At 64.0% G+C, this 57,671-nt stretch carries 41 protein-coding genes, 1 tRNA gene, 1 pseudogene and 1 riboswitch (1 of these 44 running past the window's edge); of the genes and pseudogenes, 35 read left to right on the top strand and 8 right to left on the bottom strand.

All coding sequences use genetic code 11. The features are described from left to right. From tuf to FHW58_RS25940, 11 genes and pseudogenes are all read left to right on the top strand, one after another. Window positions 1-327, top strand: a pseudogene (gene tuf, locus FHW58_RS25890) (elongation factor Tu); the annotation flags it as partial. 64 nt (window positions 328-391) lie between these two features. Further along, a tRNA-Trp gene (locus FHW58_RS25895) sits at window positions 392-467 on the top strand. A 36-nt stretch (window positions 468-503) separates the two neighbouring features. Then, entirely contained in the window at window positions 504-887 is a 384-nt protein-coding gene (gene secE, locus FHW58_RS25900; protein ID WP_179676074.1) for a preprotein translocase subunit SecE, read from the top strand. Then, window positions 887-1,504 carry a transcription termination/antitermination protein NusG gene (gene nusG, locus FHW58_RS25905; protein ID WP_179676075.1) on the top strand — a complete coding sequence of 206 codons (618 nt, stop codon included), beginning with the start codon at window positions 887-889 and terminating at the stop codon, window positions 1,502-1,504. Before secE ends, nusG begins: the two co-directional genes overlap by 1 nt. A gap of 123 nt (window positions 1,505-1,627) precedes the next feature. Next, window positions 1,628-2,059: a 50S ribosomal protein L11 gene (gene rplK / locus FHW58_RS25910; protein WP_179676076.1), complete on the top strand. Its 432-nt coding sequence runs from the start codon at window positions 1,628-1,630 to the stop codon at window positions 2,057-2,059. A 2-nt stretch (window positions 2,060-2,061) separates the two neighbouring features. Continuing rightward, window positions 2,062-2,757 (top strand): 50S ribosomal protein L1, encoded by a 696-nt coding sequence (gene rplA / locus FHW58_RS25915; protein ID WP_179676077.1) that lies wholly within the window; start codon window positions 2,062-2,064, stop codon window positions 2,755-2,757. A 252-nt stretch (window positions 2,758-3,009) separates the two neighbouring features. Beyond that, window positions 3,010-3,543, top strand: a complete 534-nt coding sequence (gene rplJ / locus FHW58_RS25920; protein WP_179676078.1) for a 50S ribosomal protein L10 — start codon at window positions 3,010-3,012, stop codon at window positions 3,541-3,543. A 66-nt stretch (window positions 3,544-3,609) separates the two neighbouring features. After that, on the top strand, window positions 3,610-3,987 hold the full coding sequence (gene rplL / locus FHW58_RS25925) for a 50S ribosomal protein L7/L12 (RefSeq protein WP_179676079.1): 378 nt from the start codon (window positions 3,610-3,612) through the stop codon (window positions 3,985-3,987). Between the two features lie 259 nt (window positions 3,988-4,246). Beyond that, window positions 4,247-8,356: a DNA-directed RNA polymerase subunit beta gene (gene rpoB / locus FHW58_RS25930; RefSeq protein ID WP_179676080.1), complete on the top strand. Its 4,110-nt coding sequence runs from the start codon at window positions 4,247-4,249 to the stop codon at window positions 8,354-8,356. A 133-nt stretch (window positions 8,357-8,489) separates the two neighbouring features. Then, on the top strand, window positions 8,490-12,722 hold the full coding sequence (gene rpoC / locus FHW58_RS25935; RefSeq protein WP_179676081.1) for a DNA-directed RNA polymerase subunit beta': 4,233 nt from the start codon (window positions 8,490-8,492) through the stop codon (window positions 12,720-12,722). A 261-nt stretch (window positions 12,723-12,983) separates the two neighbouring features. Continuing rightward, a complete protein-coding gene (locus FHW58_RS25940; RefSeq protein WP_179676082.1) occupies window positions 12,984-13,598 on the top strand; it encodes an ArsR family transcriptional regulator in 615 nt (204 codons plus the stop codon). On the opposite strand, the gene FHW58_RS27840 is transcribed toward FHW58_RS25940, so the two are convergent. Further along, window positions 13,583-14,953 (bottom strand): sensor histidine kinase, encoded by a 1,371-nt coding sequence (locus FHW58_RS27840; RefSeq protein ID WP_179676083.1) that lies wholly within the window; start codon window positions 14,951-14,953, stop codon window positions 13,583-13,585. The genes FHW58_RS25940 and FHW58_RS27840 overlap by 16 nt on opposite strands. A 166-nt stretch (window positions 14,954-15,119) precedes the next feature. Between FHW58_RS27840 and FHW58_RS25950 the strand changes: the two genes are divergently transcribed. Beyond that, a complete protein-coding gene (locus FHW58_RS25950) occupies window positions 15,120-15,533 on the top strand; it encodes a thioesterase family protein (protein WP_179676084.1) in 414 nt (137 codons plus the stop codon). A gap of 32 nt (window positions 15,534-15,565) precedes the next feature. Here the strand turns inward: FHW58_RS25950 and FHW58_RS25955 are convergent, their stop codons facing one another. The 3 genes from FHW58_RS25955 to FHW58_RS25965 all read right to left on the bottom strand — a co-directional run bounded on the left by FHW58_RS25955 (window position 15,566) and on the right by FHW58_RS25965 (window position 19,163). Then, complete coding sequence (locus FHW58_RS25955; protein ID WP_179676085.1) at window positions 15,566-17,371, bottom strand: DUF885 family protein; 1,806 nt, start codon at window positions 17,369-17,371, stop codon at window positions 15,566-15,568. Window positions 17,372-17,464: 93 nt separating this feature from the next. Further along, entirely contained in the window at window positions 17,465-18,637 is a 1,173-nt protein-coding gene (locus FHW58_RS25960; RefSeq protein ID WP_179676086.1) for an HPP family protein, read from the bottom strand. A 49-nt stretch (window positions 18,638-18,686) separates the two neighbouring features. Next, the gene (locus FHW58_RS25965) at window positions 18,687-19,163 is read right to left on the bottom strand and encodes an Lrp/AsnC family transcriptional regulator (RefSeq protein ID WP_179676087.1); all 477 of its coding nucleotides are present in this window, start codon (window positions 19,161-19,163) and stop codon (window positions 18,687-18,689) included. 99 nt (window positions 19,164-19,262) lie between these two features. On the opposite strand from FHW58_RS25965, the gene FHW58_RS25970 reads away from it, so the two are divergent. Both FHW58_RS25970 and FHW58_RS25975 read left to right on the top strand, forming a co-directional pair. Next, the gene (locus FHW58_RS25970) at window positions 19,263-21,362 is read left to right on the top strand and encodes an aminotransferase class V-fold PLP-dependent enzyme (RefSeq protein WP_179676088.1); all 2,100 of its coding nucleotides are present in this window, start codon (window positions 19,263-19,265) and stop codon (window positions 21,360-21,362) included. 180 nt (window positions 21,363-21,542) lie between these two features. Further along, a complete protein-coding gene (locus FHW58_RS25975; RefSeq protein WP_179676139.1) occupies window positions 21,543-30,236 on the top strand; it encodes a GH36-type glycosyl hydrolase domain-containing protein in 8,694 nt (2,897 codons plus the stop codon). On the opposite strand, the gene FHW58_RS25980 is transcribed toward FHW58_RS25975, so the two are convergent. Next, window positions 30,233-30,808, bottom strand: coding sequence for a TMEM165/GDT1 family protein (locus FHW58_RS25980; RefSeq protein WP_179676089.1), 576 nt, complete (start codon window positions 30,806-30,808; stop codon window positions 30,233-30,235). The two genes, FHW58_RS25975 and FHW58_RS25980, sit on opposite strands and share 4 nt — an antisense overlap. A 54-nt stretch (window positions 30,809-30,862) precedes the next feature. Next, window positions 30,863-31,015: riboswitch (yybP-ykoY riboswitch) on the bottom strand. Between the two features lie 95 nt (window positions 31,016-31,110). Between FHW58_RS25980 and FHW58_RS25985 the strand changes: the two genes are divergently transcribed. Both FHW58_RS25985 and FHW58_RS25990 read left to right on the top strand, forming a co-directional pair. Then, entirely contained in the window at window positions 31,111-32,961 is a 1,851-nt protein-coding gene (locus FHW58_RS25985) for a M1 family metallopeptidase (RefSeq protein ID WP_179676090.1), read from the top strand. Beyond that, complete coding sequence (locus tag FHW58_RS25990) at window positions 32,958-34,592, top strand: serine hydrolase (protein WP_179676091.1); 1,635 nt, start codon at window positions 32,958-32,960, stop codon at window positions 34,590-34,592. Before FHW58_RS25985 ends, FHW58_RS25990 begins: the two co-directional genes overlap by 4 nt. Before the next feature lie 10 nt (window positions 34,593-34,602). On the opposite strand, the gene FHW58_RS25995 is transcribed toward FHW58_RS25990, so the two are convergent. Next, window positions 34,603-36,309 (bottom strand): diguanylate cyclase, encoded by a 1,707-nt coding sequence (locus tag FHW58_RS25995; protein ID WP_179676092.1) that lies wholly within the window; start codon window positions 36,307-36,309, stop codon window positions 34,603-34,605. Between the two features lie 146 nt (window positions 36,310-36,455). Here FHW58_RS25995 and panD point away from each other — a divergent pair, with 146 nt between their 5' ends. After that, entirely contained in the window at window positions 36,456-36,815 is a 360-nt protein-coding gene (panD, locus tag FHW58_RS26000) for an aspartate 1-decarboxylase (RefSeq protein WP_179676093.1), read from the top strand. Window positions 36,816-36,848: 33 nt separating this feature from the next. Here panD and FHW58_RS26005 read toward each other — a convergent pair whose 3' ends face one another. Beyond that, window positions 36,849-37,469: a Crp/Fnr family transcriptional regulator gene (locus tag FHW58_RS26005; protein ID WP_229265499.1), complete on the bottom strand. Its 621-nt coding sequence runs from the start codon at window positions 37,467-37,469 to the stop codon at window positions 36,849-36,851. Window positions 37,470-37,866: 397 nt separating this feature from the next. Between FHW58_RS26005 and FHW58_RS27985 the strand changes: the two genes are divergently transcribed. From FHW58_RS27985 to FHW58_RS26065, 12 genes are all read left to right on the top strand, one after another. Next, window positions 37,867-39,021 carry a methyl-accepting chemotaxis protein gene (locus FHW58_RS27985; protein ID WP_373996735.1) on the top strand — a complete coding sequence of 385 codons (1,155 nt, stop codon included), beginning with the start codon at window positions 37,867-37,869 and terminating at the stop codon, window positions 39,019-39,021. A 13-nt stretch (window positions 39,022-39,034) separates the two neighbouring features. Continuing rightward, window positions 39,035-39,403: a response regulator gene (locus FHW58_RS26015; RefSeq protein WP_179676095.1), complete on the top strand. Its 369-nt coding sequence runs from the start codon at window positions 39,035-39,037 to the stop codon at window positions 39,401-39,403. A gap of 28 nt (window positions 39,404-39,431) precedes the next feature. Beyond that, window positions 39,432-39,716: a lipid asymmetry maintenance protein MlaB gene (locus tag FHW58_RS26020; RefSeq protein ID WP_373996736.1), complete on the top strand. Its 285-nt coding sequence runs from the start codon at window positions 39,432-39,434 to the stop codon at window positions 39,714-39,716. Between the two features lie 9 nt (window positions 39,717-39,725). Next, entirely contained in the window at window positions 39,726-41,891 is a 2,166-nt protein-coding gene (locus FHW58_RS26025) for a chemotaxis protein CheA (protein WP_179676097.1), read from the top strand. A 9-nt stretch (window positions 41,892-41,900) separates the two neighbouring features. Further along, window positions 41,901-42,446: a chemotaxis protein CheW gene (locus FHW58_RS26030; RefSeq protein ID WP_179676098.1), complete on the top strand. Its 546-nt coding sequence runs from the start codon at window positions 41,901-41,903 to the stop codon at window positions 42,444-42,446. A gap of 13 nt (window positions 42,447-42,459) precedes the next feature. Beyond that, window positions 42,460-43,269, top strand: coding sequence for a protein-glutamate O-methyltransferase CheR (locus FHW58_RS26035; protein ID WP_179676099.1), 810 nt, complete (start codon window positions 42,460-42,462; stop codon window positions 43,267-43,269). Then, window positions 43,266-43,787 carry a chemotaxis protein CheD gene (locus tag FHW58_RS26040; RefSeq protein ID WP_179676100.1) on the top strand — a complete coding sequence of 174 codons (522 nt, stop codon included), beginning with the start codon at window positions 43,266-43,268 and terminating at the stop codon, window positions 43,785-43,787. The genes FHW58_RS26035 and FHW58_RS26040 overlap by 4 nt, the downstream gene beginning before the upstream one ends. Further along, on the top strand, window positions 43,784-44,863 hold the full coding sequence (locus FHW58_RS26045) for a chemotaxis response regulator protein-glutamate methylesterase (protein ID WP_179676101.1): 1,080 nt from the start codon (window positions 43,784-43,786) through the stop codon (window positions 44,861-44,863). Before FHW58_RS26040 ends, FHW58_RS26045 begins: the two co-directional genes overlap by 4 nt. Next, window positions 44,863-46,110 (top strand): EAL domain-containing protein, encoded by a 1,248-nt coding sequence (locus tag FHW58_RS26050; protein WP_179676102.1) that lies wholly within the window; start codon window positions 44,863-44,865, stop codon window positions 46,108-46,110. Before FHW58_RS26045 ends, FHW58_RS26050 begins: the two co-directional genes overlap by 1 nt. Before the next feature lie 13 nt (window positions 46,111-46,123). After that, on the top strand, window positions 46,124-46,606 hold the full coding sequence (locus tag FHW58_RS26055; RefSeq protein WP_179676103.1) for a chemotaxis protein CheW: 483 nt from the start codon (window positions 46,124-46,126) through the stop codon (window positions 46,604-46,606). A 9-nt stretch (window positions 46,607-46,615) separates the two neighbouring features. After that, the gene (locus tag FHW58_RS26060) at window positions 46,616-48,295 is read left to right on the top strand and encodes a methyl-accepting chemotaxis protein (RefSeq protein ID WP_179676104.1); all 1,680 of its coding nucleotides are present in this window, start codon (window positions 46,616-46,618) and stop codon (window positions 48,293-48,295) included. A 94-nt stretch (window positions 48,296-48,389) separates the two neighbouring features. Then, on the top strand, window positions 48,390-49,865 hold the full coding sequence (locus FHW58_RS26065) for a methyl-accepting chemotaxis protein (protein ID WP_179676105.1): 1,476 nt from the start codon (window positions 48,390-48,392) through the stop codon (window positions 49,863-49,865). A gap of 75 nt (window positions 49,866-49,940) precedes the next feature. On the opposite strand, the gene FHW58_RS26070 is transcribed toward FHW58_RS26065, so the two are convergent. Further along, the gene (locus FHW58_RS26070) at window positions 49,941-50,756 is read right to left on the bottom strand and encodes a class I SAM-dependent methyltransferase (RefSeq protein ID WP_179676106.1); all 816 of its coding nucleotides are present in this window, start codon (window positions 50,754-50,756) and stop codon (window positions 49,941-49,943) included. Window positions 50,757-51,059: 303 nt separating this feature from the next. Here FHW58_RS26070 and FHW58_RS26075 point away from each other — a divergent pair, with 303 nt between their 5' ends. The 6 genes in view from FHW58_RS26075 to FHW58_RS26100 are tightly spaced (at most 21 nt apart) and all read left to right on the top strand, a layout consistent with a single transcriptional unit that may run on beyond the window. Next, window positions 51,060-52,697 carry a TldD/PmbA family protein gene (locus tag FHW58_RS26075; protein WP_179676107.1) on the top strand — a complete coding sequence of 546 codons (1,638 nt, stop codon included), beginning with the start codon at window positions 51,060-51,062 and terminating at the stop codon, window positions 52,695-52,697. 21 nt (window positions 52,698-52,718) lie between these two features. Beyond that, a complete protein-coding gene (locus tag FHW58_RS26080; RefSeq protein ID WP_179676108.1) occupies window positions 52,719-54,056 on the top strand; it encodes a TldD/PmbA family protein in 1,338 nt (445 codons plus the stop codon). Between the two features lie 2 nt (window positions 54,057-54,058). Next, window positions 54,059-55,696: a TldD/PmbA family protein gene (locus FHW58_RS26085; protein ID WP_179676109.1), complete on the top strand. Its 1,638-nt coding sequence runs from the start codon at window positions 54,059-54,061 to the stop codon at window positions 55,694-55,696. 3 nt (window positions 55,697-55,699) lie between these two features. Further along, entirely contained in the window at window positions 55,700-57,037 is a 1,338-nt protein-coding gene (locus tag FHW58_RS26090; protein ID WP_179676110.1) for a TldD/PmbA family protein, read from the top strand. A 7-nt stretch (window positions 57,038-57,044) separates the two neighbouring features. Then, a complete protein-coding gene (locus FHW58_RS26095; RefSeq protein WP_179676111.1) occupies window positions 57,045-57,668 on the top strand; it encodes a DUF4159 domain-containing protein in 624 nt (207 codons plus the stop codon). A 2-nt stretch (window positions 57,669-57,670) separates the two neighbouring features. Next, window position 57,671, top strand: a 1-nt sliver of a protein-coding gene (locus FHW58_RS26100; RefSeq protein ID WP_179676112.1) for a MoxR family ATPase. 998 nt of this gene lie beyond the right edge of the window; a 1-nt sliver of its 999-nt coding sequence is all that appears in the window; the start codon is cut by the window's right edge — 1 of its three bases falls inside, at window position 57,671; its stop codon lies off the right edge, out of view.

Raw genomic sequence — 57,671 nt, forward strand, 5'->3', positions numbered from 1 at the left:
GTGGAGCGTGGCCAGGTTCTGGCCAAGCCAGGTTCGATCAAGCCGCACAACCACTTCACCGGCGAGATCTACGTGCTGTCGAAAGACGAAGGCGGTCGCCACACCCCGTTCTTCAACAACTACCGTCCACAGTTCTACTTCCGTACGACTGACGTGACCGGTTCGATCGAGCTGCCGCACGACAAAGAAATGGTTATGCCAGGCGACAACGTGTCGATCACCGTCAAGCTGATCAACCCGATCGCGATGGAAGAAGGTCTGCGCTTCGCAATCCGCGAAGGCGGCCGTACCGTGGGCGCCGGCGTGGTTGCCAAAATCATCGGCTAATAGGATGCCGGATTGCCACCCGGGCGACCGGGTGGTATAATCGCAATCCTTTGTGGTTTTATGTAGGGGCGTAGCTCAATTGGCAGAGCGTCGGTCTCCAAAACCGAAGGTTGGGGGTTCGATGCCCTCCGCCCCTGCCACCGAATCTGGTGCAGGGCACCGAAAGTAAAATATACATGTCTAATCAATCCGTGCAGACCGTCAGCACGTCGAATGACAAGATCAAGGTTGCACTGGCAGTTATCGTTGCAATCGCAGGTGTAGTTGGTTTCTACTACCTGTCCGACAAACCAGCTCTGGTACGCGCAGGCGCACTGGTGGCTGGTTTAGCTTTTGCGGTGTTGATCTTGTGGACCTCGTCGACTGGCCGTGATTTCCTGAATTTTGCCAAAGAAGCTGTCCGCGAAACGAAAAAGGTCGTGTGGCCTACCCGTCGCGAAGCAACCCAGATCACCGGCATCGTGTTTGCCTTCGTACTGGTGATGGCGATTTTCCTGTGGGGCACGGATAAGACCTTGGAATTCCTGTTGTACGACGTCATTCTGGGCATACGAAAATAATGAGCGAAAACGTGCAAGATGATGCGGCCGGTGAAATCCCGGCTGAAGCCGCTCAAGAAGCGGCGCCCGTCAGCGTTCCAGTAAGCAATAAGCGCTGGTATGTGGTTCACGCTTACTCCGGCATGGAGAAAAGCGTGCAGCGCGCACTGATGGAGCGTGTCGAGCGCGCCGGCATGCAAGACCAGTTTGGCCAGATCCTGGTGCCGACCGAAGAAGTGGTCGAAGTGCGCAACGGCCAGAAGTCGGTCACCGAACGTCGTTTCTTCCCTGGCTACGTGCTGGTCGAGATGGAAATGACCGACGAAACCTGGCACCTGGTGAAAAACACCAACAAAGTGACCGGCTTCATCGGCGGCAAATCGAACAAGCCGACCCCGATTCCGGCACGCGAGATCGACAAGATCATGCAGCAGATGCAAGAGGGCGTCGAGAAGCCACGGCCTAAAGTGCTGTACGAAGTGGGCGAGCAGGTCCGCATCAAGGACGGTCCGTTCACTGACTTCAACGGCAATGTCGAAGAAGTCAACTACGAGAAATCGAAGGTGCGCGTGTCGGTCACCATCTTTGGCCGCGCCACCCCCGTCGAACTCGAATTCGGCCAGGTCGAAAAAGTATAAGCAACCGTTCGCCAGAACGGGCGACGGTGTCACCACCCTAGTGAATCTGGCACAAGAGGAGCCCCGTCATGCAATCGAGCGCATCACGGGGCGCTACTACTCATATCCAAGATAGGAGCCATCATGGCAAAGAAAATCATTGGTTTTATCAAGCTGCAAGTGCCAGCTGGTAAAGCAAACCCATCCCCACCGATCGGCCCAGCGCTGGGTCAGCGCGGTCTGAACATCATGGAATTCTGCAAGGCGTTCAACGCCCAGACCCAAGGTATGGAACCAGGCATGCCAATCCCGGTGGTGATCACGGCCTTCGCGGACAAGTCGTTCACCTTCGTGATGAAGACCCCGCCAGCGACCTTCCTGATCAAGAAGCACTCGGGCGTGCAAAAAGGTTCGGCCAAGCCGCACACCGACAAGGTCGGCAAGCTGACCCGCGCGCAAGCTGAAGAAATCGCTAAACTGAAGACCCCTGACCTGACCGCCGCCGATCTGGAAGCCGCTGTGCGCACCATCGCTGGTTCGGCTCGTTCGATGGGCATCACCGTGGAAGGTCTGTAATCATGGCAAAACTGTCCAAACGCGCACAAGCCATCAAGGCTAAAGTAGACACCACCAAGAACTACGCGTTCGATAACGCTGTTGCTCTGGTTAAAGAACTGGCCACCGCCAAGTTCAACGAATCGATCGACGTGTCGGTTCAGCTGGGCGTGGATCCGAAGAAATCGGACCAGGTGGTGCGTGGTTCCGTCGTGCTGCCAGCTGGCACCGGCAAGACCGTTCGCGTGGCCGTGTTCGCCTCGGGCGACAAGGCGGAAGCCGCTAAAGCAGCGGGCGCCGACGTGGTCGGTATGGAAGACCTGGCCGAGCGCGTCAAAGCCGGCGACATGCCTTTCGATATCGTCATCGCTTCGCCGGACACCATGCGTATCGTGGGTACCCTGGGTCAGATCCTGGGCCCGCGCGGCCTGATGCCGAACCCGAAAGTCGGCACCGTGACCCCGGACGTCGCCACCGCCGTGAAAAACGCCAAGGCCGGTCAGGTCCAGTACCGTACCGACAAGGCCGGTATCATCCACGCGACCATTGGCCGCAAGTCGTTCAGCGACGCCGATCTGAAGACCAACCTGTTGGCCCTGATCGATGCGCTGAACAAAGCCAAGCCAGCTTCGTCGAAAGGCGTGTACCTGCGCAAAGTGTCGATCTCGTCGACCATGGGCGCCGGCGTCCGTCTGGACCAGGCTTCGCTGGCAGCGTAAGTTTCAAGTATCAAGACCCCGAGCGGCAACGCTGGGGGCAGTTCTTTGGGATGGCTGCCGTTTCGGCGGCAGCCGCAATCAAAGACCGTTGGGCCGCGTGCATCTGGTAGGCACGCGGTTAATTGAATGTCTCACCCAACGCAGATGGTGTTCCCGATCAAGTTTTGCAGTCCATTGGACTCCTAACCTCGGACGCCGTTGTTCGAACCGATGGCCGGCACTCAAGCTGGTCATTATTTAAGGAGATTGACCGTGGGTCTCAATCTGAATGACAAAAAGGCCGTCGTCGCCGAAGTTTCCGCAAAAGTAGCAACTGCGCAAACGATCGTCGTGGCCGAGTATCGTGGCATCCAGGTTGCTCACTTGACGCAACTCCGTGCCAAAGCGCGCGCTCAAGGCGTGTACCTGCGAGTGTTGAAAAACACCCTCGCTCGTCGCTCCGTTGAAGGCACGCAGTTCGCCTCGCTGGCAGACAGCATGACCGGTCCGCTGATCTACTCGATCTCGGATGACGCCGTTGCAGCAGCTAAAGTCGTCGCCGACTTCGCTAAAACCAACGACAAACTGGTCATCACCGCCGGCAACTACGCAGGCAAGCAGCTGGATAAAGCCGCTGTTGCCGCGTTGGCGAGCATTCCGAGCCGTGAAGTCCTCATCTCGCAGCTGTTGGGCGTTATGCTGGCGCCGGTATCGGGCTTTGCACGTGGTCTGGCTGCTCTGGCAGCGAAAAAATCCGAAGGCGCTCCTGCTGCTGAAGTTGCAGCAGAAGAAGCCCCGGCCGCTTAATCGGCCCGGATTTTTCCCTCAAGTAGCATTCTGAATTAACGAATCAAAAAATTATTGGAGTTTCAAATGGCAATTAGCAAAGACGACATCCTGAACGCAGTGAGCGAAATGTCCGTGATGGACCTGAACGAACTGGTTAAAGCCTTCGAAGAGAAGTTCGGCGTTTCGGCCGCTGCAATGGCTGCTCCAGCAGCTGGCGGCGCAGCTGGCGGCGCGGCTGCTGCTGAAGAGCAAACCGAGTTCAACCTGGTTCTGTCGGAAGTAGGCGCGAACAAAGTTGGCGTGATTAAGGCTGTGCGCGAAATCACCGGTCTGGGCCTGAAAGAAGCCAAGGACCTGGTTGACGGCGCACCGAAGACCGTGAAAGAAGCCCTGTCGAAAGCTGACGCTGAAGCCGGCAAGAAGAAGCTGGAAGAAGCTGGCGCCAAGGCCGACCTGAAGTAATCAGTTGTACCGGCCGCTAACAGTGGATAGTTAGCGCCCTGAGCCAAAGCTGCGGATGCTTCCCCTTGAAAAAGGGGAAATATCCGGCTTTGGCTCCTTTGTCGTCTGTGTCGTATTTGTAGCGTTGTACCCGACGTTGCAGTCCCAATTGAATCAATTGGAAATGGTAGAAGTTTCAGGTTTCGTCTGTGTGACAGACTGCCCGGCCACCCAGGCTAAACCTGAGATTTTTTCCCTTTCTGTCACTCACGGAGTGTCCATGCACTACTCATTTACTGAGAAGAAACGCATTCGCAAATCATTCGCGAAGCGCGCCAACGTTCACAACGTTCCGTTCCTGCTGGCTACCCAGCTCGAGTCCTACCACAGCTTCCTGCAAGAGGATGTAGCTCCGTCCGCGCGCAAGAACGATGGCCTGCAGTCGGCCTTTACCTCGATTTTCCCTATCGTTTCGCACAATGGCTTTGCGCGTCTCGAATTCCTGTCGTACGTGCTGGGCGATCCCGCCTTTGACGTCAAGGAATGCCAACTGCGTGGCCTGACGTTCGCGTCGCCGCTGCGCGCCAAGGTGCGTCTGGTGATCCTGGACAAGGAATCGCCGACCAAGCCGGTCGTCAAAGAGATGAAGGAACAGGAAGTCTACATGGGCGAACTGCCCCTGATGACCTCGACCGGTTCGTTCGTGATCAATGGTACTGAGCGCGTTATCGTTTCGCAGCTGCACCGCTCCCCGGGCGTGTTCTTCGAGCACGACCGTGGCAAGACCCACTCGTCCGGCAAACTGCTGTTCTCGGCCCGCATCATTCCTTACCGCGGCTCGTGGCTGGACTTCGAGTTTGACCCGAAAGACATCCTGTACTTCCGCGTCGACCGCCGCCGCAAGATGCCGGTGTCGATCCTGCTGAAGGCGATCGGCATGACGCCGGAGCAGATCCTGGCCAACTTCTTCGTGTTCGACAACTTCCACCTGCGCTCGGAAGGCGCGGAGATGGAGTTCGTCGCCGAACGCCTGCGCGGCGAAGTCGCGCGCTTCGACATCGTCGATCCGAAGACCGGCAAGACCATCGTCATGAAGGACAAGCGTATCAATGCCAAGCATGTACGCGACATCGACGCCGCCGGCCTGAAGCACATCTCGGTACCGGAAGACTACCTGGTCGGCCGCGTGCTGGCCAAGAACATCGTGGACGCCGACACCGGCGAAGTGATCGCCAACGCCAACGACGAGCTGACCGAAGAAGTGCTGGCCCGCCTGCGCGACGCCAACGTGTCCGACATCCAGACCCTGTACACCAACGACCTGGACCAGGGCGGCTACATCTCGCAGACGCTGCGCATCGACGACACCGCCGACCAGACCGCTGCCCGCATCGCCATCTACCGCATGATGCGTCCTGGCGAACCGCCAACCGAGGATTCGGTGGAAGCGCTGTTCAACGGCCTGTTCTACAGCGCCGACCGTTACGACCTGTCCGCCGTGGGCCGCATGAAGTTCAACCGCCGCATCGGCCGCGATGAACTGACCGGCGCCATGACGCTGTCGAACGAAGACGTGCTGGCCGTGATCAAGATCCTGGTCGAGCTGCGCAATGGCCGCGGCGAAGTCGACGATATCGACCACCTGGGCAACCGCCGCGTGCGTTGCGTCGGCGAACTGGCCGAGAACCAGTTCCGCGCCGGCCTGGTGCGCGTGGAGCGCGCTGTCAAGGAACGCCTGGGCCAGGCCGAGGCCGACAACCTGATGCCGCACGACCTGATCAACAGCAAGCCGATCTCGGCCGCGATCCGCGAATTCTTCGGTTCGTCGCAGCTGTCGCAGTTCATGGACCAGACCAACCCGCTGTCGGAAATCACCCACAAGCGCCGTGTTTCCGCCCTGGGCCCTGGCGGTCTGACGCGCGAGCGCGCCGGCTTCGAGGTGCGCGACGTGCACCCGACCCACTACGGCCGCGTGTGCCCGATCGAAACGCCTGAAGGCCCGAACATCGGCCTGATCAACTCGCTGGCACTGTATGCCCGCCTGAACGAATACGGCTTCCTGGAAACCCCGTACCGCAAGGTGGTGGACTCCAAGATCACCGACCAGATCGACTACCTGTCGGCCATCGAAGAAGGCCGCTACATCATCGCCCAGGCGAATGCCAAGGTGAATGAAGAAGGCAAGCTGGTCGATGAACTGGTGTCGTCGCGCGAAGCTGGCGAAACCATCCTGGTGTCGCCAGAGCGCGTGCAGTACATGGACGTGGCGCCAGGCCAGATCGTCTCGGTGGCGGCCTCGCTGATCCCGTTCCTGGAACACGATGACGCGAACCGTGCACTGATGGGCGCCAACATGCAGCGTCAGGCTGTGCCTTGCCTGCGTCCTGAAAAGGCGCTGGTCGGCACCGGCATCGAACGCACCGTGGCGGTCGACTCCGGCACCACCGTGCAGGCCGTCCGCGGCGGTATCGTGGACTACATCGATGCGGGCCGCGTGGTGATCCGCGTCAACGACGACGAAGCGCAAGCGGGCGAAGTCGGCGTGGACATCTACAACCTGATCAAGTACACCCGTTCCAACCAGAACACCAACATCAACCAGCGTCCGATCGTGCAGCGCGGCGACCGCGTGGCCAAGGGCGACGTCATCGCCGACGGCGCCTCGACCGACCTGGGCGAGCTGGCGCTGGGCCAGAACATGACCGTGGCCTTCATGCCATGGAATGGTCTGAACTTCGAGGACTCGATCCTGATCTCGGAAAACGTAGTCAAGGACGACCGCTACACCTCGATCCACATCGAGGAACTGTCGGTGGTGGCACGTGACACCAAGCTGGGCGCGGAAGAAATCACCCGCGACATCTCGAACCTGGCGGAGAACCAGCTGGCGCGTCTGGATGAATCGGGCATCGTGTACATCGGCGCCGAAGTGCAGGCCGGCGACACGCTGGTCGGCAAAGTGACGCCAAAGGGCGAAACCCAGCTGACCCCGGAAGAGAAGCTGCTGCGCGCGATCTTCGGCGAAAAAGCGTCCGACGTGAAGGACACCTCGCTGCGCGTGCCATCGGGCATGGTCGGCACTGTCATCGACGTGCAGGTGTTCACCCGCGAAGGCATCGTCCGCGACAAGCGCGCGCAACAGATCATCGACGATGAACTGAAGCGTTTCCGCCTGGACCTGAACGACCAGATGCGTATCGTCGAAGGCGACGCCTTCCAGCGCCTGGAGAAGATGCTGATTGGCCAGGTGGTCAATGGCGGTCCGAAGAAGCTGGCCAAGGGCGCCAAGATCACCAAGGAATACCTGGACGATCTGGACAAGTACCACTGGTTCGACATCCGTCCTGCGGATGACGCATCGGCCACCGCGCTGGAAGCGATCAAGGAATCGATCAACGAGAAGCGCCACCAGTTCGACCTGGCCTTCGAAGAGAAGCGCAAGAAGCTGACGCAAGGCGACGAGCTGCAGCCTGGCGTGCAGAAGATGGTCAAGGTCTACCTGGCCGTCAAGCGCCGCCTGCAGTCGGGCGACAAGATGGCGGGCCGCCACGGCAACAAGGGTGTGGTCTCGCGTATCGTGCCGGTGGAAGACATGCCTTACATGGCGGACGGCACGCCGGCCGACGTGGTGCTGAACCCGCTGGGTGTGCCGTCGCGTATGAACGTGGGGCAGATTCTGGAAACCCACCTGGGCTGGGCGGCAAAAGGCCTGGGCATCCGTATCGGCGAAATGCTGCAGCAGCAGATCAAGGTCGAAGAGATGCGCAAGTACCTGACCACGGTCTACAACGAAACCGGCCGTCCGGAAAACCTGGACGACTTCGACGACGAAGAGATCATGAAGCTGGCGCACAACCTGAAGCGCGGTGTGCCGTTCGCCACGCCGGTGTTTGACGGTGCGCATGAGTCGGAAATCCGCCGCATGCTGGACCTGGCTTACCCGGACGAGATCGCAAACCACCTGGGCATGACGCCGTCCAAGAATCAGGTCACGATGTACGACGGCCGCACCGGCGAAGCGTTCGAGCGCAAGGTCACCGTCGGCGTGATGCACATGCTGAAGCTGCACCACCTGGTGGACGACAAGATGCACGCGCGTTCGACCGGTCCATACTCGCTGGTGACGCAGCAGCCGCTGGGCGGTAAAGCCCAGTTCGGTGGCCAGCGCTTCGGTGAGATGGAGGTGTGGGCACTGGAAGCGTACGGCGCCTCGTACGTGCTGCAGGAAATGCTGACCGTGAAGTCCGACGACGTGAACGGCCGTACCAAAGTGTACGAAAACCTCGTCAAGGGCGATCACGTGATCGATGCCGGCATGCCGGAATCGTTCAACGTGCTGGTGAAAGAGATCCGTTCCCTGGGTATCGATATCGACCTGGAACGCAACTAAGACACTGGCCGCTGTCGTTCCGGCGCAAGCCGGAACCCATGCTGATTTGGCGCGAACGTGATGCGCGCTCAGCATGGGTCCCGGCCTTCGCCGGGACGACGACATTGAATTTAATCACTACCTGGAGTGATACATGAAAGCACTGCTCGATCTATTCAAGCAAGTACAGACGAACGAGACCTTTGACGCGATCAAGATCGGTCTCGCCTCGCCTGAAAAAATCCGTTCGTGGTCCTACGGCGAAGTCAAAAAGCCGGAAACCATCAACTACCGTACCTTCAAGCCAGAGCGCGACGGCCTGTTCTGCGCCAAGATCTTTGGCCCGATCAAGGACTACGAGTGCCTGTGCGGCAAGTACAAGCGCCTGAAACACCGCGGCGTGATCTGCGAAAAATGCGGCGTGGAAGTCACGCTGGCCAAGGTGCGTCGTGAGCGCATGGGCCACATCGAACTGGCGTCGCCAACCGCGCACATCTGGTTCCTGAAATCGCTGCCGTCGCGTCTGGGCATGGTGCTGGACATGACCCTGCGCGATATCGAACGCGTGCTGTACTTCGAAGCATATGTTGTGACCGATCCAGGCATGACCCCGCTGAAAAAGTGCCAGATCATGTCGGAAGACGACTACGCCGCCAAGTACGAAGAGTACGGCGACGACTTCACCGCCTTCATGGGCGCGGAAGGTATCCGCGAACTGCTGCGCTCGATCGACATCCACCGCGATGCCGAAACCCTGCGCGTGGAACTGAAGGAATCCAAGTCCGAAGCCAAGATCAAGAAATACGCCAAGCGTCTGAAAGTGCTGGAAGCGTTCCAGCGTTCGGGCATCAAGCCTGAGTGGATGATCATGGAAGTGCTGCCGGTGCTGCCGCCGGAACTGCGTCCACTGGTGCCACTGGACGGCGGCCGTTTCGCGACCTCGGACCTGAACGATCTGTATCGCCGCGTCATCAACCGTAACAACCGTCTGAAACGCCTGATGGAGCTGCGCGCTCCAGAGATCATCACGCGCAACGAAAAGCGCATGCTGCAGGAAGCAGTCGACTCGCTGCTGGACAACGGCCGTCGCGGCAAAGCGATGACCGGCGCCAACAAGCGTCCGCTGAAATCGCTGGCTGAGATGATCAAGGGTAAGGGCGGCCGCTTCCGTCAGAACTTGCTGGGTAAGCGCGTCGACTACTCGGGCCGTTCGGTCATCGTGGTGGGTCCGCAGCTGAAACTGCACCAGTGCGGTCTGCCGAAGCTGATGGCGCTGGAACTGTTCAAGCCGTTCATCTTCAACAAGCTGGAACTGATGGGTCTGGCGACGACCATCAAGGCAGCCAAGAAACTGGTTGAGATTCAGGAACCAGTGGTCTGGGACATCCTGGAAGACGTGATCCGCGAACACCCGATCATGCTGAACCGTGCACCTACGCTGCACCGCCTGGGTATCCAGGCGTTCGAGCCGGTGCTGATCGAAGGCAAGGCGATCCAGCTGCACCCACTGGTCTGCGCGGCATTCAATGCTGACTTCGACGGTGACCAGATGGCAGTCCACGTTCCGCTGTCGATCGAAGCACAGATGGAAGCCCGCACCCTGATGCTGGCTTCGAACAACATCCTGTTCCCATCGAACGGCGAACCATCGATCGTTCCTTCGCAGGATATCGTGCTGGGTCTGTACTACGCGACCCGCGAAGCGATCAATGCGAAAAACGAAGGCATGCTGTTCCCTGACGTGTCGGAAGTCATCCGTGCTTACGACAACAAGGAAGTGGAACTGACCACCCGTATTACCGTACGTATCGTTGAGAATCCAAAAGATCCAGCGACGGGCGAATTCGTGCGCACCGTGACCCGTTACGAAACCACGGTCGGCCGCGCCATCCTGTCGGAAATCCTGCCGAAAGGTCTGCCTTTCTCGGTGCTGAATCGCGCGCTGAAAAAGAAAGAAATTTCCAAGCTGATCAACACCTCGTTCCGTAAGTGCGGTCTGCGCGCGACGGTCGTGTTTGCTGACCAACTGATGCAGTCGGGCTTCCGCCTGGCGACTCGCGCCGGTATTTCGATCTGCGTGGACGACATGCTGGTACCGCCACAAAAAGTCACCCTGATTTCGACCGCCGAGTCGGAAGTCAAACAGATCGAGCAGCAGTACGCTTCGGGTCTGGTGACCGCCGGCGAGCGTTACAACAAGGTGGTCGACATCTGGGGCAAAACTTCCGACGAAGTCGGCAAGGCCATGATGGACCAGCTGAAAGTGGAAGATGTCATCAAGCGTGACGGCACCAAGTCGACCCAGGAATCGTTCAACGCGATTTACATGATGGCCGACTCGGGCGCGCGTGGTTCGGCCGCGCAGATCCGCCAGCTGGCCGGTATGCGTGGTCTGATGGCGAAACCGGACGGTTCGATTATCGAAACGCCGATTACCGCGAACTTCCGCGAAGGCCTGAACGTGTTGCAGTACTTCATCTCCACCCACGGCGCTCGTAAAGGTCTGGCGGATACGGCACTGAAGACCGCGAACTCGGGTTACCTGACCCGTCGTCTGGTCGACGTGACCCAGGATCTGGTGGTGATCGAAGACGATTGCGGCACCTCGAACGGCACCGTGATGAAGGCGATGGTTGAGGGCGGTGAAGTGATCGAAGCCCTGCGCGACCGTATCCTCGGCCGTGTGGCTGGCACCGACGTGGTCAATCCTGAAACCCAGGAAACCATGTACGAAGCCGGCACGCTGCTGGACGAAGACATGGTCGAAGAGATCGAACGCGTCGGCATCGACGAGGTGAAAGTACGCACCCCGCTGACCTGCGACACCCGCTACGGCCTGTGCGCCAAGTGCTACGGCCGCGACCTGGGCCGCGGCCTGCTGGTCAACGCTGGCGAAGCAGTCGGTGTGGTGGCAGCGCAGTCGATCGGTGAGCCGGGTACCCAGCTGACCATGCGTACCTTCCACATCGGTGGTGCGGCATCGCGTGCGGCAGTGGCGTCGTCGGTGGAAGCCAAGTCGAACGGCACCATCCGCTTCACCTCGACCATGCGTTACGTGACCAACGGCAAGGGCGCGCAGATCGTGATCTCGCGTTCGGGCGAAGTACTGATCACCGACGACCACGGCCGTGAGCGCGAGCGCCACAAAGTGCCGTACGGCGCGACCCTGATCGTCAAGGATGGCATGGCTGTCAAAGCCGGCACCGCCCTGGCGACCTGGGACCCGCTGACCCGTCCGATCATCACCGAGTACGCCGGTACGGTGCGCTTCGAGAACGTCGAGGAAGGCGTGACCGTGGCCCGTCAGGTGGACGAGGTGACCGGTCTGTCGACCCTGGTGGTGATCGACGCGAAACGTCGCGGTTCGCTGACCAAGACCATGCGTCCGCAGGTGAAACTGCTGAACGACGACGGCCACGAAGTGAAGATCGCCGGCACCGAACACGCGGTGGCGATCGGCTTCCAGGTTGGCGCGCTGATCATGGTGAAAGATGGCCAGCAAGTGTCCGTGGGTGAGGTGCTGGCGCGTATCCCGACCGAGTCGCAGAAAACCCGTGACATTACCGGTGGTCTGCCACGCGTTGCCGAGCTGTTCGAAGCACGTTCGCCGAAAGACGCGGGCATGCTGGCGGAAGTTACCGGTACTGTGGCCTTCGGTAAGGAAACCAAGGGCAAGCAGCGTCTGGAAATCACCGACATGGACGGCAACAAGCACGAGTTCCTGATTACCAAGGACAAGCAAGTGCTGGTGCACGACGGCCAGGTGGTGAACAAGGGCGAGATGATCGTGGACGGCCCGGCCGATCCGCAAGACATCCTGCGTCTGCTGGGTATCGAAGCGCTGGCGCGCTACATCGTTGACGAAGTGCAGGACGTGTACCGTCTGCAGGGCGTGAAGATTAACGACAAGCACATCGAGGTGATCGTTCGCCAGATGCTGCGTCGTGTTCAGATCACCAATGCGGGCGACACCAACTACATCGTGGGCGAGCAAGTGGAGCGTTCGGAGCTGCTGGAAGAAAACGACCGCGTGGTCGCGGAAGGCAAGCTGCCGGCAACCTACGAAAACGTGCTGCTGGGTATTACCAAAGCGTCGCTGTCGACTGACTCGTTCATTTCGGCCGCATCGTTCCAGGAAACCACCCGGGTTCTGACCGAAGCCGCGATCATGGGCAAACGCGATGGTCTGCGTGGTCTGAAAGAAAACGTGATTGTGGGTCGTCTGATTCCAGGCGGTACCGGCCTGGCATTCCACCGCGCTCGTAAAGAGAAAGAGCAGTGGGAAGTCGAAGAGCGCCAAGCGCTGCTGGCTGCTGAAAAAGCAGCGATGGCTGGCGCCGATATCGAAGCAACCGAAACGGTTACTCCGCACGACGGCGAAGCGTAATACAACACGCTCAATAAAAACGGCACCTTCGGGTGCCGTTTTTTTTTAACACCAGGATCAGGCCCTAATACCCCGTCGCTCCGGCGAAAGAGGGCATTGGGGTCAGGTCCGGCATTTGGACACGGGCTCTGCGTTAGCCATAGTCGAGCCTGTGTTCAAATGTCGGACCTGACCCCGGGGTTTATTCCGTGGCTGAGCGTTGCTTGGCTGGCACCTCGATCAGCATGCCAGTAAGTAGATCGTTCATGCTAAGATTTGGCTATGATTGCTCAAGCCCTCTTCACTCCCGCCCAGCAAAAACTGCTGGGCTTGCTATTTGTGCGCGTCAACCAGGGATTTCACTTGAATGAGATCATGCGGTTGACCGGGCTGGGCAGCGCGTCGGCGCAGCGCGAGCTGAAGCGGCTGCACGAGTCGGGCGTGATCGTGTCGGAGCGGATCGGCAACGTGCGCCGCTTCAAGCCGAACAAGGATTGCATCGTCTTTGGCGAACTGAGTGGGCTGGTGAAGAAAACCTTTGGCCTGGTCAGCGTGCTGAACTCGGCGCTGGCGCCGCTGCAGCATGTGCTGAACGTGGCCTTCGTGTATGGCGCCACCGCCAAGGAGCAGGAGAATATGGATACGCCGGTGGAGTTATTGCTGATCGGCGATAACACCAGCTACGGCGAATTATTATCCCGCCTGCCGGTCGCGGAACGTTTATTGCGCCGTAAAATCAATCCCAACCTGTATTCGATTCCCGATTTTAAACGCCGCCTGCGCGAACAGCAGCCATTTATTCTGGAGGTTTTACGCGGCCAAAAGATTTACGTGTTGGGCGATGAAACCGATCTGGAAAAAGTCAGCGGCGAGGAATTGAATCAGCTGGCCGGGTAATGTATTCGCTGCGGAAAAGATAAGGAAAACCGCGTATAGCTTCCCGCCTGCGATTCACAATCAATTTTCCCGCCAAACGCGGTAATCACTTTCTGGCAAAACGCCAATCCCATGCCTGTCCCGCCGGTGGTATAAAACGGTTCAAAGACGTGCGGCAATACATCGTCCGGGATCCCCGAGCCGGTATCGGTAACAAATAAACGGCGGTCCGCCAGCATAATCTCCACCTCGCCCCGGCCGGCCACCTTGATCGCGTGCAGGGCGTTCTTGAACAGGTTGTACAGCACGTACACCAGCAGCACGTCCGAGCCAAAAAAGGTGAAGTCGTTGGCGCCGCGCACGCTGACCTTGTCGCGCATTGCGCTTTCAAACGGATAGCTGGCCAGCGCCTCGTCCACGCATTTCTTTACCGAGTGATCGGCAAAGTCAGTCGGGTTCAGCGTGCCGGCGCGCGCCGAGGCCAGCATCATGTCGACGATGAAGTTGGAGCGCCGTATCTCCGCCTCAATGTGCTGATTGAGCCGATATAAATATTGCAACTGGGCCGCCGGCAGTGTCGCCGGGATGTGCCCATGCCGGACCGCGCTCTCGTAGCCGGCCAGCAGGTCCGGCAGGCAGCGCGCCAGTATCCGCGACTGGATGCGGATGGTCGCCAGCGGCGTGCGCATTTCGTGGGCGATGGTGGCCGCCACCTCCAGCGGATCGGCCAGCAGGTTGTGGCGCACCATGGCCTGCGCGATCAGCCCCAGGCTAGTGGCGACGAACAGTACGCCGGGCGGATAGAACGCCAGCCCGTAGTTGCACAGGTAATCCACCGAGGCGAAAAAGTAAATCAGCAGGCTGACCAGGCAGTAGCGCAGCCGTGTCTTTTCCGTCGACACTGCCTGCTTCTGGCGCCGGTACAGCAGCCACAGGCCGCGGCCGACCACCAGCACCGTTTGCAGCAGGTGCAGCGGATGCAGCGGCCCGGCCTTGGGGTAGTAGCCGAAGAAGTAGGGATACAGCCCGGCGATGACCCAGTCGCTGGCCAGCAGCAACACGCCCAGCAGGCCGGCCACGGCATACGACAGCGCTACCCAGCGCCGCTCGCCGTGCTGCGCGGTCAGCTCGGCGATGAAGTGGTACAGCGTGGTCGGCAAGAACAGGATCAACAGGTAGCCCAGCCTGGCCAGCGACATGGCTTCGTCCTGGTCGCGCAACTGGAACAGCACCGCCCACGTCGATTGCCAGCAGAACGTGGTCACGCACAGCAGGAAGAACGTCAGGCTGATGCGGCTCATCCCGCGCGATTGCAACACATAAGCGCCATAGCACAGGAAGAGTAGGGCAACTACCGCTGGCAGGAGGGAGTGCATGGCGCTGTCCAGGACGAGTGAACGGAACGCCAGTATTGCGCGGGCCGCAGCGGTCCGCTTGATTTTCACGCCAGACTTTGCGACAGATCAAACTTCCTTCGTGCCAACTCACGCCTAGTGGAAGTTGCCCGGTTGCCGGGTAACCAACCACTGAAGGAGTGACATCATGCTGATGCAAGTGACCGCCCAAACCTTTGTCCATTCGCTGACGATTTACCTGAAGGATTCTAACGCCTACGGCAACACCTATTTCGCGCGCTACTTCGAATGGCAGGGCATCTGCCGCGAAAAGTGGTTCTTCGAGTGCATATCGCGCGACATGCTGCAAAACGAAGGCGTGTTCATCACCAAGCACGCCGAGCAGGACTACTTGCAGGAGACTTTCCCGTTCCAGGACATTGCGTGCGAATTGAACGCGTTTGACGTCAGGAAGTGCTCATTCTGGCTGGAGTTCCGCTTTTATGCGGACGGCAAGCCGGTATCGGTGGGGCGCCAGCAAATCGTCTTTGCCAACCATGCCAAGCAGATCACGGCCTTGCCTGAGCCGGTCATCGCCAGCATCAAGCGCTACGTGAAATAAGCGGAGGGCGGGCCGGTCGGCCCGCCCGGGGATTACTGCTGGGTAGCGATCCAGCGGTCGACTTTTTCCTCCAGCAGCGCCAGCGGCAGCGTGCCGTCGCCCAGCACCACCGCGTGGAAGGCTGGCAGGCTGAACTTGGCGCCCAGCGCCTTCTCGGCGCGCGCGCGCAGTTCCTGGATCTTCAGCGAGCCGACCTTGTAGCCCAGTGCCTGACCCGGCCACGCCATGTAGCGTTCGGTTTCAGTCTTGGCAACCACGTCGTAGCCCAGCGTGTCCTTCATGTACTGGATGCTTTGCTCGCGGGTCCAGCCTTGTGCGTGCATGCCGGTGTCCACCACCAGGCGCACGGCACGCAGCATCTCGTCGTTCAGGTGGCCAAAGTACTGGGCCGGATCGTCAAACAGGCCCATTTCCTTGCCCAGCGTTTCCGCGTACAGCGCCCAGCCTTCGGTAAAGGCGTTGTTGCCGCCGTATTTGCGGAAGTTGGGCAGGTTCAGTTCCTGCATCAGCGCGATGTGGAAGTGGTGGCCCGGTTTGCCTTCGTGCAGGAACAGCGTGGTCATGCCGGTGCTGCCGTACTTGGTCGGGTCGTTGACCACCGACCAGAACACGCCCGGACGCGAGCCGTCGCCGGCCGGCGCGGTGTAGTGGTCGGAGGCGGTGGCGCGGCTCAGTTCCGGTTCCAGGCGCAGATCCAGCCTGGCTTTCGGTTGCAGCGTGAACATCAGCGGCAGCTTGGTGTCCAGCACGTCGTTCAGCTTGTGGTAGACCGCCTGCACTTCCTCTTCGGTCTTGAACGGGTAGAACTTCGGCTGCGCCGCCACCCACTGCGGCAGGCCGGCGGCCGGACCGTTGTAGCCCAGCTTCGGTCCCAGGATGGCGAACTGGCCCTGGATGCGCGCCACTTCCTTCAGGCCGATAGCGTGAATTTCATCCGGTTTGAGCGTAGTTGTCGTCGCGTTGGCGACACGGGCCTGATACCAGGCGGCGCCGTCCGGCAACGCGCCCAGGCCGGTCGAGGTGCGGCAGGCCGGGAGGTATTCCTTTTCCAGGAAGGCTGACAGGCGCGCCAGCGCCGGCATCAGCTCGTCATTGATGGTCTTGCGGTAGGCGGCGGTCAGGCGCTGCTTGTCGGCGTCCGAGAACGTGGCCGGCAGCTTGGTGATCGGCGTGTAGTAGATGCTGGCTTCCGGCGTGGCGCTCACCAGGTGCTGGAACTGCGGCAGCGCCGACACCATGATGGCCTTCGGCTGGGTAATGCCTTTTTTCATGCCCTGGCGCATATTGGCGATGGCCTGGTCGATCCACGCCGGCAGTTGCGACACGCGGCTCAGGTAGGCCTCGTATTCCTTGACGGTCCCGATCGGCTGCGATGCTTCGCCGCCGGCGTAGTTGGCCAGCGTGACCGGTACGCTGTCCATCTGGTTAATCGGCAGCAGGTGCTCGGGGAAGCGCTCCATGGCGATCAGGCCCTTCAGCTCGTACTGCAGGATGTCGTAGTTGAGGCGGCCCTTGACGTCCAGTTGATAAGGCTTGATGGCTTGCAGACGCTGCAGGAAACCGCGGTACAGCTTGAACTGCGCGGCGCGTTTTGCCGGCGCAATGCTCATGCCCAGTTGGTCGTCGAAGCGGTTGTCGCCGTTCTCGGTGGCGCCGATCGGTTCGAAGCGGGCGGCCGCGTCGTAGTATTCATCGGCAATCGCCAGCACGGCCTTGTCGGCCGAGGCGGCTACTTCGGCGCTGACTTTGCCGGCGGGCGCGGCGGCGTGCGCCAGTGGCGCGAAGGCAAGCATCAGGGCGGCGGCGAGAGGGGCGAGAGGGGCGAGACGATGCGTCATTGTTCTGTGTCCTTGTGGTGGCAAAGTTGGCCGTTAGCATAAGTCATTGCCCCGGCGGGCAGGAACAAATTTTGTATCAACGGCCAACAAAGACTAGGCCGCCGCCTCCGCGAAGCGGCTTTCGTACAGCGCCGCCAGCAAGTCCGATTGCGTGACGATGCCGACAAATCGCTGCTCATGGTCGACGATGGGGATGTGATGGAAGCCGGCGTCCGCCATCAGCGGCACCAGGTCGACGATCGCCGTGTCGACCCGCGCGCTGGCTGGATGCTGGCGCATGATCTGGCCCACCACCTCGGCTTTTTCGGTGTGGCTCACGCCGCTTTTGCGCAGGAAGCGGCGCAGGCGCCGGCGGATGCCGCTGTAGTCGTCCAGCCCGCCGTGTTCGAGGAAGTCGGTCTGGGTGACGATGCCGATCACCCGCCGGGCCCGGTTCAACACCGGCAGGCAAGCCACGCGGTGTGCGCGCATCTGCCGCCAGGCCTCGTCCAGCCCGGTGCCGAACTCGGCGCTGACGACGTCGCGCGACATGATGTCGGCGCAGTGGATGATGCCGAAGCGGCGCTGGTAGGCGCGCTGCTCGGTCTGCATGAACAGCGATTCCAGGTCGTCGCGGCTGATGTCCAGCACCTGGTTGTGCTGGCGCAGCACCGCGTCCAGGTCTTCCGGCTTGAAGCCCAGCCGCACGGTCGGCACCGCGTCGCTGGTGGCGTGGGGGTTGGTGTGCGCGTTCTGCTGCGCGTGCGGGTAGACGCGGCCGGTCAGGTTGTTGTAGGTGATGGCCGTCAGCACCAGCAGCACCGAGTCGGCCAGCACCGTCATCAGCACGAATTCGAAGCCGGCCACCTGCACCGCCGGGCCGCCGATCACCGTGGTCAGCGCCACCGCGCCGCCGGGCGGATGCAGGCAGCGCAGCACGAACATGGCGGCAATCGCGCCGCCGCAGGCCAGGCCCGCCAGCAATGGCGGCGGCAGGCTGGCGCCGAACCAGCGCACGCAGGCGACGCCGACCAGGCCGCTGACAACATTGCCGCCGATGACAGACCACGGTTGCGCCAGCGGGCTGGCCGGCAGCGCGAACAGCAGCACCGCCGAGGCGGCGATGGGGGCCACCATGAAAATCGTGGCATGGGTGGATTGCAGCAGCAGGTGGCTGAGGACGGTGGTCAGCAGAATGCCGCACAGGGCGCCGACGGAGGCGCGGAATTGTTCGCGGCGGTTCGCCGTCGGGGCGCTGGGCAGCCAGCTGTCGAAGAAGGCGCGCATGTGCGTCAAATCAAGTACTTGAAATGACGCATTATCTCATGGATGCACTTTATTGGTGCGACACCAGCCACAGCGGCAGGGAGGTGGTGATTTTGATCTGCTCCATCGAAAACGCCGACGAGACGCCGGTGAGCTGCACGGACTTGATCAATTTCTTGTAAAACCGGTCATAACCGGCGATGTCGCTCGTGACCACCTTCAGCAGATAGTCGACATCGCCGCTCATGCGATGAAACTCCTGCACTTCCGGCAAGGCCGCCACGGCGGCGGCAAAGCGCGCAAACCATTTTTCGTCGTGCTGGGTGGTGCGGATGCTGACGAACACCGTCACCGGCAGGCCGACCTTGTTGCGGTTGACGATGGCCACCCGGTTCTCGATATAGCCTTCCTCCTCCAGGCGGCGCAGCCGTTTCCAGCACGGCGTGGAGGACAATCCTACCTGCTCGCTGAGCTGGGCAACGGACAGCGTGCCGTCCCGTTGCAGCGCGTCCAGGATGGCATAGTCGTAGCGGTCAAGTTGATTCATGCTAAGAATGTTCAAAAAAGAGAATGGGGCATCTACATATTATGCTGCCGCGCAAAATTTTGGTACGACTATTTCCGCATAACTGCGTAAGCTATATGGATGACTACCGAAATCTACCTCGACAGCAACGCCACCAGTGTTGTTTTGCCCGCCGCGATCAGCGCCGCCACCGACGCCATGGGCCAGCGTTACGGCAATCCCAGCAGCACCCACGCGACCGGGCTCAAGGCCAAGGTTATCCTGGATGAGGCGCGCGCCTGCGCCGCGCGCCTGCTGGGCGTGGGCAACGGCCGGCTGATGTTCAACAGCGGCGCCACCGAAGGCATCCAGACCGCCGTGCTGTCGTCGCTGGTCGCGTTGCGCGAGCGCCGCGATGCGGGCGAGGCCATCGGCACGCTGCTGGTCTACGGCGCCACCGAACACAAGGCGGTGCCGGAAAGCCTGGCGCACTGGAACCGCCTGCTGGGCCTGAACCTGACGCTGCACCAGCTGCCGGTCGACCATGAAGGCGCGCACAGCCTGAGCGCGCTGCGCGAGGTGGCGCCACGGGCGGCCATGGTCTGCACCATGGCGGCCAACAATGAAACCGGTGTCATCTCCGACCTGGGCGGCATCGAAGCGGTGCTGGCGGACAGCGGCAGCCAGGCCTACTGGATGGTCGACTGCGTCCAGGGCCTGGGCAAGCTCAAGCTGGATCTGTCGTCTACCCGCATCGATTACGCGCCGTTCTCCGGTCATAAGCTGAATGCGCCGAAAGGCATCGGCATGCTGTACGTGCGCGCCGGCGCCCCGTTCACCGCGCTGATCCAGGGCGGCGGCCAGGAAGCCGGCCAGCGCTCCGGCACCGAGAACATGGCCGGCATCGCCGCGCTGGGCGCCGTGCTGGCCGCGCTGGAACGCGGCGATACCTTCCGCACCCAGGCCGAGCTGTGCAATTTTCGCGCGCGTCTGGCGGACAGCCTGCGCGCCGCCTTGCCGGGCGTGGTGTTCAACAACCCGTTCGACAAGTCGCTGCCGACCACGCTGAACTTTGCCGTGCCCGGCCTGTCGAGCCGCGAGCTGATGGATGTGTTCGACGCCGCCGAAGTGCGCGTCAGCGCCGGCAGCGCCTGCTCCTCGTCCAAGGCCGCGCCCAGCTATGTGCTGGACGCGATGGGCTTGCCGCTGTGGCGCAGCGCCGGCGCCATCCGCATGTCGTTCGGCCCGTTGACCGATGAGGCCACCATCGCCGCCGCCTGCGCCCGTATCGAGCGCTGCGGCGCCGCGCTGCGCGCCAGCTGCCTGATCCCGTCCGACCGCACCGCCGTGCCGCACGATGGCCTGCTGCAACTGGGCGTGGAAGGCGCCTGTAGCTGGATGGCGCTGGACGCCGCCAGCCGCAGCTGCATCGTCATCGATCCGCTGCCGGAACACGCGGCCCGCATCGAGGCCTATGTGCGCTGCCAGAATTACCAGGTGCAAGCGGTGGTCAGCACGCTGCCGAACGCCGGCCGCGCCATGCTGGTCGAGGCGCTTGGCCGCCACTTCAACCGCGCCGCCGATGCCGACGAGTACGGTTGGCCATCCAACGCCACGCCGGTCGCGCTGGGCAATGGCGCCGCCGCCAGCGCCATCACGCTGGGCGAGCAGGTGCTGGCCTGCGTGGCCGGCGGCCAGCTGCGCGCCTACCTGCTGGGCACGCTGGAGGCGGCGCAATTGCCGGCTGTCTCGGTGCGTTTCGCCTTCAGCGCCGGACTGGCGCAACAGGACCTGCGCGACATCATCAGCGAGCGCACCTTGCTGTGTCCGACGCGCGATGAACAGAATCACTTCTGCACCAGCATCAACGCTGAGCCAGCGGCAACCATCGCTGCCGACGCACAACTTGACAGCGCCGCGCTGGACGCGTTCCTGCAAGCCCATCCGGACGCCTGCCTGGTCGATGTGCGCGAGCCCTATGAATTCGCCGCCACCGTGGCGCCGTTGCCGGCCGGCCGCATGGCGCTGAGCGTGCCGCTGAGCCGGCTGGCCGAGTACGCCAGCGCGTGGCTGCGGGCCGAGCAGGCGCCGCTGGTGTTCTTCTGCCGCAGCGGCAACCGCAGCATGAAGGCCGCGCTGTGCCTGCGCCGCCTCGGCCATCGCCATGCCTACAGCCTCAACGGCGGGCTGGCGCTGGCGTCACGGCAGTCTCACGCGCAGCCGCTGCCGATGGCGGCGTAAGCCAGGTTTCCTTCCTTTGCAGGACCGCGCAAGCGGTCCTTTTTTTTGCCAACTTCGTTATGTACGTCACCGTACAGTCTCCTTGCGTGCGCCAGCGTACGATTGCTTGGCCCATAATTTTTCATTCGCCGAGTCCAAGCGAGGTCCAAGTTGAACAAGTCCAATCCCTTATTGCCCGAGATGACCATGGGCTTCCGCGAATCCCAAACCGGCTCCCTGGTGTCCGACGACGACGATGAGGACTTGCCGCTGCGGGCGGAGCTCTTCAGCGCCGCGCAAATGGCGGCGCACGGCAAGACGCTGGCCCAGCATCATGAACTGAGCAAGCGCGGCGGCCGCGACCGCCTGCTGTCGCGGCTGGCGGAAAACGCCGCCGTCATCGATGCCACCTGCGACGATCTGACCGCGGCCGTCAAGGCCGGGCGCCAGATCACGCCGGCCTCCGAGTGGCTGCTGGACAATTTTTATTTAATCGAAGAACAGATCCGCATCGCCCGCCGCCACCTGCCCAAGGACTACAGCAAGGAGCTGCCGCGCCTGGGTAAGGGCGCGCCCGACGGCTGCCCGCGCGTCTACAAGATCGCGCTGGAAATCATCTCGCACGGCGACGGCCGGGTCGATCCCGAATCGCTGTGCCGCTTTGTCGACGCCTACCAGGAAGTGGCCACGCTCAAACTCGGCGAGCTGTGGGCGATTCCCATCATGCTGCGCCTGGCGCTGATCGAGAACCTGCGCCGCGTGGCCGCGCGCGTGGCCGAGAACCGCATCCAGCGCGACCTCGCCAACACCTGGGCCGACCAGATGACCGAGATCGCCGAGAAAAATCCGAGCGGCCTGATTCTGATGGTGGCGGACATGGCGCGTTCCAACCCGCCCATCACCAGCGCCTTCGTGGCCGAACTGGCGCGCCGCCTGCAGGGGCAAAGCCCGGCGCTGACCTTGGCGCTGACCTGGATCACGCACCGCCTGGCGGAAACCGGCCAGACCATCGAGCAGCAGATCCAGGCCGAGATCCAGCAGCAGGCGGCCGAGCAGGTGTCGATCGCCAACAGCATCGGCAGCCTGCGCTTCCTCGGCACCATGGACTGGCAGGAGTTCGTTGAAACCATGAGCAAGGTCGAACAGACCTTGCGCCAGGACCCGGCCGACATCTACGGCAAAATGGAATTCGCCACGCGCGACCAGTACCGCCACGCCATCGAAAAAATCGCCAAGCGCTCGCGCTTCACCGAACTGGAAGTGGCGCAGCAGGCGCTGGCGCTGGCCCAGGCGCACCACGGCAGCGGCGATTCGCGCCATGGCCACGTGGGCTTCTACCTGATCGGCGGCGGCCTGGCCGCGCTGGAAAAACAGACGCAGATGCGCCGGCCATGGCTGGAAGCGGCGCAGCAGACCAGCAGCGCCTCGCCGCTGACGTCCTACCTCGGCGCCATCGCCGCCATCTCGCTGGTGTCGACCGCGCTGCTGCTGGAGCGCGCCGCCTTCGATGGCGTGCATGGCTTTGTGCTGTTCGCGCTCGGCCTTCTGGCGCTGCTGGGCAGCAGCCACCTGGCGCTGAACCTGGTGAACTGGGTGGCCACGCTGGTCACCCATCCGCGCCCCTTGCCGCGCATGGATTTCAAGGACGGCATTCCGTCCGACGCGCGCGCCATCGTGGTGGTGCCAACGCTGGTGTACAGCAAGGAGAACATCGAGGACCTGTTCGAGCAGATGGAAGTGCGCTTCCTCGCCAACCGCGATCCCAACCTGATGTTTTGCCTGCTGACCGATTTCGCCGACGCCCGGTCCGAGAAGATGCCGAACGACGAGGCGCTGGTCGAGCAGCTCAAGCGCTGCACCGCGCACCTCAATCACAAATACGCCAACGGCTCGCCGCACGCGCCGTTCCTGCTGCTGCACCGCCCGCGCATGTGGAATCCGCAGGAAGGCGTGTGGATGGGCTATGAGCGCAAGCGCGGCAAGCTGGAAGACCTGAACCGCTTCCTGCGCGGCGGCGCACGCGACAAATTCTCGGTGGTGGTGGGCGACACCTCGGAGCTGGAAAGCATCCGCTACGTCATCACGCTGGACACCGACACCCAACTGCCGCGCGACGCCGCCAAACAGTTCGTCGCCACCATGCAGCACCCGCTCAACCGTCCACGCGTGGACATGCAGCGCGGCCGCGTGACCGAAGGCTACGGCATCCTGCAGCCGCGCGTCGCGGTAGCGCTACCGAGCGAAAACGCCTCGCGCTACGAGAAGCTGTGCGGCGGCGAACCGGGCATCGACCCGTACACCCGCACCGTGTCGGACGTCTACCAGGACGTGTTCTTCGAAGGCTCCTTCATCGGCAAGGGCATCTACGATGTCGACGTGTTCCAGCAGGTGCTGGGCGGCCGTCTGCCGGAAAACAAGATCCTCAGCCACGACCTGTTGGAAGGCTGCTACGTGCGCGCCGGCCTGCTGAGCGACGCCCAGTTGTACGAAGCCTATCCGACCCGCTACAGCGAGGACGTGACGCGCCGCCAGCGCTGGATCCGCGGCGACTGGCAGCTGATCGGCTGGCTGGCCGGCCGCGTGCCGAGCGGCCGTGGCCGGCGTGAACGCAATCCGCTGTCGCTGCTGTCGCGCTGGAAGCTGTTCGACAACCTGCGCCGCAGCCTGACCGCGCCGGCGCTGGTGCTGTCGTTGATCACCGCGTGGCGCTGGCTGCCGGATCCGTGGATGTGGACTGGCGCCGTGCTGACCGTGATCTTCCTGCCGCCGTTGGTCAGCCTGGTGTATGACCTGTGCCGCCGTCCGCGCGACACCTTGTGGAGCCAGCATATCCGCGCCTCGCTGCGGCGTGGCGGTCTGCAGTTCTCGCACGCGGTGCTGATGCTGGCCTTCCTGCCGTACGAAGCCTACTTCAGCATGGACGCCATTTTGCGCAGCCTGTGGCGCAGCTTCGTCTCGCACCGCAAGCTGCTGGAATGGCGCGCCTCCGCGCTGGCGCGCCAGGCCGACGGCAGCGTGAACACCTGGCGCACCATGTGGTTCGCGCCGGTGCTGGCGCTGTTCGTCGGCGGCGCGCTGCTGGGCTGGCGCCCGGCCAGCCTGCCGGCGGCCGCGCTGTTCCTGCTGGCGTGGCTGGTGGCACCGGCTATCGCCGACTGGATCAGCCGCCCGATCGAACGCAAGACCGCGCAGCTGTCGGCCGAGCAGACGCAATTCCTCAACAAGCTGGCGCGCCGCACCTGGGCCTACTTCGAGCGCTTCGTCGGCGCCGAGGACAACTGGCTGCCGCCGGATAATATGCAGGAGCATCCGGTGCAGGTGGTGGCACACCGCACCTCGCCGACCAATATCGGCATGGCGCTGCTGGCCAACCTGACCGCCACCGACTTCGGCTACGTCACGGTGCGCCAGCTGATGGAACGCACCGCCCATACGCTGGACAGCATGGACCAGCTGGAGCGCCACCACGGCCACTTCTACAACTGGTACGACACGCAGACCCTCAAGCCGCTGCACCCGATTTACATCTCGAGCGTGGACAGCGGCAACCTGGCCGGCCACCTGCTGACCATGGCGCCCGGCCTCACCGGCCTGTATGACGCGCCGGTGCTGGGACCGCAGATCGTCGACGGCATCGCCACCACCGTGCGCGTGCTGCAGGACACGCTGGCCGACACCGGTGCCGCCAGCGGCGCCTCCACGGCCGGCGCGGCTGCAACCACCGCCGTCGCCGCCAGCGCGGTCGACGCGCTGCTGGCCACCCTGGCGCCGGCACCGGACGCCGCCAACCTGCAGCAGCTGCACGGCTGGCTGACGCGCGTCAGCGCCGCCGCCGAGGAGTTCCAGCCGCACGCCGCCACCCACAGCGAGGCCGGCGCCATGTGGGCCGACTCGCTGGTGCAGCAATGCCGCGCCGCGCTGGACGAACTGACGGCGATGATGCCGTGGGCCGCGCTGTCCGAGGACGCCATCTTCGACACCAGCATGACCCGCATGCCGACGCTGCGCGAGCTGGCGGCGCTGGCGCGCACTCACGCCGCCATCCCGGCCACCGACCTGGCGCCGGATGAACGCGACCGCCAGCAGCGCCTCGCCCAGCTGTTCGAGCAGGGCAGCACCGCCGCGCATGAACGCATGCGCGCGCTGGCCGACCTGGCGCAGCGCTGCGGCGCCTTCGCGCAGATGGAATACGGCTTCCTGTTCAATCCGACCACCAACCTGCTGGCGATCGGCTACAACGTCACCGACCGCCGCCTGGACGCCAGCTACTACGACCTGCTGGCGTCGGAATCGCGCCTGGCCAGCTTTGTCGCCATCGCCCAGGGCCAGCTGCCGCAGGATCACTGGTTCGCGCTGGGCCGCCAGCTGTGCATCGTCGCTGGCAAGCCGGTGCTGCTGTCCTGGAGCGGCTCGATGTTCGAGTACCTGATGCCGCTGCTGGTGATGCCGAACTATCCGAACACGCTGCTGGACCAGACCTACAACTCGGTGATCGACGCCCAGATCGAGTACGGCAAGCGCCGCAGCGTACCGTGGGGGATATCCGAATCCGGCTACAACACGGTGGACGCCAGCCTCAATTACCAGTACCGCGCCTTCGGTGTGCCGGGACTGGGCCTGAAGCGCGGCCTGGCCGACGATCTGGTGATCGCGCCGTACGCTTCCATGATGGGATTGATGGTGCAGCCGGAAGCTTCCTGCGCCAATCTGCAGAAGATGGCGGAACTGGGCTATATGGGCCGATACGGTTTCTACGAGGCGATCGACTACACCTCGTCGCGCCTGCCGCGCGGCCAGAGCGCGGCGATTATCCGCTCGTTCATGGTGCACCACCAGGGCATGGGCTTCCTGTCGCTCAGCTACCTGTTGCACGACCGTCCGATGCAGCGTCGCTTCGAATCCGACCCGCTGCTGCAATCGACATTGCTGGTGCTGCAGGAACGCAGCCCGCAGGCCGGCGCCTTCTACTCCAACACTACCGAAATGGCGGCCATCCGCACGGTGGCGCAGGAGCAGGCCAACCCGCTGCGCGTGCTGACCCAGCATTCGACGCCGGTGCCGGAAACCCAGCTGCTGTCCAACGGCCGCTATCACGTGATGGTCACCAATTCTGGTGGCAGCTACAGCCGCTGGAAAGACCTGGCCGTGACCCGCTGGCGCGAAGACAGCACGCGCGACAACTGGGGCAACTTCTGCTACGTGCGCGATGTGGAGGACGGCGAGTTCTGGTCCACCACCTACCAGCCGACGCTGGTCGATCCGCGCAAGCATGAAGTGATCTTCTCCGAAGGCCGCGCTGAGTTCCGCCGCTCCGACCGCCATATCGACCTGTACACGGAAATCGTGGTGTCGCCGGAAGACGATATCGAATTGCGCCGCACCCGCATCACCAACAAGTCGGACCGCGTGCGCACCATCGAAGTGACCAGCTATGCGGAAGTGGTGATGGCGCCGGCCGCCGCCGATAATGCCCATCCGGCCTTCAGCAAGCTGTTTGTGCAGACCGAGATTCTGCCGGAGGAAAACGCCATCCTGTGTACCCGCCGTCCGCGCGGTGCGCACGAAGTCATGCCGTGGATGATGCACTCGATGATGGTGCACGATGCGCCGGTGGTCAACGTGTCGTATGAAACCGACCGCTCGCGCTTCATTGGCCGTGGCAACACCATGGCCGCGCCGGCCGCGATGCTGAACGATGGCCCGCTGAGCGGCGGCCAGGGTTCGGTGCTGGACCCGGTGGTGGCAATCCGCTACACCATCACGCTCAAGCCGGACCAGTATGCGACGGTGGATATCGTCACCGGCATGACCGAGCAGCGCGATGTGGCGCTGCACCTGATCGACAAATACCAGGACCGTCATCTGGCCGACCGCGTGTTCGAACTGGCGTGGACCCACAGCCAGGTGGTGCTGCGCCAGCTGAACGCCAGCGAAGCCGATGGCCAGCTGTATGGCCGCCTGGCCAACTCGGTGATCTACCCGAACGCCGGCTTGCGCGCCGAAGCGGCCACGCTGATCAAGAACCAGCGCGGCCAGTCCGGCCTGTGGGCGTATGCGATTTCCGGCGACCTGCCAATTGTGCTGTTGCAGATTAAAGATCCATCCAACATCGAGCTGGCGCGCCAGATGGTGCAGGCGCATGCCTACTGGCGCCTGAAAGGGCTGGTGGTGGACCTGGTGATCTGGTACGAAGACCTGTCCGGCTATCGCCAGGCGCTGCACGACCAGATCATGGGCCTGATCGCGTCCGGCATCGACGCCCAGGCGATCGACCGGCCGGGCGGCATCTTCGTGCGCCTGATCGATCAGATTCCAAACGAGGACCGGGTGCTGATGCAGTCGGTGGCGCGCGTCATCATCAGCGATGCGCGCGGCACGCTGGCGGAGCAGATCAAGCGTCCGGCGCCGCCGACCTTGCGCATGCCGCCGCTGCTGGCCGACAATCGCGGCGAGTATGCGGACGCCGGCCCGGTCACGCATCCGGCGCGCGGGCTGGTGCTGGAAAACGGCATCGGCGGCTTTACGCCGGATGGCCGCGAATACGTCATCACCACCAGCGACACCCAGCGCACGCCGGCGCCGTGGTCCAACGTGCTGGCCAATCCGCAGTTCGGCACCGTGATTTCGGAAAGCGGCCAGGCCTATACCTGGCACGAGAACGCGCACGAATACCGCATCACGCCGTGGGATAACGATCCAGTCAGCGATAGCAGCGGCGAAGCGTTCTATCTGCGCGATGAGCAGAGCGGCCAGTTCTGGTCGCCGACCGCACTGCCGGCGCGCGGCAATGGTGACTACATCACGCGTCACGGCTTTGGCTACAGCGTGTTTGAACATATCGAGGCTGGCATCTACACAGAGATGACCACCTTCGTCGCCGTCGACGCGCCGATCAAGTACACCGTGCTGAAAGTGCGCAACGACTCGCTGGTGCAGCGCCGCCTGTCCGCCTTCGGCTACGTGGAATGGGTGTTGGGCGACATGCGCTCCAAGTCCGGCATGCACATCGTCACCGAGGCCGATCCGGTCAGCGGCGCGCTGTTCGCCAAAAATCCGTACAACACGGAGTTCAGCGGCCGCGTGGCCTTCTTCAATTGCGACGCCTCGCTGCGCAGCATCACCGCCGACCGCACCGAGTTCATGGGCCGCAACGGCACGCTGGCGGCGCCGGCGGCGCTGCGCCGCTCGCGCCTGTCCGGCAAGATCGGCGCCGGCCTGGATGCCTGCGCGGCGATCCAGGCGCCGTTCGACCTGCTGCCGGGCCAGGAGCGCGAGATCGTCTTCGTGCTGGGTGTGGCCGGCCGCCGCAACGCCGACGCCAGCAGCCTGGTGCAGAAGCACCGCAGCGCCGAGGCGGCGCAGGAAGCGCTGCGCGCCGTGCATGCCCACTGGGAGAAAACCCTGGGCGCCGTGCGCATCGAAACGCCGGAGCCGGAGCTGGACGTCATCGCCAATGGCTGGCTGATGTACCAGACCATCGCCTGCCGCATCTGGGCGCGCAGCGGCTACTACCAGTCCGGCGGCGCCTTCGGCTTCCGCGACCAGCTGCAGGACGCCATGGCCACCATCCACACGCAACCGCAGCTGCTGCGCGACCAGCTGCTGCTGTGCGCCGCCCACCAGTTCCTGGAAGGCGACGTGCAGCACTGGTGGCACCCGCCATCGGACCGCGGCGTGCGCACGCACTGCTCGGACGACTACCTGTGGCTGCCGCTGGGCGCCTGGCGCTACGTCTCGGCCACCGGCGACATGAGCATCCTCGATGAAACCGCGCCGTATCTGGAAGGGCGGCCGGTCAAGCCGGAAGAAGATTCATACTACGACATGCCGGCCCGCTCCAGCGAGCAGGGCACGCTGTACGACCACTGCCAGCGCGCCATCCGCAACGGCCTGCGCTTCGGCCAGCATGGCCTGCCGCTGATCGGCTCCTGCGACTGGAACGACGGCATGGACAAGGTGGGCGAGCATGGCAAGGGGGAGAGCGTGTGGCTGGCCTTCTTCCTGTGCGAGGTGCTGAAGCGCTTCGCCGAGGTGGCGGACATGCGCAACGACGCCGAGTTCTCGGCCGAGTGCCGCGAGCAGGCGCGCCGCATCGCCGCCAACGTCGAGCAGAACGCCTGGGACGGCGAATGGTATCGCCGCGCCTACTTCGACGATGGCACGCCGCTCGGTTCACACACCAACGAGGAATGCCAGATCGACTCGATTTCGCAGAGCTGGGGCGTGCTGTCCGGCTCCGCCGATCCGGTGCGGGTGCGCGGCGCCATGGAGCAGGTCAACCAGCGCCTGGTGCGGCGCGACTCGGGCATCATCCAGTTGCTCGATCCGCCGTTCGACAAGGCCGGGCCGAATCCGGGCTATATCCGCGGCTACGTGCCGGGCGTGCGCGAGAACGGCGGCCAGTACACCCACGCCGCCATCTGGACCGCGATGGCCTTCGCCAAGCTGGGCGACACGGAACGTGCCTGGGAGCTGGCGCGCATGATCAATCCGGTCATGCACGGCCGCACCGCCGAGGGCGCGGCGCTGTACAAGGTGGAACCGTATGTGGTGACGGCCGACGTGTACGCGGTGCCGCCGCACGTGGGCCGCGGCGGCTGGAGCTGGTACACCGGTTCGTCGGGCTGGATGTACCGCCTGATCCTGGAGTCGCTGCTGGGCGTGACCCGCACCGCCACGCATCTGAAGCTGGAGCCGCGCATGCCGCCGGAATGGGATGGCTTTACGCTGCACTACCGCCACGGCAACGCCACCTACGCCATCCGCGTGACCAGGGGCGAGACGGCGTCGCTGACGGTGGACGGCGAGGCGCAACAGGACCAGCTTATCGAACTGCGCGACGGTGACGGCATGCGCCAGGTGCAGCTGGTGGTGCCGCGCGCCGCCGCCAGCTAGACGCCCAGGCTGGCGCCGGCGCCGAGCAGCGTGGCCACGCCCAGCGCCGCGAAGATCAGCGCGGCGATGCCGTGCACCAGCTTGAGCGAGATCTTGTTGGCGATCTTTTCGCCGAAGTAGACCGCCGGCACGTTGGCCAGCATCATGCCCAGCGTGGTGCCGCACACCACGCCGGTCATGCTGTGGTAGCGCGCCGCCAGCGCCACCGTGGCCACCTGCGTCTTGTCGCCCATTTCGGCCATGAAGAAGGCGATCAGCGTGGTCAGGAACACGCCGTAGCCGGCCAGCTTGGTGTCGTCGTCGTCCAGCTTGTCCGGGATCAGCGTCCACGCGGCCATCGCCAGGAAGGACGCGCCCAGCACCCAGCGCATCAGGTCCGCGCCCATCAGGCTGGTGACCCAGGCGCCGATGGCGGCGGCAAAGGCGTGGTTGGCGATGGTGGCGACGAAAATCGCGGCGACAATCGGCAGGGGGCGGCGGAACCGGGTGGCGAGCACGAAGGCGAGGAGCTGGGTTTTGTCGCCGATTTCTGCCAGGGCGACGATGCCGGTCGAAACGAGGAAGGCTTCCATGATGTGTAAAGTACGCGGGCCGGAACGATGAACCAATGACCCACGCGCGGCTCCGGCCCGTCATGGCCGCAACAGGGTCATGGTCTCGTCAAGCCTTGCCGCCATAGCGGCTGCGGGCCACCTGCGCCACGGTCTGCGGACCGATTATGTTGACACAGGTTCTTGCGCCGGGGCGGCGCAAGCCGACTACTCCCCACGAATGGCCGGCATGATAACACAGCTTGTGTGGCCGCCGACACATCTCCGATACAACGCTATGCTATTCTGCTTGGCGCTGAAGCCAACATTGAAAGTATCACCATATGATCAAGAAGACCATTGCCGCGATCGTGCTTACCGCATGCATGTCGTTGACCGCCCACGTGGCGCACGCCGATCCGTTGAGCTACGCGCGCTACGACCAGGTGCGCACCACCGATCTGTACCTCGACCTGAAAGCGGATTTCAGCCACAAGATCCTGTCCGGCTACGCCGAGCTGACGCTGAACTGGATCGACAAGTCGGCGCGCACGCTGGTGCTGGACACCAATGAACTGAACATCGCCAAGGTGCAGGTGCTGGCCGCCAACGGCCGCTGGACCGCCGCCTCCTTCATGCTGGACAAGCCGGACGCCGAGAAGGGCCGCGCGCTGCGCATCGCCCTGCCATTCCAGCCGCAGAAAGTGCGGGTGTACTACCGCACCGCGCCGTCCGCCGCCGCGCTGCAGTGGCTGACGCCCGAGCAGACCCTGTCCGGCAAGCGGCCGTTCATGTTCAGCCAGTCCGAGGAAATCAACGCCCGCTCGTGGGCGCCGGTGCAGGACACGCCGGCGGTGCGCTTCACCTACAGCGCCCGCATCGAGGCGCCGGCCGGCATGCGCGTGGTGATGAGCGCCGAGAACGACCAGAAGGCCACCGGCGCCGGCGGCTGGAAGTTCAAAATGACGCAGCCGATTCCGTCCTACCTGCTGGCCATCGCCATCGGCGAAATCGACGTGCGCAACGTCGGCCCGCGCTCGGCGGTGTACGCCGAGCCGCAGCGCATCGAGGCCGCCGCCGCCGAAATGGCGGACACCGAGAAGATGATCGCCGCCGCCGAGGGCCTGTATGGCCCGTACCGGTGGGACCGTTACGACATGATCGTGCTGCCGCCGTCGTTCCCCATCGGCGGCATGGAAAATCCGCGCATGACCTTCGTCACGCCGACCATGATCGCCGGCGACAAGAGCCTGGTGGACCTGATCGCGCATGAACTGGCGCACTCGTGGTCCGGCAACCTGGTCACCAACGCCTCGTGGAAGCACTTCTGGCTGAACGAGGGCTTTACCACCTACGTCACCACCCGCATCGTCGAAAAGCTGTACGGCGAGGAAGTGGCGGAGATGAACCTGCAGGTGGAGCAGGAAGAGGCGCTGGCCTCGCTGGCCAAGATCCCGGCGGCCAAGCAGGCGCTGGTCACGCGCGATCCGGACACCAACGCCGCCACCTACACCGACAGCAACCTGGTGTACCCGAAAGGCGCGTGGCTGCTGCGCACCCTGGAGCAGCGCGCCGGCCGCGACGTGTTCGACCCGTTCCTGCGCGGCTGGTTCGACCAGCACGCGTTCCAGTCGGCCACCACCGACGAATTTGTCGCCTACCTGAAGAAAAACCTGCTGGACGCGCATCCGGAAATCATGTCGCAGTCCGAGCTCGATGAATGGCTGTATGGTCCCGGCATTCCGGCCAGCGCCAAGCGCGCGGCGTCGCCGCGCCTGGCCGCGCTGGACACGCAGCGCGCCGCGTGGCTCAAGGGGGAACTGCCGACCGCCGAGCTGCCGGCCAAGAACTGGATCGCGCTGGAGTGGATGCACTTCCTGAACGACATCGACGGCAAGGCCACGGCGGCGCAGCTGCAGGAGCTGGACCAGGCCTATGGTCTGGGCAAGACCGGCAACAACGAAATCGCCTACCGCTTCTTCCTGGCGTCGGTGCATGCCGGCTACAACGTGCGCGAGCCGCTCAACAAGTTCCTGATGAGCGTGGGCCGCCAGAAGTTCGTGGTGCCGCTGTACACCGCGCTGCTGAAGAATCCCGTCGAGAAGGACTGGGCCAAGGGCGTTTACGCCAAGGCGCGTTCGCACTATCATCCGGTGACTCAAGCTTCCGTCGACAAGGCATTCAAAAAACAATGAATATGACTCGTAACTTTGCCGCCACCGCCTGCGCGCTGGCGGTATGGGGCGCGCTGGCCGGCGCGCCGGTGCTGGCCGCGCCGCTGGCCACCGACACCGCCGCAACAACCGCAGCGGCCACCGCCACGGCGTCGCTGGGCGATGATGTCCAGCGCGCGCTCAAGACCTTCGACGTGCCGGGCATGGCCATCGCCATCGTCAAGGATGGCAAGGTGGTGGCGGCGCAGGGCTTCGGTGTGCGCAAGCTGGGCGACCCCACGCCGGTGGACGGCAAGACGCTGTTCGAGGTGGCGTCCAACTCCAAGGCCTTCACCGCCGCCACGCTGGCGATGCTGGTCGACGAGGGCAAGCTGGCATGGAACGATCCGGTCACCAGGCACCTGCCGGGCTTCCAGATGTACGACTCCTACGTCACCGGCCAGATGACCGTGCGCGACCTGCTGACCCACCGCAGTGGCCTGGGCCTGGGCGCCGGCGATCTGCTGTGGTGGCCGAGCACCCAGTTCAGCACTGATGAAATCATCGAGAAGCTGCGCTACATCAAGCCGGCCACCAGCTTCCGCGCCAGCTACGCCTACGACAACCTGCTGTACATCGTGGCCGGCAAGATCATCGCCGAGAAGACCGGCAAGCCGTGGGGCGAGGCGGTGCGCGAGCGCATCCTCACGCCGCTGGGTATGAACGGCACCACCACCAGCGTGGCCGACATGCTGGCCAGCAGCGACCACTCGGCGCCGCACAGCAAGATCCACGACAAGATCGCGGTGGTGAAGCCGATGCCGGTGCCGAACGCGGTCGGCGCGGTGGGCATCAACACCAGCGCCGAGGACATCGCGCGCTGGATGAACCTCCTGCTCAACCAGGGCAAGACCGAGGACGGCAAGCAGCTGATCAGCGCCCGGCAGGTAGCCGAGCTGTGGTCCGAGCAGACGCCGATGCCGATCCGCGACCCCAAGCCGCCGCTGGCCGCCACCAAGCCCAACTTCCTGTCGTATGGCCTGGGCTTCCAGCTGCGCGACTACCGGGGCCGCAAGATCGCCATGCACGGCGGCGCGCTGCAGGGCTTCTATTCGACGGTGCTGATGGTGCCGGAGGAGAAGCTGGGCATCGCCATCCTGACCAACGCCGAGAACAGCCCGGCCATGGCCTCGCTGTACTACACGCTGCTGGACCGCTACTTCGCGGTGCCGCAAAAGACCGACTGGATCGCGGTGTACGCGGAGCAGGAAGCGGCCATGCACAAGGAGGAGCTGGAGCGCCAGGGCAAGGAGCGCACCGCGCGCGCGGCCAGCTCGAAACCGTCGCTGCCGCTGGCGGCGTACGACGGCGAGTATGAGGACGCGTGGTACGGCAAGGCCAGCATCCGCAACGAGGGCGGCAAGCATATCATGCGCTTCGAGCGCACGCCGGACCTGAGCGGGGAACTGGAGCACTTCCAGCACGACACCTTCATCGTGCGCTGGAAGGAGCGCAACTTCAACGCCGACGCCTACGTGACCTTCGCGCTGAACCCGGACGGCAGCATCGAGCGCATGAAGATGGCGCCGATCTCCACCGAAACGGACTTCAGCTACGACTTCCGCGACCTGCTGTTCACGCCCGTGAAGGCAAAAGACGCGACGAAGCGCTAAGGCCCGCCGGTCAGCCCGCGCTCTCCACGCGGTTGCGGCCATTGCGCTTGGCGTTGTACAGCGCCAGGTCGGCCGCGTGCAGCAGGTTGTCCAGCGCCGCCGCCGGGCCGGTGGCGCTGGCCACGCCGAAGCTGGCCGTCACCCGCAGGATGTGGCCGTCGGCCAGCGTCAGCGGCTCGCGTTCTATGGCCTGCCGCAGGCGCTCCGCCAGCGCGCAGGCCTGGGCCAGGCTGCAATGCGTGGGCATCACCACGAATTCTTCGCCGCCGTGGCGCGCCAGGATCTCGCCGTCGCGCAGCGCCTCGCGCACCAGCGCCGCCACCCGTATCAGTACCTGGTCGCCGGCCTCGTGGCCGTGCACGTCGTTGACCGACTTGAAGTGGTCGATATCGAACAGCAGCACCGTCAGCATCTCCTTGTGCTGGCGCGCGCGCTGCACGCGCTGGTTGCCGGCGGCGGCAAAGGCGCGGCGGTTCAGAATGCCGGTCAGGTAGTCGGTGTTGGCGCGCCGCCGCAGCTCCTCGATCAGGCTTTGCCGTTCCAGTTCCAGCTGCTGGCGTTCGATACTGTTGGTGCGCAGCGTGACCAGCGCGCGCGCCATGTCGCCGATTTCGTCGGCGCGCCGCGCGCCGCCCGGATCGCGCGAGTAATCGCCGTCGCCGAGCCGGATCACCGCGTGCGTGACGCGCAGCAGCGGCACGATCACGCGCCGCCGCACAATCAGCAGCAACAGCGTCAGCGCCAGCAGGATGGCGACGCCGGACAGGATGGCGATCCACAGTTCGCGCAGCGCGTGGCGGTGGTCGTTCTCGGCCTGGGTTTGCGCCTCCTGCAGCAGTTCGTCGCGCAGCGCCAGGATGGGCGTCATGGTCGGCACGTAGCGCTGCGCCAGCTGGGCGGTGTCCATGGCGTAGGGACGGCCGGCGGCGCTGGCCTGCTCGATGTCGTCCACCAGCCGCAGGCCCTCGCCAAAATACACCTCGTCCACCCGCTGCAGCACCAGCGCCAGCCCGCCGCTGTCGCCGGCCTGTATCTGCTGGCGCAACTGGGCGATGCGGCCGCGCAGCGCTTGCAGGCGCGTGTGCTCGGCCGGCGTCAGCGCCTGGCGCGTGGCCAGCGGCACCGTCAGCACGGAACCGAGGCGGCCGGCGTACTCGCGCAGCTCGACCGCGTAGCGGGCCTTGATCAGGGCGCGCGTGATGCGCGGGTAAGCCAGTTCGGAGGTCTGCGTGGCGTGGCCCGCCGTGTCCAGCGCCAGCGGCACCAGCGCGAACATCTGTTCGATCGCCTCCTTGAGCTGCGCCGGGGTGCGTTCGGGCGGCGGCAATGCCGCCAGCCGGTCGACGTCGGCGCGCGCCGCCGCCAGCGCCTTGTGCAGCGGCGCCAGCGTGTCCGGCAGCGTGCTGCCGGTGCCGGCGTGCAGCGCGCGGTCCAGCTGCATCAGCGCCAGGTCGGCGGCGGCGCGGCCGCGCCGCAGGCGTTCGCCGCGGGCCGGATCGGCCGGCACGCGGTCGCCCAGCACGGCGTTGACCGGGCCGCGTTCAAACGACAGCTTTTCCCCCGCCACCATGGCCGCGCGCGTCAGCCGCAGCGCCTGCAGGCCGTCGTTGGTGGCGTCGTAGCGCAGCCAGGCGTTGCGCGTGATGTGGCCCAGCATCCCGCACACCAGCAGCGCCAGGATGGCGGTGGACAGGGTGAGCAGGCGGGTCAGCTTCATGAAATGAGGTAAATGATATTACAGGTAATCAATATGCCACAAAGCCAGTGACTACGGGGATGAATGGTACAATGCCGCCCTCGCGTCGCTGCCACAGCCTGGACAGGATGCCAAGTTTGAACGATTACCATCGAGGAAAGATTGCTATGCAACGTATTATGCTGCGCTCCAAGCTGCACCGCGTCACGGTGACCCAGGCCGACCTGAACTACGAAGGTTCCTGCGGCATCGACGTCGACCTGCTGGAAGCCGCCGATATCAAGGTCAACGAGCAGATCGAACTGTATAACGTGAACAACGGCGAGCGCTTCGCCACCTACGCCATTCCCGGCAAGCGCGGCAGCGGCGAGATTTCGCTGAACGGCGCCGCCGCCCGCAAGGCGCAGCTGGGCGACCTGCTGATCATCTGCACCTACGGCCCGATGACCGACGCGGAAATCGCCACCCACGTGCCGAAGCTGGTGTTTGTGGACGAAAACAACAAAATCAAAAGCATCAAGCAGTAAGGTGTAAAAAAAGCGCTCCGAAGAGCGCTTTTTTTATGACTTGCTGCCGTCCTGGCGCAGCAATTGCGACATGTATTGCGGCGTAATGCCGAGGAAGGACGCCACCACCTTCTGCGAAATGCGCTGTTCCAGCCCCGGGTACTCGCGGCGGAAGGCGTTCAGCCGGCCCTGCGCCGGCGAGGCGTTCAGGTACAGCCGGCGGCTCTGGTCGATGATGCTGCGCTGGGCCGCGCCCAGGTAGTAGTCGCGCAGGTCGCTGTTACGCTGATACAACGCGCTGACTTCCGCCCAGTCTAGGCGATAGCCATGGATGGCGGTTTCCGCCACCACGAAATTCAGGGCCGGCTCGGATTCGCGCGAACGCAACAGATCGTCATGCGCGCCGACCGGCTCGCCATCGCTCTGGAAGTGGCGCGTGACCTCGTTGCCGGACTCGGTGATGAAGCCGGTGCGGGTGACGCCGCTGTGGAGCCAGTAAATATACTGGGCCGGGGTGCCGATGCGCTGCAGGTACTCGCCCTTGCGCATGCTGAAAGGCACGGCCAGCGGCGCCAGCAGGCGCGAGGCTACATCGTAGAGTTCAGGGGTGACGCCGTAGCGGCGTGACACGACTTCGCGGTATTTGGCGCGGTGTTCCAGGAATGCGTTGCTCATCTCAGTTGTTTAGGAGTGGCGTCAAAGAGCCGCCAACAATGTTGCATGGAAGGCCAACGATGTAAACGGCCGTACAAGACAATCCCAAAGTGTAAACCTTTTCCCAGTCCCTGGCTCAATATTTGTTGCAAATTAGAATGCAAATTAAAATTTTAGTTTGGACTTCAAGCAGTTGAAGAAGTGGCGCAGTCACCGGCAGCGCGCGCCCGATCCCCCAGGCGGTGGCGCCGCTGCGGGCGACCGGACCTCCGGTTGTATTGGTGCAACAGCCGGCGCATTCGCTATCGCGTGATGGCGCGGGCGCGGCTTTCTGCGCTACAGTGGGACTTCCGGCGGCGCCGCCGCAGCGGCGCCCTGCATCCCAGCGAGGTGAGGTCCAGTGAAGAACTCAACCGGTGTGAGTAGCAAAATAGTAGTGCCGTTCGGCCTCGCCGCCGCCGGCGCCTTGGGAACGATCGTGGCCGGCTGGAGTACGTGGGGCTGGTACACGATGATCTGGGCGGCGCTGCTGCTGGCCGCCGCCGCGTGGCTGACCCGCGACAGCGGCTTTGCCGCCAGCGCCGGCACCGGGGCGGACGGCGGCGGCACCATGATCGATCGCTATCTCGCCAGCCGCGAGCGCTTTGGCGACGCGGTGCTGCCGGTGTGGTGCCGGCATATCGAAAATTCCCGCACGCAGATGGAGGAAGCGGTGTCCGACCTGGCGTCGCGCTTCTCGAACATCGTCGACAAGCTGGATAACGCGCTGCACGTGTCCGGCGGCGGCGGCCAGGACGGCCACGCCATGACCGAGGTGTTCGCGCACAGCGAGTCGCAACTCGGCTCGGTGGTCGCGTCGATGAAATCGGCGATGTCGTCCAAGCAGGCCATGCTGGCCCAGATCAAGGATCTCGAACGCTTCACGCGCGAACTGCGCGGCATGGCCGAGGGCGTGGCCAGCATCGCCGCGCAAACCAATCTGCTGGCGCTGAACGCGGCGATCGAGGCGGCGCGCGCCGGTCCGGCCGGCGCCGGCTTCGCGGTGGTGGCCAGCGAGGTGCGCATGCTGTCGATGCGCTCGGCGGAAACCGGTAAGGAGATCACCAACCGCGTGGGCCTGATCAGCAGCGCCATCCTCGCCGCCAGCCAGGCGGCCGAGCAGTCCAGCGACGCCGAGGACAAATCGATGCAGTCGGCCGAGGGCATGATCGAATCGGTGCTGAACCAATTCCGCCAGATGACGGACGCGCTGGTGCAGTCGTCCGAACTGCTCAAGCGGGAGAGCCTCGGCATCCAGGGCGAGGTGGGCGAGGCGCTGGTGCAGCTGCAGTTCCAGGACCGCGTGAGCCAGGTGCTGTCGCACGTGCGCGAGAACATGGAACGCCTGCCGGCGCTGCTGCGCGAGCACCGCGCCGCCTACGAGGCCAGCGGCGTGCTGGAGGCGCTCGACCCCCAGCCGCTGCTGCAGGCGCTGCAGAAGACCTATGCGATGGCGGAAGAACATGCGGTGCACCGTGGCGTCAGCCATGCCGCGCCGGCCGCCGCCGACGCCGACGAAATCACTTTTTTCTAAGGGACGATAAGACATGGCAAAAACCATTATGGTGGTCGATGATTCAGCGTCGTTGCGGCAGGTGGTGGGCATCGCGCTGAAGGGCGCGGGATACGAGGTAATCGAGGGACGCGACGGCGCCGACGCGCTGTCCAAATGCACCGGGCAGAAAATCCACCTGGTGGTGTGCGACGTGAACATGCCCAACATGGACGGCATCACCTTTGTCAAGCAGTTCAAGCAACTGCCCAACTACAAATTCACGCCGGTGATCATGCTGACCACCGAGTCGCAGGAAAGCAAGAAGGAAGAGGGCAAGGCCGCCGGCGCCAAGGCCTGGGTGGTCAAGCCGTTCAAGCCCGAGGTGCTGCTGGGCGCGGTGGCCAAGCTGGTGCTGCCATAAACCGACGGAGGCCGCGATGGCGGATGATGTGACCCGTATTGCCCTCGACGGCGAAATGACGATCTACCGCGCCGCCGACCTGAAAGTCACCGTGCTGGAAGCGCTGCGCAAGACGCGCGTGCTGGACATCGACTTGTCCGGCGTGACGGAACTGGATACCGCTGGCCTGCAGGTGCTGATGCTGGCCAAGCAGACCGCCGCCGCCGAACAGCGCGAGCTGCGGCTGCTGGGGCACAGCCCGGCGGTGGTGGACATCTTCGAAATGCTGGACCTGGTCGCCTTCTTCGGCGATGCCGTGCTGATACATGCCTGAGGTGACGCCATGAATCTGGATGAAGCGCTACAGACCTTTATCGCCGAAAGCCGCGAGCTGCTGGAGGAGATGGAAAACGCGCTGCTCAATGTCGACCTGGCGGGCGACCAGGGCGAAGCGATCAACGCCATCTTCCGCGCCGCGCACACCATCAAGGGCTCGGCGGGGCTGTTCAGCCTCGATCACATCGTCGCCTTCACGCACGTGGTGGAGAGCCTGCTGGACAAGGTGCGCGACGGCAGCGTGACCCTGAACGACGAGATGGTGGTGCTGCTGCTGTCATGCTGCGACTACCTGTCCGGCATGATCAACGCGCTGGCCGCCGGCCGGCACGAACAGGATCCGGATACCGCGCCGGAAGGCGAAATGCTGCAACAGCAGCTGCGCCGCCACATGGATGGCGACGCGGCGGCGGGGGCAGCGGCCGCGCCGCTGGCAGTGCAGGCGGACCCCGGCGTCGAGCGCATCGACCAGCAGCGCGGCGACAGCGACTACTGGCATATCTCGCTGCGCTTCGGCCGGGGCGTGCTGCAGAACGGCATGGACCCGATCGCCTTCCTGCGCTACCTGGGCAAGCTGGGACGCATCGTTGGCATCGCCACGCTGCCGGACGCGCTGCCGCCGGCCGACGAGATGGACGCGGAACTGTGCTACCTCGGTTTCGAGATCGCCTTCGACAGCACGGCCGACCGCGAGGCCATCGCCGGCGTGTTCGAGTTCGTGCAGGACGACTGCGAGATCCGCATCATCCCGCCCAACAGCAAGGTGTCGGAATACGTCAACCTGATCCGCTCGCTGCCGGAGCGTGCCGCGCGGCTGGGCGAGATCCTGGTCCGCTGTGGCAGCGTGACCGCGCATGAACTGGAGGAGGCGCTGCAGCAGCAGTCCGGCAAGCAGCAGGACGCGCCGCCGCAGCAACTGGGCAGCATCCTGGTCGACGCCGGCAACGTGCCGCCGGTGGTGGTGGAAGCCGCGCTGGCCAAGCAGAAGCAGGTCAGCGAGCAGAAGGCGCAGGAAAGCCGCTCGATCCGCGTGGATTCCGACAAGCTGGACCGGCTGATCGACCTGGTGGGCGAACTGATTATCGCCGGCGCGCGCGCCAACATGATCGGCCAGCACTTGCGCAACACCGAACTGCTGGAATGCACCTCCACGCTGACCAGCCTGGTGGAAGATGTGCGCGACGCCGCGCTGGAACTGCGCATGGTGAAGATCGGCGCCACTTTCAACCGCTTCCAGCGCGTGGTGCACGACGTGGCGCGCGAGCTGGGCAAGGACATCGGCCTGATCGTCGACGGCGAGGACTCTGAGCTCGACAAGACGGTGGTGGAGAAAATCGGCGATCCGCTGATGCACCTGGTGCGCAACGCCATGGACCACGGCATCGAGCCGGCCGAGGTGCGTATCGCCGCCGGCAAGCCGGCTAAGGGCATGATCAAGCTGAATGCCTTCCACGAATCGGGCAGCATCGTGATCGAGGTCAGCGACGATGGCGGTGGCCTGCGCAAGGAGAAGATCCTGGCCAAGGCCATCGAGCGCGGGCTGGTGGACCCGGAGCGCAAGCTGACCGACAGCGAAATCTACAACCTGATTTTCGAAGCCGGTTTCTCGACGGCGGAGAAGATCACCAACCTGTCCGGGCGTGGCGTCGGCATGGACGTGGTCAAGCGGAATATCCAGGCGCTGCGCGGCAGCGTGGACGTCGGCAGCAAGGAAGGGCAGGGCACGACGGTGACCGTGCGCCTGCCGCTGACGCTGGCCATCATCGACGGCTTCCTGGTGCAGGTGGCGTCGTCGGTGTTCGTCATCCCGCTGGACATGATCGAAGAGTGCATCGAATATGCCACCGAACCTGGACAGGATTACACCAACCTGCGCGGCCAGGTGCTGCCGCTGGTGCGCCTGCGCCAGCTGTTCCGCATCGGCGGCGCGGCCGCGCGGCGCGAGAGCATCGTGGTGCTCAAGTTCGGCAACGTCCGCGCCGGGCTGGTGGTCGATACGCTGCTGGGCGAATTCCAGACCGTGATCAAGCCCTTGAGCCCGATGTTCAGCGAAGTGAAATGCATCAGCGGTTCCACGATACTTGGCAGCGGCGAGGTGGCGCTGATCCTGGACGTGGCGGCGCTGATGCACACCGTGGCCGGCAAGGGCGTGGCGCCGGCGATGGCCGTGTAGGAGAACAGCATGAACAACATCGATAGCGCCAACGTGGTCACGTACGGCAGCAACGCCATCGTCGCGCTGCAGAGCGGCGCCGCGCTGCCCAGCCAGTTCCTCACCTTCATGCTGGGCGAGGACCAGTATGCGGTCGGCATCCTGCACATCAAGGAGATCATCGAATACGGCAGCCTGGCCACGGTGCCCATGATGCCGGACTGCGTGCGCGGCGTGATCAACCTGCGCGGGGCGGTGGTGCCTGTGATGGACCTGTCGGCGCGCTTCGGCCGGGGCCAGAGCGTCATCGGCAAGCGTAGCTGCATCGTCATCGTGGAAGCCGGCGGCGAGGAAAAACAGGTGCTGGGCATGCTGGTGGACGCGGTCAACGCCGTGGTGGAAATCGCCGCCGGCGATATCGAGCCGGCGCCGTCATTCGGCACGCGCATCCGGCCGGACTTCATCGCCGGCATGGGCAAGTACAACGGCCGCTTCGTGATACTGCTCGATATCGAGCGAGTATTGTCCAGCGAGGAGATCGTTGAAATGGCGCGCGGCACCGCCGCCGTGGCCTGAGCGGCGGTGCGCCATGGCCGTCGCGATGATCACCGACCGCGAGTTCGTGCAGTTCCAGCGCTTCATCTTCGACGCGGCGGGCATCACCATGGCGGACGGCAAGCAGGCGCTGGTCAGCGGCCGGCTGGCCAAGCGGCTGGCGCATTATCAGCTGGACAGCTACAGCGCGTACCTGCAGCTGCTGGAGAGCCGCGCGCAGCCGGAGGAACTCCAGGTGGCGGTGGATCTGCTGACCACCAACGAAACCTACTTTTTCCGCGAGCCCAAGCACTTCGCGCTGCTGCGCGACCTGGCGCAGGAGGCGCATGACAAGGGCCGCGGCATGCGCGTGTGGAGCGCCGCCAGTTCCAGCGGCGAGGAGCCGTACAGCATCGCCATGGTGCTGGCGGACGTGATGGGCGTCGACGGCGCCTGGGAGGTGCTGGGCACCGACATCAGCACCCGCGTGCTGCAGCGCGCCCGCAGCGGCCATTATCCGATGGAGCGCGCGGCGCAGATGCCGCAGCATTACCTGAAGCGCTTCTGCCTCAAGGGGCAGGGCACGGAGGCGGGCACCATGCTGATCGAGCGCGCGCTGCGCCAGCGGGTGCAGTTCCAGCACCTGAACCTGAATGCGCCGCTGCCGCGCGTCGGCACCTTCGACGTGATCTTCCTGCGCAACGTGATGATCTATTTCAGCCTGGAGACCAAGCGCCAGGTGGTGGCACGCCTGCTGGCGCAACTGCGGCCCGGCGGCTATTTCCTGATTGGACATTCGGAAACGCTGAACGACATCAATGACACGCTGACCGCTGTCGCGCCCTCGATCTATCGCAAGCCATGAACCACGCCAAATTGATCGATATCTTCCTGATGCCGGGCGAGTACTTCGTCGGCGACGGGCGCTATCGCGTGCGCACCTTGCTGGGATCGTGCGTGTCGATCACGCTGTGGCATCCGGCGCTGCGCATCGGCGCCATGTCGCACTTCCTGCTGCCGGGCCATGGGCGGCGCAGGAGCGACCGGCCGGCCGACAAGCCGGGCATGTACGGCGCCGACGCCATGCGGCTGCTGGTGGACGGCCTGGCGCAGCATGGCGTGCCGCTGATTCAGTGCCAGGGCAAGATCTTCGGCGGCGGCGCCATGTTTCCGCGCAGCGCCAAGGTCAAGGATATCGGCATGCAGAACGGCGACTACGCGCGCAGCATGCTGCAGCAGCATGGCATCCACGTGGTGTCCGAAAGCCTGTTCGGCGAAGGACACCGTCAACTTATTTTCACCATCCGCAGCGGCGAGGTGTTGAGCCGCCAGGTTCCGCCGGAACCGGGATGGGGCAACGCGGGAGCAAGGACACAGGCATGAGTATCAAGGTCATGATCGTCGATGATTCCGCCGTGGTGCGGCAGGTGTTGAGCGGCCTGCTGAACGCGGCGCCGGGCATCACCGTCACCCACGCGGTGGCCAATCCGCTGCTGGCCATCGAACGCATGAAGGTGCAGTGGCCGGACGTGATCGTGCTGGACGTGGAAATGCCCAAGATGGATGGCATCACCTTCCTGCGCAAGCTGATGGTCGAGCATCCGACGCCGGTGGTGATCTGCTCCACGCTGACCGAGAAGGGCGCACAGACTTCCGTGGAGGCGCTGACCGCCGGCGCGGTGGCCATCATCACCAAGCCGCGCCTGGACCTGAAGCAGTTCCTGCACGATAGCGCGGACGAACTGATTTCCGCCGTGCGCGCCGCCGCCGGCGCCCACGTGAGCAAGCTGGCGCCGCGCGCGCTGGCCTCGGCGGCGGCGCCGCCGGTCACCGCCAAGCTGAATGCGGACGCCATCCTGCCGCCCACCGATGCGCGGCCAATGACCGCCACCACCGAGCGCGTGGTCGCCATCGGCACCTCCACCGGCGGCACCCAGGCGCTGGAGGAAGTGCTGACGGCGCTGCCGCGCGTGTCGCCCGGCATCGTGGTGGTGCAGCACATGCCGGAGAAGTTCACGGCGGCGTTCGCGGCGCGGCTGGACAGCGTGTGCGAGGTGCGCGTCAAGGAGGCGGAAAACAACGACCGCGTGCTGCAAGGACAGGTGCTGATCGCGCCGGGCGGCAAGCATATGCTGCTGCGGCGCACCGGCGCGCAGTATTTCGTCGAGGTGGTGGACGGGCCGCTGGTCAACCGCCACCGGCCGTCGGTGGATGTGCTGTTCCGCTCCGCCGCGCGCGCGGCCGGCGCCAACGCGCTGGGGGTCATCATGACCGGCATGGGCGACGACGGCGCGGCCGGCATGCTGGAGATGCACAAGGCCGGCGCCCGCACGGTGGCGCAGGACGAGGCCAGCTGCGTGGTGTACGGCATGCCGAAGGAAGCGGTGAAACGGGGCGGCGTCGAGAAATCGGTGCCGCTGAACGCGATTTATCGCGAAATCCTGCAGCAGCTTCAATAATGACCATGGACGCCACGCCACCATGGACCGGCCGCCGCGTACTGGTGGTCGAGGACAGCGCGGTGCAGCGCGGCTATCTGGTCGGGCTGCTGCGCCAGCTGGCGTTTGGCGACATCCTGGAAGCGGCCGACGGCAACGAAGCCTTGCAGCTGCTGGAGCGTGAACAGCACGACCGCATCTTCCTGGTGCTGACCGATCTGGCCATGCCGGGCATGGACGGCATCGAGCTGACCTGCCAGCTGCGCGAGCGCGGCCTGGCCGACAACCTGATCGTGGTCAGCGCGCGCGATCCGCGCCTGCTGGAGATTATCGAAAGCATGGCGTGCGAAGACGCTTCCATCGGCCTGCTCGGCACCTTGCTCAAGCCGGTGCAACTGGAGGCGCTGACGCAGCTGCTGTGCAAGGCCAGCGCGCGCGGCGGCGATTGCCGGCCCGCCGCGCCGCCGCCGGCGCAGGCCACGCTGGAAGAATTGGCGCGGGCGCTGGCGGACGGCGAATTCCTGCCGTGGTTCCAGCCCAAGATCGCCATGCGCAACGGCCAGCTGAAAGGCGTGGAGGCATTGGCGCGCTGGCGCCACCCGCAGCGCGGGTTGCTGTCGCCGGCGCACTTCATCGACACGCTGGAAGGCCAGCCGATGATGGCCGACTTCACGCTGGCCATGGTGCGGCAGGTGCTGGAGCACATCCTGCACTGGCAGCGGGCCGGCCTGCCGCCGCTGACGGTGTCGGTCAACCTGTCGGCCGACAACCTGGCCGAGCGCGACTTCATCGACCGCCTGACGGCGCTGGTGATGCAGTCCGGCGTGGCGCCGGCGTCGCTGGTGTGGGAGGTCACGGAAACCAGCGTCATGCGCCAGCTGTCGCACGCGCTGACCAATATGGGGCGCTTGCGGCTGATGGGGTTCGGGCTGGCGATGGACGATTTCGGCATCGGCTATTCGTCGATGCAGCAGTTTGCGCGCTGCCCGTTCACGGAACTGAAAATCGACCGCGCCTTCGTCAACGGCGCGGCGCAATGGCCCAACCGCCTGATGGTGCTGAAAAGCGCGCTTGATCTGGGCCAGAGCCTGGGCGTGGCCACGGTGGCGGAGGGCGTGGAGACGGTGGAAGACTGGAAGCTGCTGCGCGAACTGGGTTGCGACCTGGCGCAGGGCTATCTGCTGGCCAAGCCCATGCCAGCCGAGGAACTGGTGGGCTGGATGCGGCAGGACCGGCGGCGCCTGCGCGCGCTGGCCGGCGCGGAATAACAAGGGGATCGTCATGTCGTCAACCGAAACCGCTTCGCCGTCCCAGTTCCTCAGCTTCATGCTGGGACAGGACATGTTCGCCATGGGGATACTGGCGGTGCGCGAGATTCTGGAATACGCCGGCGTGACGCCGGTGCCGCAGATGCCGCCTTCGATCTGCGGCGTGATCAATCTGCGCGGCACGGCGGTGCCGGTGCTGGACCTGGCGCGGCGCCTGGACCGCGCGCCGTCGCCGGTCGGCAAGCGCACCTGCATCATCGTGGTGGAGGTGGACGGCGACGACGGACCGTTCGTCATCGGCATCCTGGTGGACGCGGTGAACGCGGTGCTGGACATCGCCGCCGGCGACATCGAACCGGCGCCGCGCTTCGGCGCCGTCAAGGCCGACCTGTTGCATGGCATCGGCAAGGTGCATGGCCGCTTCGTGCTGCTGCTGAACGTGCAGCACGTCGTTGCCACCTTGCATCTGCAGGAATTCGTAGCGCAAATCCCTTAGGAGAAAATCATGTTCGCGAAACTGACAGTCAGGACCAAGATCCTGACGCTGATTGCTGTGGCGGTGCTGGCGCTGTTGGTGGTGGTGGTGATCGCGTTCCGCGGGCTGAAAAAGGAGGGCGAGATGCTGGCGGAAATCGGCGGCAACCGCATGCCCTCGGTGCAGGCGCTGATGGCCATCAACGAAGGCAAGACCGGCATCCGCTCCTCCAACCGCGCGGCCGACGCCGTCGCCGCCTATCCCGACAATGTGGCCGAGATCACCCAGCAGATCAAGCGCCGCGCCGAACTGTTCGCGCAGATCGACCAGGCGTGGAAAGCCTACGACGCGCTGCCGCAGGCGCCGGAGGAGGCGGCGGTATGGAAGACCTTCGTCAAGGCGTGGGAAACCTGGAAGAACAAGGACGCCGAATTCGGCAGCCTGCTGACCCAGATCCAGGGCGCGGAGCCGGGCAAGCGCAAGGAGCTGTTCGTGGCGCTGCATAACAGCCTGGATGCCAACCGCGCCGCCTTCCACGAGCTGGAGAGCAATCTGGACAAGCTGGTGGAGCTCAACGTCAAATACGGCGACGACGCGGTGAAGGAGGCCGATGCCGCCTCGGCTGCCGCCACCTCCAGCATGGCCACCGCATCCGCCGTGGCGCTGGCGCTGCTGGTGGTTCTGGGGCTGCTGATCCTGCGCGACATCATGAAGCAACTGGGCGGCGATCCATCCTACGCGGCCGATATCGTGCGCCAGGTGGCGGAGGGGGATCTGAGGGCGGAAGTGCGGCTCAAGGCCGGCGACACCGGCAGCCTGCTGGCGGCGATGAAGGGCATGATCGACAAGCTGTCCGGCGTGGTGCAGGAAGTGAACAACGGCGCCGAGGCGCTGGCGTCGGCCTCCGAGCAGGTCAGCGCGACGGCGCAGTCGCTGTCGCAGGCGGCCAGCGAGCAGGCGGCGGGCACCGAGGAAACCAGCGCTTCGGTCGAGCAGATGACGGCGTCGATTTCGCAGAACACCGAGAACGCCAAGGTCACCGACGCCATCGCCAGCAAGGCGGCGCTGGAGGCGGCCGAAGGCGGCGAGGCGGTCAAGTCAACCGTGGCGGCGATGCAGCAGATCGCCAAGAAGATCAGCATCATCGACGACATCGCCTACCAGACCAACCTGCTGGCGCTGAACGCGGCCATCGAGGCGGCGCGCGCCGGCGAGCATGGCAAGGGCTTCGCGGTGGTGGCGGCCGAGGTGCGCAAGCTGGCGGAACGCAGCCAGGTGGCGGCGCAGGAGATCGAGCAGGTGGCGTCCAGCAGCGTGGAGCTGGCGGAGAAGGCCGGCCAGCTGCTGGATGAGATGGTGCCCAACATCCGCCGCACGTCGAACCTGGTGCAGGAGATTACGGCGGCGTCGGAGGAACAGTCGGCCGGCGTGGGGCAGATCAACGCGGCGGTCACGCAACTGAGCCAGACCACGCAGCAAAACGCCTCCAGCTCCGAGCAACTGGCGGCGACAGCGGAGGAGATGAGCGCCCAGGCGGAACAGCTGCAGCACGCCATGGCCTTCTTCAAGCTGGCCGGCGGCAAGCATCCGGTGCGCACGCCGGTGGTGACCAAGCCGAAACGCGCGGCGCGCGCGCCGGCGGGCGCCCTGGCCAGCCGCCGCATGCCGGAGATGAGCGACCCGGATGAGACAAACTTTGTGAAGTTCTGACGCCGAAAAGCCGCACGGTTATTTTTGGTGAGAATTGGGGAGCAATATTGGTTCACAATGAATTGTGATCCGTCTCCCCAAGGAGTGCCCGCCCATGTTCAAACAGATGAAAATGGAGACCCGGCTGCATGCCGGCTTTGGCCTGGTTGTCGCGCTGGTTGTCGTGCTGGGCATCATCGCCTTTAGCAAGCTGACCTCCCTGCACAACCAATGGAACGACTTTGAAAACATCACGCTGGCGCGCAAGAACGCCGTGCTGGAGGCGGTGACCGCGCATGGCCGCGCGGTGCGCCACTTCAAGAACTACATCCTGCGCGGGCCGGACAGCAATGTCCAGTTCCGCAGCGAGCTGGCTGTCATAGACAAAGAGATGGGAGCCTACCGCGATGCCGGTCCGCTGACGCCGGAGGAGCAGGGCCTGCTGGCCGAGGTGCTGGCCGGCGTCAAGGCCTATGACCACAGCATGTCCCAGCTGGAGGCCATGCACGAGAAAGGCATGACGGCGCTGGAGATGGACAAGAACATCAAGGGCGCCGACGAAGCCATCGCCGCCGCCTTCCGCAAGCTGCTCAAGGTGAACGAGACCGAGACCAGTCGCGAGTCCGACGCCATGACCGACGTCACCAACTCCGCCAAGCAGATGATATTGGCGGTGGATGTGGTGATCGCGATACTCGGTTGCGTGCTGGCGCTGTGGCTGGCGCGCAGCCTGGCGGCGATCGTGCGCGATGTGCAGGTGGTGGTAGCCGGTTTGTCCAGTGCATCGCAGGAAGTCAGCGCGACGGCGCAGTCGCTGTCGCAGGCGGCCAGCGAGCAGGCCGCCGGCGTGGAGGAAACCAGCGCCTCGATCGAGCAGATGACGGCGTCGATCGCGCAGAACACCGAGAACGCCAAGATCACCGACGGCATCGCCACGCAGGCGGCGGTGGAGGCGGCGCGCGGCGGCGAGGTGGTCAAGGCCACCGCGTCGGCCATGAAGCAAATCGCCGGCAAGATCGGCATCATCGACGATATCGCCTACCAGACCAATCTGCTGGCGCTGAACGCGGCCATCGAGGCGGCGCGCGCCGGCGAGCATGGCAAGGGTTTCGCGGTGGTGGCGGCCGAGGTGCGCAAGCTGGCGGAACGCAGCCAGGTAGCGGCGCAGGAGATCGGCGAGGTGGCGGCGGACAGCGTCAAACTGGCGGAGCAGGCCGGCGAGATGTTCGACCAGCTGGCGCCGAATATCCGCAAGACCTCGGAGCTGGTGCAGGAGATTACGGCGGCGTCGGAGGAGCAGTCGTCCGGGGTGCGGCAGATTAACGGCGCGGTGATTCAGCTGAGCGAAACGACGCAGGTGAATGCGGCCAGCTCGGAGGAACTGGCGGCGACGTCGGAAGAGATGAGCGCGCAGGCGGATCAGCTGCGGCGGTTGATGGCGGTGTTCAAGCAGTACGCGGTGGATGACGGGCCGAGGGTGTCCTTGCGCCGGCCGGCGGTGCTGAAGGCCGCGAACCCCGCGCGGCCGGCGCGCGCGGTCGGGTTGGCGGCGGACAGCACCCCGGACGAAACCAAGTTCACGCGGTTCTGACTCCTACCCCGCACGGCGCTCCGCCGCGGGGTCAGACCCCGTACGGGGTCTGACCCCTCTGTCGTAGTGCGGGTTTCACGGTTTGACGAACTTGAGCGTCATGCGATCGCTCTCGCCAATCGCCTGGTACTTGGCGCGGTCCTCATCCTTGTTGGTATAGGTCGGCGGCAGCGCCCACACGCCGCCCTTGTGGTCAGCCGTGTCCTTCGGGTTCGCATTCACCTCCGACCTGCCGGCCAGCTTGAAGCCCGCCGCCTCCGCCAGCTTGATCACGTAAGCCTCATGCATATACCCCGTGCTGGCCTCCGCGTCCTGCGTCTTTGACGCCGGCAGGCGATGCTCTTCCACCCCCAGCACGCCGCCCGGCTTGAGCACCGTGTACAGATTGGCGAACAAATCCTTCATCTTGTCCGGACCGAGGCCGATCCAGTTGTGGATATTGCGGAAGGTGAGCACCATGTCCACGCTGTTCGGCGGCGCCAGCTCGTACTTGCGGCCCGGCGAAAACACGCCGACCGCCACCTTGTTGTACACCTCCGGCTTGGCATTCAGGCGCGCCATGAAACGCTCGGCGCCACGGCGCTCGTTCTCGTTCGGCGACGCCAGGTCATTGCCGCCGGTGATCAGCTTACCGTGATCGCGCAAATACGGCGCCAGGATCTCGGTGTACCAGCCGCCGCCCGGCGCCAGCTCCACCACCGTCATGGTCGGCTTGATGCCGAAGAAGCTCAGCGTTTCGTACGGATGGCGATAGACATCGCGCTTGACGTTGTCCGGCGTGCGCGATGGCGCGGCGATGGCCGCCTTGAGCGCTGCATCCTCGGCCTGGACGGCGCCGTGCGCGCCGATCAGCGACATGGTGGCGATGGCCGCCAATACAAATCGTTTCATGCACTATCTCCTCAAATGTGGTGGTGAGCGCGATCATCGGCCAAGCACACAAACAGGTCAAGTGAAACAGGCGTCCGCACTGCCCCGGTGCGCGGACACATCGCGGACACCGACCGGACACCGGCGCGGACACCCGTGCGGACATCCAACACAATCAAAACAGACACTTGCACAACAATTGTCGATGGCATACATTTTGCAGACTGCTTTCCCCGATCCGCCGCAAACATCGGCAAATCAATAGAACAGGCGACGGATATTCAGCCAAATGGGCGGCTGGCCCACAACAATGTTGGAGATACTATGGAACGACGTGCTTTCCTCAATATCAGTAGTCTGGCTCTGGGCACCATGCTGCTGCCCGCCTTTGGTCGCGCCATCGCCGCCGAAGAACTGCTCGCGCCAGTGGATGTGAAGTTCAAAAAAGCCCTGGCCGATACCGCGATGACGGCCGCCACCCAGGCCGGCGCCTCCTACTGCGACGTGCGCGTGGGCCGCTACCTGAACCAGTTCATCACCACCCGTGACCTGAACGTGGAAAACGTCACCAACACCGAATCGGCCGGCGTCGGCGTGCGCGTGATCGCCGGCGGCGCCTATGGCTTTGCTGCCACCAACGACATGACGCCGGACGGCGTGGCGGCCGCCGCGCGCCAGGCCGTGGCCATCGCCAAGGCCAACGCCAAGCTGCAAACCGAACCGCTGATCCTGGCGCCGGTCAAGGGCGTGGGCGAAGTGTCGTGGGCCACGCCGATCGCCAAGGACTGGCGCACGGTGCCCATCAAGGACAAGGCCGAGCTGCTGATTGCCGCCAACAAGGCCGGCATGGACGGCGGCGCCAGCTTCATGCAGTCCTTGCTGTTCCAGGTGAACCAGCAGAAGTACTTCGCTTCCACCGACGGCTCCTACATCGACCAGGACGTGCACCGCCTGTGGGTGCCGTTCTTCGCCACCGCCGTCGACCAGAAGGAAAACAAGTTCCGCTCGCGCCAGGGCCTGTCGGCGCCGGTCGGCATGGGCTACGAATACCTGGACGCGCGCCCCGAGCACAAGCTGCAGGCCGCCGGCGGCGTCACCACGCTGTACACCAAGTCCTACGACATCATCGAAGACGCGCGCCTGGCCGGCAAGCAGGCCAAGTCCAAGCTGAAGGCCAAGTCGGTGGAGCCGGGCAAATACGACCTGGTGCTGACGCCGGAGCACCTGTGGCTGACCATCCACGAATCGGTCGGCCACCCGACCGAGCTGGATCGCGTGCTGGGCTACGAGGCCAATTACGCCGGCACCAGCTTCGCCACGCTAGATAAGTGGCAGACCAAGAAGTTCAAATACGGCTCTGACCTGGTCAACATCGTGGCCGACAAGACCACGCCTGGTTCGCTGGGCGCGGTCGGCTACGACGACGAAGGCGTCAAGTGCAAGAACTGGGACATCATCAAGGACGGCATCCTGGTCAACTACCAAGCCACGCGCGACCAGGCCCACATCATCGGCGAGAAGGAATCGCACGGCTGCTCGTACGCGGACAACTGGGCCAATGTGCAGTTCCAGCGCATGCCGAACGTGTCGCTCAAGGCCGGCAAGAAGAAGATGACGCCGGACGAGATGATCAAGGACGTCAAGAAGGGCATCTACATCGTCGGCGACGGTTCCTTCTCGATCGACCAGCAGCGCTACAACTTCCAGTTCGGCGGCCAGCTGTTCTACGAAATCAAGAACGGCAAGATCGGCCAGCAGCTGGAGGACGTGGCTTATCAGTCCAACACCCAGGAGTTCTGGAATGCCTGCGTGGGTATTTGCGACGAGCGCGATTGGCGCATGGGCGGCTCCTTCTTCGACGGCAAGGGCCAGCCACCGCAAGTGTCCATCGTGTCGCACGGCGCGTCGACGACGCGCTTCAACGGCATCAACGTGATCAACACCGCCCGCAAGATCGGCTAAGGCCCGGAGAGAGAGACAACCATGAAATTCCTGAGTCAAGAAGAGACCAAGCGTATCAGCGACAAGGTGCTGTCCCTGACCAAAGCGGATCAGTGCGAAGTGACCATCAACGGCAGCCGCAAGGGCAATATCCGCTACGCGCGCAACGCCGTATCCACCGCCGGCCTGATTGAAGACACGCAGCTGGTGGTGTCGGTCGCCTTCGGCAAAAAACAGGGCACGGCATCGATCAACGAGTTTGACGAGAAGTCGCTGGAAAAAGCCGTGCGCCGCGCCGAGGATCTGGCGCGCCTGGCCCCGGAAAATCCGGAGTTCATGCCCACGCCGACCAAGCAGGAATACAAGGCCTCGCAGACCTTTTTCCAGAAGACTGCCGACATCGACCCGGAGTTCCGCGCCCAGGTGGCGGCGTACAGCATCGAGAACTCGCGCAAGAACAAGCTGGTGGCGGCGGGCTTCTTCACCGACGGCACGCAGTTCACTTCCATCGCCAACTCCAACGGCGTGTTCGGCTATCAGACCGATACGGGCCTGGATTTCACGCTGACGGTGCGCACCGAAGACGGCCGCGGTTCCGGCTGGGTCAAGCGCAGCGTGGGCGACGTCAGCAAGTTCGACGCGCGTGCCGCCTCGGATGTCGCCATCGAAAAGGCCCTGAACTCGGTCGATGCGAAAGCGCTGGAGCCGGGCCGCTACACCGTGATCCTGGAACCTGCCGCCACCTCGGATGTACTGGCGTACATGTTCAATTCCTTCGACGCCCGCTCGGCCGACGAGGGCCGCAGCTTCCTGTCGAAGAAGGGCGGCGGCAACCGCCTGGGCGAAAAGCTGTTCGATGAGCAGGTCAACGTGTGGGCCGACCCGTGGGACAAGGATGTCGCCGTGCTGCCGTGGGATACCGGCAGCATGCTGGCGCGCGAACGCCAGGACATCATCAAGAACGGCCGCATCGCCAACCTGGATTACTCGCAGTACTGGGCCAAGAAGCAGGGCAAGCGCGCCATCGGCACGCCGGGCAATATCATCATGGCCGGCACCAACAAGTCGACCCAGGAGCTGATCGCCAATACCAAGAAGGGCATCCTGGTCACGCGTACCTGGTACATCCGCATGGTGGATCCGCAGTCGGTGCTGCTGACCGGCCTGACGCGCGACGGCACCTTCTACATCGAGAACGGCAAGATCAAGCACCCGATCAAGAACTTCCGCTTCAACGAAAGCCCGGTGTCGATGCTGAACAACATCGATGAAATCGGCAAGCCGGAGATTCTGTCGGGCGACGAGTCGCAGTTCCAGTTGCTGATACCGGCGATGAAGGTGCGCGACTTTAACTTCACGTCGCTGTCGGACGCGGTGTAAGCATGGAGCGGCGTTCATTTCTCAAGGTAGGCGCCGTCGCTGGCGGCAGCCTGCTGGTGCCGGTGTTCGGCAACGCGATTGCGGCCGAGGAGCTGCTCAATCCCATGGCTGTGCAGTTCAAGAAATCGCTGGCCGACGCCGCGATGAACGCCGCGACCAAGGCCGGTGCGTCGTATTGCGACGTGCGCATCGGCCGTTACCTGAACCAGTTCATCACCACGCGCGACCTCAACGTGGAGAACATCGTCAACACCGAATCGTCCGGCGTGGGCGTGCGCGTGATCGCCGGTGGCGCCTACGGCTTCTGCTCGACCAACGTGATGACGCTGGACGCGGTGGCCGACGCGGCGCGCCAGGCGGTGGCCATCGCCAAGGCCAATGCGCGCCTGCAAACCGAGCCGGTGGTGCTGGCGCCGGTCAAAGGCGTGGGCGAGGTGGCGTGGGCCACGCCGTTCAAAAAGGACTGGCGCTCGGTGCCGATCAAGGACAAGGCAGACATGCTGCTGGCCGCGAACAAGGCCGGCCTGGACGCCGGCGCCAGCTTCATGGCGGCCAACCTGTTCCAGGTGAACCAGCAGAAGTACTTCGCGTCCACCGATGGTTCCTACATCGATCAGGACATCCATCGTCTGTGGTCGCCGTTCACCGCCACGGCGGTCGACAAGGCCAGCGGCAAGTTCCGCACGCGTGACGGTCTGTCGTCGCCGGCCAGCATGGGCTTCGAGTTCTTCGACTGCAAACCGGAGAACCGCGTCAAGGCAGCGGGCGGCGTCACCACGCTGTACAAGGGCGCTTACGATCTGATCGAGGACGCGCGCGCGGCAGGCCGCCAGGCGCGCGAGAAGCTGACCGCCAAGACGGTCGAACCGGGCAAGTACGACCTGGTGCTGTCGCCGGAACACCTGTTCCTGACCATCCACGAATCGGTCGGCCACGCCACCGAGCTGGATCGCGTGCTGGGCTACGAGGCCAATTACGCCGGCACCAGCTTCGCCACGCTGGATAAGTGGAAGTCGAAGAATTTCAAGTACGGTTCGGATCTGGTCAACATCGTCGCCGACAAGACCACGCCGGCGTCGCTGGGTCTCGTCGCCTATGACGATGAAGGCGTGGCGGCCAAGCGCTGGGACCTGATCCGCAACGGCATCCTGGTCAACTACCAGGCCACGCGCGACCAGGCGGCCATTATCGGCGAGAAGGAATCGCAGGGCTGCTCGTATGCGGACAGCTGGAGCAGCGTGCAGTTCCAGCGCATGCCCAACGTGTCGCTGGAGGCGGGCAAGAAGAAGCTGACGCCGGACGAGATGGTCAAGGATGTCAAGAAGGGCATCTACATCATGGGACGCGGCTCGTACTCGATCGATCAGCAGCGCTACAACTTTCAGTTTGGCGGCCAACTGTACTTCGAAATCAGGAACGGCAAGATCGTCAACCAGCTGGAAGACGTGGCCTATCAGTCGAATACGCAGGAATTCTGGAACGCCTGCACGGCGCTGTGCGATGAACGCGACTGGCGCATGGGCGGTTCGTTCTTCGACGGTAAAGGCCAGCCTAGCCAGGTGAGCGCCGTATCCCATGGCTCGCCAACCACGCGCTTCAATGGTATCAACGTGATTAACACCGCCCGCAAGATTGGATAACAGATGAAGATGCTGAATCAGGAAGAAGCAAAACGCATTTGCGACAAGCTGATGTCCTTGTCCAAGGCGGACGAGTGCCGCGTGCAGATCAGCGGCGCGCGCAATGGCAATATCCGCTATGCGCGCAACGCGGTGTCCACGGCCGGCCTGGCGCAGAACACGCAGCTGACGGTGAGCGTCGCTTTCGGCAAGCGCCAGGGCACGGCGTCCATCAACGAGTTTGACGACAAGTCGCTGGAAAAGGTGATCCGCCGCGCCGAAGACGTGGCGCGCCTGGCGCCGGAAAATCCGGAGTTCCAGCCGGCCATCAAGAAGCAGGAGTACAAGCCATCCGCCACCTTCAGTGAGGCCACGGCGGCCATCGATCCGGAATACCGCGCCGAAGTTGCGGCGCTGAGCATCAACTCGGCGCGCAAGCAGGGGCTGGTGGCGGCGGGCTTCTTCAGCGATACCACCGGCTTTGAAACCGTGGCCAATTCGAACGGCGTGTTCGGCTACCAGACCTTGAGCAACCTGGGTTTCACCGTCACCACGCGGACCGAGGACGGGCGCGGCTCCGGCTGGGTGACGCGCTCCGCCAACGACGCCCGCAAGTTCGACGCGCGCGAGGCTTCCGAGATCGCCATCGAAAAGGCGCTGAAGTCGGTTGATGCGAAGGCGCTGGAACCGGGCCGCTACACCGTCATCCTGGAGCCGGCGGCGACGTCGGAAATCATCGGCCGCATGTTCGGCGCCTTCGATGCGCGTCAGGCCGACGAGGGCCGCAGCTTCCTGTCGAAAAAGGGCGGCGGCAATCGCCTGGGCGAGAAGCTGTTTGATGAACAGGTCAACATCTGGGCCGATCCGTGGAATCCGGACGTGCCGGTGCTGCCGTGGGATGGCCAGGCTATGCTGGCGCGCGAGCGCGCGGATGTGGTCAAGGGCGGCAAGATCGCCTCGCTGGATTACACGCGCTACTGGGCAGAGAAGCAGGGGCAGCGCGCGACCGGCCGTCATGGCAACATGATCATGTCCGGCGGCGGCAAGTCGACCGAGGAGCTGATTGCCTCGACCAAAAAGGGAATACTTGTCACGCGCACCTGGTATATCCGCATGGTCGATCCGCAGTCGCTGCTGCTGACCGGCCTCACGCGCGACGGCACCTTCTACATCGAGAACGGCAAGATCAAGCACCCGGTGAAGAACTTCCGCTTCAACGAAAGCCCGGTGTCGATGCTGAACAATATCGATGAACTGGGCAAGCCGGTGGTGATCGGCGGCGACGAAGTGCGCTATCAGATGCTGATTCCGCCGATGAAGGTGCGCGACTTTAACTTCACGTCCCTGTCGGACGCGGTGTAAAGCGGCTGTGGCTTCCTACGATTTCTATTTCACGCGCCTGACCTACGAGTCGGGCGACTGGGATGTGGATGTCCGCATGCCCAGCAACGTACTGAACTCGCTGGTGGAGTACACCACCTTGCGGGTCGATCCCGTCGAGCGCATCGTTGCGCTGTCCGACCCGAAAATGCTGGAGGCGCCGTTCTGCTATTTCGCCGGCCACAAGCTGGTGCAGTTCACGGCGGCAGAGCGCAAGAATCTGGAGCGCTACATCAAGGGCGGCGGCTTCCTGTTCGTGGACGACTGCAATCACGACATCGATGGGCTGTTCGCGAAATCGTTCGAGGCCGAAATCGGTCGCATCTTCGGGCCGAAGGCGCTGCACAAGATCCCCAACAACCATCCGATCTATTCGAGCTTCTTCAAGTTTGAAGACGGGCCGCCCAACACCGCCGTGGAGCTGAACGGCTGGGGCGACGATCTGGTGCACGACTATCTGAAGGCGGTCGAGGTGGGCGGCCGCGTGCGGCTTTTGTACAGCAACAAGGACTATGGCTGCGAGTGGGATTACGACTTCCGCAACAAGCGTTTCCTCGCGGTCGATAACACCCGCTTTGCGGTCAATATCATTCAATATGCGTTGGGAGCGTAGTTA

It is taken from the genome of Duganella sp. 1224 (assembly GCF_013408245.1).
In the GTDB taxonomy this organism is placed as follows: Bacteria; Pseudomonadota; Gammaproteobacteria; order Burkholderiales; family Burkholderiaceae_D; genus Rugamonas.

Coding starts and splice junctions, on each gene's coding strand:
- FHW58_RS26035 (WP_179676099.1), top strand. CDS start 42,460: ATGGCCGTCGCGATGATCACCGACCGCGAGTTCGTGCAGTTCCAGCGC.
- rpoC (WP_179676081.1), top strand. CDS start 8,490: ATGAAAGCACTGCTCGATCTATTCAAGCAAGTACAGACGAACGAGACC.
- nusG (WP_179676075.1), top strand. CDS start 887: ATGAGCGAAAACGTGCAAGATGATGCGGCCGGTGAAATCCCGGCTGAA.
- FHW58_RS26050 (WP_179676102.1), top strand. CDS start 44,863: ATGACCATGGACGCCACGCCACCATGGACCGGCCGCCGCGTACTGGTG.
- FHW58_RS27840 (WP_179676083.1), bottom strand. CDS start 14,953: ATGCACTCCCTCCTGCCAGCGGTAGTTGCCCTACTCTTCCTGTGCTAT.
- secE (WP_179676074.1), top strand. CDS start 504: ATGTCTAATCAATCCGTGCAGACCGTCAGCACGTCGAATGACAAGATC.
- FHW58_RS26025 (WP_179676097.1), top strand. CDS start 39,726: ATGAATCTGGATGAAGCGCTACAGACCTTTATCGCCGAAAGCCGCGAG.
- FHW58_RS25940 (WP_179676082.1), top strand. CDS start 12,984: ATGATTGCTCAAGCCCTCTTCACTCCCGCCCAGCAAAAACTGCTGGGC.
- FHW58_RS26060 (WP_179676104.1), top strand. CDS start 46,616: ATGTTCGCGAAACTGACAGTCAGGACCAAGATCCTGACGCTGATTGCT.
- rpoB (WP_179676080.1), top strand. CDS start 4,247: ATGCACTACTCATTTACTGAGAAGAAACGCATTCGCAAATCATTCGCG.
- FHW58_RS26030 (WP_179676098.1), top strand. CDS start 41,901: ATGAACAACATCGATAGCGCCAACGTGGTCACGTACGGCAGCAACGCC.
- FHW58_RS26090 (WP_179676110.1), top strand. CDS start 55,700: ATGAAGATGCTGAATCAGGAAGAAGCAAAACGCATTTGCGACAAGCTG.
- FHW58_RS25950 (WP_179676084.1), top strand. CDS start 15,120: ATGCTGATGCAAGTGACCGCCCAAACCTTTGTCCATTCGCTGACGATT.
- rplK (WP_179676076.1), top strand. CDS start 1,628: ATGGCAAAGAAAATCATTGGTTTTATCAAGCTGCAAGTGCCAGCTGGT.
- rplA (WP_179676077.1), top strand. CDS start 2,062: ATGGCAAAACTGTCCAAACGCGCACAAGCCATCAAGGCTAAAGTAGAC.
- FHW58_RS25985 (WP_179676090.1), top strand. CDS start 31,111: ATGATCAAGAAGACCATTGCCGCGATCGTGCTTACCGCATGCATGTCG.
- FHW58_RS26055 (WP_179676103.1), top strand. CDS start 46,124: ATGTCGTCAACCGAAACCGCTTCGCCGTCCCAGTTCCTCAGCTTCATG.
- panD (WP_179676093.1), top strand. CDS start 36,456: ATGCAACGTATTATGCTGCGCTCCAAGCTGCACCGCGTCACGGTGACC.
- FHW58_RS25960 (WP_179676086.1), bottom strand. CDS start 18,637: ATGCGCGCCTTCTTCGACAGCTGGCTGCCCAGCGCCCCGACGGCGAAC.
- FHW58_RS25970 (WP_179676088.1), top strand. CDS start 19,263: ATGACTACCGAAATCTACCTCGACAGCAACGCCACCAGTGTTGTTTTG.
- FHW58_RS26070 (WP_179676106.1), bottom strand. CDS start 50,756: ATGAAACGATTTGTATTGGCGGCCATCGCCACCATGTCGCTGATCGGC.
- FHW58_RS25995 (WP_179676092.1), bottom strand. CDS start 36,309: ATGAAGCTGACCCGCCTGCTCACCCTGTCCACCGCCATCCTGGCGCTG.
- FHW58_RS26075 (WP_179676107.1), top strand. CDS start 51,060: ATGGAACGACGTGCTTTCCTCAATATCAGTAGTCTGGCTCTGGGCACC.
- FHW58_RS25965 (WP_179676087.1), bottom strand. CDS start 19,163: ATGAATCAACTTGACCGCTACGACTATGCCATCCTGGACGCGCTGCAA.
- FHW58_RS25980 (WP_179676089.1), bottom strand. CDS start 30,808: ATGGAAGCCTTCCTCGTTTCGACCGGCATCGTCGCCCTGGCAGAAATC.
- FHW58_RS26015 (WP_179676095.1), top strand. CDS start 39,035: ATGGCAAAAACCATTATGGTGGTCGATGATTCAGCGTCGTTGCGGCAG.
- FHW58_RS26085 (WP_179676109.1), top strand. CDS start 54,059: ATGGAGCGGCGTTCATTTCTCAAGGTAGGCGCCGTCGCTGGCGGCAGC.
- FHW58_RS25990 (WP_179676091.1), top strand. CDS start 32,958: ATGAATATGACTCGTAACTTTGCCGCCACCGCCTGCGCGCTGGCGGTA.
- FHW58_RS25975 (WP_179676139.1), top strand. CDS start 21,543: ATGACCATGGGCTTCCGCGAATCCCAAACCGGCTCCCTGGTGTCCGAC.
- FHW58_RS26040 (WP_179676100.1), top strand. CDS start 43,266: ATGAACCACGCCAAATTGATCGATATCTTCCTGATGCCGGGCGAGTAC.
- FHW58_RS26005 (WP_229265499.1), bottom strand. CDS start 37,469: ATGAGCAACGCATTCCTGGAACACCGCGCCAAATACCGCGAAGTCGTG.
- FHW58_RS26065 (WP_179676105.1), top strand. CDS start 48,390: ATGTTCAAACAGATGAAAATGGAGACCCGGCTGCATGCCGGCTTTGGC.
- FHW58_RS25955 (WP_179676085.1), bottom strand. CDS start 17,371: ATGACGCATCGTCTCGCCCCTCTCGCCCCTCTCGCCGCCGCCCTGATG.
- FHW58_RS26080 (WP_179676108.1), top strand. CDS start 52,719: ATGAAATTCCTGAGTCAAGAAGAGACCAAGCGTATCAGCGACAAGGTG.
- rplL (WP_179676079.1), top strand. CDS start 3,610: ATGGCAATTAGCAAAGACGACATCCTGAACGCAGTGAGCGAAATGTCC.
- FHW58_RS26045 (WP_179676101.1), top strand. CDS start 43,784: ATGAGTATCAAGGTCATGATCGTCGATGATTCCGCCGTGGTGCGGCAG.